The sequence below is a fragment of the Marinomonas sp. THO17 genome, from assembly GCF_040436405.1.
GTDB lineage: Bacteria > Pseudomonadota > Gammaproteobacteria > Pseudomonadales > Marinomonadaceae > Marinomonas.
On record NZ_AP031575.1, the window covers coordinates 1,196,886 to 1,254,058 of the forward strand.

Below are 57,173 nucleotides of genomic sequence, written 5' to 3' on the forward strand. Positions count from 1 at the left end.
CCTGACGTCGATCACGGGAAATAAACACATCATGCAAGAGCAATATAACCCGCAGCACATTGAACAAGCTGCACAATCTTTTTGGGACGAAAATAAAGTCTTCAAAGCCGTCGCCGATTCCAATAAAGAAAAATTCTACTGCCTCTCCATGTTCCCATACCCAAGTGGTCGACTGCATGTGGGTCACGTGCGCAACTACACCATTGGTGATGTCATCGCGCGCTACCAACGTATGCAAGGTAAAAATGTCTTGCAACCTATGGGCTGGGATGCCTTCGGTATGCCGGCTGAAAATGCTGCCATTAAAAACAAAACCGCGCCAGCCAAATGGACCACAGAAAACATCGAATACATGAAAGGTCAGCTAAAGCAACTTGGCTTTGGCTACGACTGGGATCGTGAAATCGCCACCTGTAAACCAGAATACTACAAGTGGGAACAATGGTTCTTCACTCAGTTAGTTGAAAAAGGCTTGGCCTACAAGAAAACCTCGGCGGTGAACTGGGATCCGGTTGACCAAACCGTTCTTGCCAATGAACAAGTTATTGACGGCTGTGGTTGGCGTTCTGGCGCCCCTGTTGTGCGCAAAGAAATCCCGCAATGGTTCATCAAGATTACCGATTATGCTGAAGAGCTTTTGGACGATCTGGATAAATTAGAAGGTTGGCCAGAAAAAGTAAAAGCCATGCAGCGTAACTGGATTGGCCGCTCAGAAGGGTTGGAATTCAGTTTTGCCATCGAGGGTAAAGACGAGGGTGTTTCCGTTTACACCACACGTCCTGACACCATCATGGGCGTAACTTATATGGCGATTGCCACACAACATCCATTGTCTTTGGAAGCGGCACAAAACAACGCGGAATTGGCCGCCTTCGTCGACGAGAGCAAACAAATATCGACCACCGAAGCCGACATGGCAACCGTGGACAAAAAAGGCATAGACACGGGCTTTAGAGCCATTCACCCAATCACAGGTGAAGCCATCCCAGTGTACGCTGCCAACTTTGTTTTGATGGATTACGGCTCGGGTGCTGTGATGTCTGTGCCAGCCCACGATCAACGTGACTTTGAGTTTGCTGAAAAATACGGCCTGCCGATCAAGCAAGTCATTCAAGCCAATGGCGATGAAGAAATTGACCTAAGTAAAGAAGCCTACACGGAAAAAGGCATTCTGTGTAATTCGGGTGAGTTTGATGGTTTGGACTTCCAAGCCGCCTTCAACGCCGTGTGCGAATGGATGACCGCCAAAGGCATTGGTGAAAAGAAGGTCAACTACCGACTACGCGATTGGGGTGTGAGCCGTCAACGTTACTGGGGAACGCCCATTCCTACCATTAACCTTGCCGACGGCACTGTTGTACCAACACCACAAGAACAGCTTCCTGTGGTATTGCCAACGGACGTAGTGATGGACGGTGTGAATTCACCCATTAAAAACAACCCAGACTTTTCTGCCACCACTTATCAAGGTATGGCGGCAGAGCGTGAAACTGACACCTTCGATACCTTCATGGAATCTTCATGGTACTTTGCCCGTTACTGCTGCCCAGATGCCGATGACGTCATGTTGACTGAAGAAGCCAACTACTGGCTGCCAGTTGACCAGTACATTGGTGGTATTGAGCACGCTATCTTGCACTTATTGTACTCTCGCTTCTTCCATAAGTTATTGCGCGATGCGGGTCTAGTGACATCAGATGAGCCGTTCAAACGCCTATTGACGCAAGGCATGGTGAATAAAGACGGCACCAAGATGTCGAAGTCGAAAGGCAACACGGTCGATCCTCAAGAATTGATCGAGAAATACGGTGCCGATACCGTGCGTTTGTTCATCATGTTCACTGCACCACCAGAACAATCTCTGGAATGGAATGATGCGGGTGTGGATGGCGCGTCACGCTTCTTACGCCGCTTGTGGGCATTGTCTTATCGTCATGTGAACGCAGGAACGACAGGCAAACTGGATATATCAGCCCTGAATGGCGCGCAAAAAGCCTTGCGTCGTAAGACCCATGAAACCATCCAGAAAGTGACGGATGACATTGAACGTCGCCAAACCTTTAACACAGCCATCGCTGCGGTGATGGAGTTGTGCAATGAAGTCAGTAAATTTGAAGACACTTCTGAGCTAGGGTTAGCGGTTGAACGTGAGGCCTTAGAAAGTGCCACTCTGTTGTTATCGCCAATCGTGCCACACATTGCTCACCAATTGTGGACTGAGCTGGGGCATGCTGACAATGTGGTTGACGCACCTTGGCCTGTATTAGATGAAGCCGCTTTGGTTAAAGACGAGCTGAACATTGTGGTACAAGTATTAGGTAAAAAGCGCGCTGAATTAACCGTATCGGCCAGTGCCGACAACAAAACCATTGAGGCAGAGGCATTGGCACATCCCAATGTGGCTAAGTTCCTTGAAGGAAAAACGGTTCGTAAAGTCATTGTGGTACCAGGTCGCCTAGTTAATATTGTTGCTAACTAAGCCGCTGTTGTATAAATGATAAATAGGGATGGCGATTGTCATCTCTAATTATCTCGCACTTTATTCACTTTTAAGAGATCACGGATATGACAATTCATTTGCCCAAGACGGCACGTCTGGTGTTATTTGCATTACTGAGTCTTAGTTTGCTTGCCTGTGGTTTTCACTTAAAGGGCACAGTGCAGATTCCTCAGCGCCTCAAGATGATGACCCTGACTTCGCAAAGCGGCTCGGCTGAATTTGATCGTGCCTTACGACTGACCTTAAGTAAAGCCGGTGTGGTCATAGTGGATAAAGCCAATGCATCTGCCGATACCTTAGAACTGAAAGTGAACGGACTCTCTTCATCCGATACGGTATTAGCCCGTAATAACTCAAACGATGTCTCACAAGTTGAACGTCGTCTTAGCGGCGTGTACTTTGTTCGTCAAGCTGATGGCAAATCCTTATACGGGCCACGTAACATCAGCACCAATAAGACGTTAGTGAATCAAGATGCCGAAGAGAGTGCTAAGCTGTCTTACAACCAAACGCAAATGCAATCCATGTATGAAGACTTGGCGAAGCAATTACTTTACGATCTAGGCTACGTGCCTCTCTAGTAACCTAGTTATGAAAGTCCGTGCCGATCAATTAGCCAGTCAGCTCAGCAATAGCCTAGCCCCCATTTATATCGTGTCTGGCGACGAAGTCTTGCTGTGCCAAGAAGCCGCCGACAAGATTCGTCAAGCTGCACAAGAATATCAAATTGAAGAACGCTTGCGCTTTGTCGTCGATGCGCAGTTTGATTGGCAAGACGTCATCAATGAAAATCAAAGCTTATCTTTGTTTTCCTCACGCCGCTTGTTCGATATTCAGATCGATAAGATGGCAGAAAAACACAGCAAAGCGTTAGCACAATTAGGTCAATCATTAAGCGAAGACAACATCATCTTATTGACTTTACCGAAACTGGACGCCAGAACGCAAAAAGCCAAGTGGTTTAGTCAGTTGGAATCCCAAGGGGTGTTTGTGCAAATCTGGCCTATTGATGCCAACCGCTTGCCAGCTTGGGTACAACAAAGAGCGCAATCATTGGATCTGTCTCTCACTCGAGACGCGGCCAGCATTATTTGTGAGCGCGGGGAAGGTAACCTATTGGCCCTTTCACAAGAGCTTGAAAAGTTGGTCTTAATGCATGGCCCTGACAGCAAGATCGACGCAGAAAAAGCACTGGAATCTGTGGTCGACAGCAGTCGTTATTCGATTTACGATTTAAGCGACCGTCTATTAATGGGCAAAACCAAAGAAGCCTTACATTGTCTGCATCAGCTGCTGGGTGAAGGGGTCGAAACCAATATCATTTTGTGGCTGATTAACCGCGAAACACAAACCCTGGTCAACCTTTTGACAGCCATGCAAAACGCCAGTTTACGTCAAGCTTGCCAAGCACAAAAAATCTGGGACAAACGCATTCCTTTTTACGAAAAAGCCCTATCTCGACACAATCAGGTTACCTTGCCTTATATGCAAAACTATTTGGCTTTGATGGACAAAAGTATCAAAGGCATAGACGGACCAGACATAGAAATCGGTCTGAGAAATCTCGTTATGATGTTTTGTGGCTACAAACCCACCATGACGGAATTGGATTTACCTGCCTCTTTCTAATCTAACGAATTTTTTCGTAGCAACATATCAGTCCCTGACTTCCTTTATTCTATTAGCCTGCTATCATGCCCCACTCAATTATTTAATCCTTGCAGGCCACCATGATCGACTCGGAATCCACTCAACCCATTCACATTGAACAACTGGATGTTTGGACAACACCCTTATTTGTGACGCAGCTTGCGGATCATGAGTTTTTAAAAGACGCCTTATTAGAACAAGTCTATGCCCAGAAAAGCCAGCAACAAGAAGCCATAGCAAGTCATGTGGCTCCCACAGCCAAACACGCACTACATGAAAGTACATTGGATTTTCTCGACTGTGACGACGCCACTGTGATGGAAACCAAACGTCAGCTTGAAGAACTCATTCTCGAGGTTGCCAGCAATCTAAATCAGCTTCACTGGCCTGATGATGCTCAAGCACAAGCGCACATCATCGAATCTTGGTATCACGTGACACAACAAGGTGGCTACCATGATGCCCACTCTCATCCAAACTGCTCTTGGTGTGGTATTTATTACCTTGAACCGGGCGATGCCAGTCAAGCCGATGTCGGTGGCATGAATCGCTTTTATGACCCACGTGTGAACGCAGAACAGTATGCTGATCCTGGCACCGCCTATTTGGGTGGACAAGGTGTGTGGGATTTTACCCCAGTAGAAGGCCAAATTATTCTATTTCCTTCCTATCTTAAACACTCTGCTTTGCCCTATTTTGGTCAAAAAGATCGTGTGGTCATTGCCTTTAATAGTATTATTGAGCTCTATTAAAAAAACAGCTAATGTACTGATTATCAATAAAATACCTTTAAGTTTTGCTACGACGATTCACAAGTGACGGCATTTTGTAGTAATTTAACAAAGTGCCATTCACCATTGTGAGGAGAGTTATGCATTATCCGTTTGATCAACTCAGCGGCAGAGAGCGCTATCATCTGATCACACAAACCGTGATCCCCAGGCCCATCGCTTGGATCATGAGTAAAAATGACAATGGGACTTTTAACCTCGCGCCCTTCTCTTATTTCACCTCATTGTCTTCCGATCCAGCGTTATTGATCGTATCGATTGGCAATAAAAATCCTGAGAAAATGAAAGACACCAAGCGTAATTTACTGCGTGAGAAGGAATGTGTTTTGCATATTGCTGATGGTGATCTGGTCAAGGCCGTAAACGACAGTGCCGCTACCTTGGCCTATGGCGAATCGGAAGTGAATCAAAGTGGTTTACAACTGACCGAGTTCGTTGACCAATTACCGCGCATAAAGCAAGCCAAGGTGGCCTATCATTGTCGTTTGTTTGACGTACATCGCTTTGCAGATACTGCTTTTGAAGCTATGTATTTAGAAATACTCAACCTGTACCTTGATGATGATTTAATTCATACACAAGGCGAGCGTACTTACATAGACAGTAAAAAATTGAACCCATTAGCACGATTGGGCGGTAATGATTACGCTCTGCTCGGTGACACCATAACAATTAAACGTCCTGATTAGGGCAATACTGATTCGAGGTAACAATAATGGACGTGACTAAACACCTAAAGGCTTTTCCCTTTATGGCCAATCTGGATGCAACACTCCATGACACATTAGTGGAACTGGCCAGTATAAAAGACTTAAAAACGGGAGAAGTGCTCGCCAAACAATTTGCCATTGGACAGAATATTTATTTCCTACTGTCCGGTGAGGTGGCCATTTCTGTACCCATTCAAGATACTGGCAAATCCTACAATGTCGGCACCATCAGCAATACACTTTCTCCTATTGGCTGGTCCGCATTCCGTCATCCATCTCGTTACGCCACCACCTTTACTGCCACCAAGAAGTCTAAACTGCTGGTGTGGCCTTTGGTGAAATTGCAAACTTTATTGGACAGTAACTTGGCTTTTGCCAATCAGTTTTTACAGTTTGTGTATCAGGAATCCTTACCTGTCTTAACCAATATCCAGAACCAAACTCGCCCTTTCTTCTCAAACGAAACCTTAGCCTTTGAAGAAACGCGCCCCCTGATTCACCCTGAAATCCAAAATCACGCTTTAAAAGATGCCATCAATCTACTCAGTTACGCGCCCTTTTGTGAGACCTTCACACAGACAGAGATTCATGCCTTAGCAAAAAAATCTACCATTATTTTGGCCCATCAAGGGGATATTTTATGCCAACAAGATCAACCCTCTGATGGTCTGTATTTCTTAATAAAGGGCAAGGTAGTGGTCAGCTATCAAACCGAGGCTGGCGACGTCATTACCACACGTTCCATTTCGCGAGCAGGCACAGTGCTCTCTTGGTCAACCCCCAATACCAATCTAAAGAACCGTACTTCCATCATCTCTTCTCGTGACAGTAGCATTTTATATATCAAACAAGACGATCTACTTGCCCTGTTTGCGGACAACCATAAGTTTTCAGTGAAATACATGTATCGCTTAATTTGGTTGATTGGCGCACATTTATTGGCCGCCCGCATGCGTTACTTATCGCAAATTGCCAATGACGAGGTATTGGCCGTCAGTAATGTGATTGAACAAAATGCCGCCTTGTTGCCCGTCAGTTCACCTCTGTACAAGGTCAGTGAGCTGTTAAAAAGTGCCATCACGACAGACGAAGCCTTTGGTATCTTATATAAGTGTTTGCATTTTGGCAGTGTTTTGGAAAGAACCATCTCGGGTATGTGTTTGGACATATTGAAAGATTTGCAGCGAGAAAACGCCTTTTATCGTCAGTTGCAAGCCGCTTACGATGGCATCAACACCCTTCCCAAAGAGACGCCAACGCTGGATGCCCGTCGCTTTGGTACAGAGTACTTCAAGCAAGCCTTCCAGCATGTTCCTTATGTGATCAAGGGGTTAGAGAATCTCCCCAAAAAAGCCGGTTCCATTTTCATTTACAACCATTTATTAGGCTCGCCAACCAACCGTTTGCCGAATGGCTTTCGCTTCTCTATGGATGCGCAGTTCATTGGTTCTATGGTGATAGACAACGAATACGGTATTTCCGGCCAACGGGTGGTACGTCGCAGTAAAGACAGTGAATTTTGGCGCGATGACTTTTACGAAAAATTCGGTAACATTTTCATTAGTAGCTGGAATGGCCTAACCCGTGACACGCCTGAATACGAGGACTTTATTGCCGCCTCCCAAGAGACCTTGAAGAACAACTTCCCTTTGATGATTTCGCCAGAAGGACAAAGCTTTCACACCCAACAATCGCCCGGTATTTTCTTACCTCATGCGTTTGAAATTGCGGGTTCCATGGGGGAAGACGAACCTTGGATAGTGCCCATTGCAGTAGCGAACTTTGATAAGCGCGCCGATCACAATATTTATACTGTGGTCGTGAAACCGGCGTTCAAACTGTCCAGCCGAGTGGATTGCAAAGACAAAGCGGCATTGGATACTTTCTTAGCTGAATACCAAGAAGAGTACAAAGGCTATGTTGCTGAAGCCATTGCACTATCTCAAGAGATTCGCCAGTACCCTATTTTCAGTGCAAAAAGTGGCTATCGTTCCAACGTACTGAGCTTAAATCAGATAGATGTGGAATTTGAATCAGACGTACGTCAATTGGAATTTCACTTGTCTCATCAAGAATACAAAGAACAACCTGTGGCGTTTTACGGCTCCTCTACCATGCGTCTTTGGGACAAATTTGATGAACATTTCCGTGACCGAGACGGCATCAACTTAGGCTTTGGTGGTGCCACACTGGAAGCCTGCGTGTATTACTTTGAACGGATTGTATTACCTCATAAACCTCGTTCATTGGTGATTTATGCAGGCGACAACGACATAGGCAACCACTATGATAGCAATCGCGTGGTGGAACTCTATATTGAGTTGTTGCAAAAAGTGGATCACTACATGGCAGGCACACCAGTCACCCTCATCAGCATCAAATGCAGCCCAACTCGACAGCATTTGCGTGATGTGGTGGAGCAAACCAATGTGCAAATTGAACGCTTGGCGCAAACTCGCCCGAACACGCAATTTGTGGATTTGTTCTCAACCTTGTTGGATAAAAATGGCGACATAAAAGACAATTTATTTGAGGGGGATCGCCTGCATTTAACCTCAAAAGCCTACGCTTTATGGACTAATAAGCTGCTTGAAACAGCAGATTTTATTTTCTGACGAAACTTTCTCGATAGCTATTTTTAACGCAATGAAAGGCTTGCTTGGCAAGCCTTTCATTTATTCATGTTAGCCTAGCCGTTTTGATAAAGTGGATCAAAAAATACCCGTTACCACCTTAGCGCCTAAAAGAATCAACAAACTTCCCATGCCTCGATCAACCCACACAGTATGACGCTTTAACCAAGCCAAAACTGGGCCTCCCGCCAACAATAGGGAAACAATTACATACCAAGCACTGTCAATAAAAACCACCGTTGACCATAACTGCAACTTGATGGAACTGGTCATCTCATGAGGAATCACTTGACTAAACAAGGCCAGAAAAAATAGCGCTGCTTTAGGGTTCATTAAGGCGATCAATAAGCCATCACGAGCCGCCTCAAAATAGGAGCCAGCAGTCACTTTCACTACGTCATGCTGAGATGACCCAGCGTAGCGCCAAGCCTTGATACCTAACCAAGCAAGATACAATCCACCCAACAAGGTGAGTACGGAAAAAGCCTGCTGGTATTGCTGCATTAACACCGCCAAACCTTGTAACGTCAGAAATGCCCAGAAACCAATTCCCAAACCATGAGTAATGGCAGCTAAAGCGCCATGCCAAGCAGATTGAGCAACAGCAATACGTAAGATGACCGCCAAACTTGGCCCCGGCGATAAAGCCCCCATGACACAAATCACCACCAAAGATAACCAGCTCGTTAAATCCATCTATGCACCTTAACCAATTGTTCGCTGTCGTTGTTCTTGTCCGTTGTCGCGCCACATTCTAACCAAATCCCTCACAAAAAACGACGCGCAATAAATTTTTCCCCATGTATTGACCTTTATTGGAAAACACGTCAGGATGAAAACACCTATAACACATTATATTTTTTCAAATTATGAACCAAACTGTCTTGAATAAACGCAGCGGCGATAAACCTAAGGCTAAAAAGCTTTGTGGTGCTGACGTGCGTATTTAAGATTTTTTATTACCCGGCAGCATTCTCGCTGACGGTCCTTTCCCCGCTTTTCGAGCAAGAACTTTCAGCAGAATCTAGCCGACACAAACGAGGCTAAAGTATGTTTCAAGGTGCAATTACCGCTTTAATTACCCCATTTCGTGATGGCCAACTGGACGAAGACGCGTTACGCAAAATAGTGCGTTGGCAAATAGATCAAGGCATAGACGGTTTGGTGCCAGTGGGCACAACGGGTGAATCGCCAACATTAAGCGAAGCGGAGCATAAGCGCGTGATTGAAATCACCGTTGTGGAAACCAACAAAGCGGTCCCCGTTTTAGCAGGCGCTGGATCAAATAATCCGGTAGAAGCGGTTAACTATTCTGAATACGCTAAGCAAGCTGGCGCCGATGCCACCTTACATGTAGCAGGTTATTATAATCGTCCCAATCAAGCGGGACTTTATCAGCATTTTAAATACGTTCACGATAACAGCAGCTTGCCTATCATCTTATACAATATTCCACCACGCTCTATCGTGGGAATTGATGTCGACACCATGGCAAAACTGGCGGAGTTACCACGTATCATAGGCGTAAAAGACGCGACTGGGGATTTAACTCGACCTATTCGTGAGCGTGCTTTGATTCACAAAGATTTTTGTTACCTAAGCGGTGATGATGTCACCAGTGTGGCCTATAACATAGGCGGTGGTAATGGTTGTATCTCGGTCACCGCTAACATAGCCCCCAAACAAGTGGTTGAACTGCACAATCTATGTCGCCAGGGGCATTACGTGGCGGCGGCGGAATTACAAGATAAGCTGTTTTCATTACATGCCGCGCTTTTCCTAGAACCCAACCCAGCTGGCGCGAAATACGCTTTGTCTTTGTTAGGTTTGTGTACTGAAGAATGTCGTCTGCCGATTGTTGCCCTGCAAGACAGCAGTAAAGCGAAAATCCAACAAGCCATGACGAATTTAGGTTTGATATAACGCAAGGGGTTATTTGACCAACAAACAGCGCCTCCAAATGAACAGCGCCTGCTTAAAGCAGGCGCTGTTCGTTCAGGTCTTGCAAGTGCACATAAGAGGTTATTCTTGAACGTCCATGTATTTGTTCGCCCAAATACGGTTTTCTTCTAAGGTTGAGTAACGAGTCGACAGTTCCGACGCGTTCAATTTACCTTCAGCAATACCTCGCTGTTCACGCAAACAATCATAGGTCGCTTTAATCGCAGCAAAGTAAGCCGCGTGACCGTTTACCACAATGCGCACACCGTTTGCCGCCAAACGATCACGATCAGCCAATTCTGGATTACCATAGGCAACCAGCATCACAGGAATGCTAATGTGTTGAGTAATGGCTTCAAGATGGTCGAAATCACGAATGCCCACCATGCAAATGCCATCTACTCCAACCGCTTGGTAAGCTTTGACACGCTCAATGGTTTGTTCTGTGGTCAATTGACCTGCATTAGTACGGGCAATAATACTCATAGCAGGGTCAATACGCGCATCCAAAGCCGCTTTTAATTTGCCTACCGCTTCTTCAAGCGGAATCAAATCCGTTGATTTATGACCGTATTTGGCTGGTAGCAAGGTATCTTCAATAGTCAAAGCTGCCACACCAGCACGCTCCAATTCCACTATGGTGCGGATAACATTTAAGGCATTACCGTAACCATGATCGGCATCGGCAATGATTGGCAAACGAGCTACACGGCCTATACGAGTAGCTTGTTCGGTAAATTCACTTAATGTGATCAAGGCAAAATCAGGCGCCGCCAACACTTGTAAAGAAGCAACAGAGCCACCCAATATGCCCACTTCAAAACCTAAGTCTTCTGCGATACGAGCTGACATGGGATCAAAAGTTGATGCTGTGTAATAACATTGACCACTTTGAAGAAGCTTACGAAAATCGTTTCGCAAATCATGCTGCGAAGGTGTTGCCATGAAGAGTACTCCTGATAAAACTTGATTCACCTAATTAAATTGTGCGAATTATATCCTGCTTATGCATTCGCTTCACCTGAAACCGACCACATGGTTAAGTTTTGAAAGTAAATTACTACCTAATTGCACATATAATTAGATTATGATCAGTTTTTCACCCGCTCTGGAGTGACAGCTTAAGCCGCTAGAGCTAATATAATCCCTCAGCATCCCTCATGCGACCAACTCTATTTTTCTAATTTTGATAATAATAAGGTTCTGAATAATGAACGCTTGGTATCTGATCTGCTTTTTATCGGCATTAGCGATCTTAATCGCTTTCACCAATCAGTATGTGTTAAAAATGCAAACCACCATCGCCATCACCACTGGCTCTGTTGTTATATCACTACTTTTGATCCTCGCCGTGAAGATGTTGGGAGATCATACTGCCCTCTTTATTACTCAGGTCGTTGCTGGTATCGATTTTAATCAGTTGCTACTTAAGGGAATGCTCGGCTTTTTACTCTTTGCCGGGGCCTTGGAAATTGATTTAACAGCACTGCGTAAACAGCGCTGGGAAATCACTATCTTGGTGTTATTCTCCACTATTGTGTCCACCTTAATTGTCGGTTATCTCAGCTTTTACGTCTTTAGTTGGCTTGGTTTCCCTGTGCCTTTAATCTACTGCCTTTTATTCGGAGCCCTCATCAGCCCAACCGATCCCATTGCGGTATTGGCGATCATCAAGCAAATGAGTGCACCACAGGGTATTTCCATTCAAGTGGAAGGGGAATCTTTGTTTAATGATGGCGTCGGCTTAGTGATTTTCACCACCATTTTTGCTGTGGCTTTTTATGGTACAGAACCCAACTTTATGGATGTTGCCGAGTTGTTCCTAGTCGATGCCATTGGTGGCATTGTATTTGGTTTAGTGATCGCCGTAATCGGTCACTTTGTCATCATTAACTGTAAAGACATTAATATTCGCTTATTAGTCACCTTGACCATCCCTTCAGCGGGTTTTGCTGCTGCCAATATTTGGGAAATTTCGGGGGCATTAGCCATGGTGACCAGTGGTATTCTGCTAGGCAACATTACACGGCAAAAAGCCATTAAACGTCGCGGCCCTGATGGTACTCGTTACGTGAAAGATTTTTGGCACGCCACCGACAGTTTCTTAAATGCTTTGCTTTTCTTGATTATTGGTATGTTGATCGTCACCATGCCTTTTTCATGGGAAGTCATTGGTCTAGGCATGGTAATGGTGCCAGTGGTGTTATTGGCACGCTTTATCAGCGTCGGCAGCCCGTATCTGGTGTTCAAACGTTTCCGTCAATATGATGAGCACTCTGTGAAAATTTTAACTTGGGGCGGCTTAAGAGGTGGTCTTGCTCTGGCCATGGCGGCGGCCATCCCGTCAGATCAAATTATGATAGATCACTTTGATCTGCACGATTTAATAGTAATAGTGACCTATGTTGTGGTGATTTTCTCCATCATAGTACAGGGCTTGACCATTTCGCCTTTGATTCGAAAAAGTATCGCAGCCGCCCAGCAAAAAAATGAGGCATAATTTAAGTAAGTTTGTTCGCACCTTACCTAATATAAAAAAGGCTCTTTGAGCCTTTTTTATGGCAAAAAACCATCAAATAGCCAATCTAAGAATGGTTATTAAGCGCAAGATAAAGCATTCAATCCCTATGCACAGCATAGATGACATCGTTTTTGTAGTAGCCCAAAAGCTCTCGAATAGTCATCAAGGTGATCTGAGAATTATAATAATCTGGCTGTGTGGCGCTGTCATTCTTTAGGTCTTTGCGTACGCCTCGTTTGCCATCATAGGCATGAGTACTGCTGCGCACTTCTACCTGATTTTCCACCACGGCTACGACCTTTAAGGTACCGTATTTGTATATTGGGTCTTCATTCTCAAAAATTTTCGACAAATCCACCGCATAGACATCATTAACCTTTGGCGTTTCCAGGTAGGCTAAGGTTTGCGCTTCCAATTCTTGTTGAAAATAATCGTATCCTAGGAAAATACATGGGACAATCACCGCCCATACTTCAACGGGCAAATACAAAAAAGTGTGTGCAGGCGCCGTGACTTTTTTACCCGTTTTGCGGTCTACTTGCCAAAGCTTATCGCGTAAATTCATCCATAAGCCTAAACCAGCAACCACAATTGCCACAGCAACGAGAGAAAAGACCTGCACCCAACGATTGGCGGTGTAAAAGCCCTCTCCCATTGCCCAGTCCACCAATAGTTGGACGTCGACAAAAGCCGCCAAGAAAATGACTGGGGCGAGCCAACCAAATCCTTTCCAAATGGGTAACATGGCAGATTCCTTTAATGACAGGTTGAACTAGGGAAGGTACGAACCACGGCAAACTGCTCCTGCACTACCCTAATGCCCTACATCCATGTAGATCTCCTTCGGATCTTTCAGAGAAACAGCCTCTCTGTGTTAAAAGTGATTGAAAGGTATTAACATTCCTACTCACTCTTGCCTTGATAGGCCATTTCTCTGATAAGACTGATGTTCAGAAGACTTATTCACACCTTTCCTTTATTAAATTTTAATTTCAAAGCAATTACAAGTAAGCAACAGCAGACAAGATGCCATCTTGATTAGTTTTAAAAACTCTCTAAAATCGCCTCTTAATCAAACACAGACTGGAAGATTTATGACTGACATCACTATTTTAGATGGCGGCATGGGCCGTGAACTTGAACGTCTTGGTGCGCCCTTCAAACAACCAGAATGGTCTGCTCTGGCGCTAATGGAAGCCCCTGAAACTGTCAAAGCAGTGCACCAATCTTTTATCAATAGCGGCTCTCAAGTCATTACCACCAACAGTTACTCCTTAGTACCCTTCCACATCGGCGAAAGGGTTTTTAAAAAGCGTATACGTGAACTCACTCGCTTGTCTGGTGAATTGGCTCGTCAAGCTGCTGACGAAGCCAAACATAATGTAGAGGTTGCCGCTTCGGTTGCGCCCTTATTCGGTTCCTACCGAGCCGATTTGTACCAAGCTGAACGTGTTGAGGAAATTGCAACACCTATTATTGAAGAGCTGAATCCATTCGGCGATCTCTGGTTATTGGAAACCCAATCTTTGATCGACGAAGCCAGTCGTGTGATTGAGCTAATCAGAAAAATCGACCAGCAACATAAGCCAATTTGGGTATCCTTTACATTGGAAGATGCAGAACCCACTAGCGAGCCCTTGCTACGCTCAGGGGAAACCGTGGTTGAAGCAGTAAAAGCCATGCAGGCTTTAAAGGTACAGGCTATCTTGTTTAACTGTAGCCAACCTGAAATCATTGGTGAAGCCATTAGCTTGACCAAGCAAACTCTTGCTCAATTAAGTGCTGACAATATACACATTGGCGCCTATGCCAACGCATTTCCACCAACACCAAAAGACGCCACCGCTAACGATGGATTGGATGAGTTAAGAAAGGATCTAACGCCACCTGCTTACCTAGAATGGGTAAAAAAATGGCGTAGCCAAGGAGCAAGTTTGATTGGAGGATGTTGTGGTATTGGTCCAGAGCACATTCAAGCCATTAAAGATGACTTAACATAAGCTGCTCGTTGCCTTTTATAGGGTTATTAGGCAAACAATCTCCTACTAACCCTCTTCCTTGTTCAAGTCGATAGCAATTTGCTCAGCCATGGGATCAATCACTTTATGCAGCCAATTTTTTGCCAAGGTTTGAGTCAAAGGTCCATAACCATCTGCACGCAACGCATCCGATACATCAAAGACCTGTGTACGAATGATCTGGCCTTGTGCTGATATAAACTGCCAACGACCCGTAATCTGCACCTTACCTTGTAAATCTGCATAAAAACGGTCAACTTCAATGTTCAATTGCGCTATAGCATAGCTGGGTAGACGCTGACGAGCGAACCACGACACCTGTGGTAAGGCATCTTCAAGACGTTGCTGAGTCAAACGAGTCAACTGTGGCGCCAAAGGCTCGGCCCACAAATGACTTTGCGATCTGTGAACACTACCAGTGTTCGTCACCAACACAATCTCATTCCCGCCTAAATAGTTTGCCACCTCGACAGGCATCATCTGCACTTGCACTTTTGGCGTCTGTTTCGCTTCGACTGCTTGATCCATTTGATCAATCAAGAGATATTCATAACTGGGTGGTGTTTGACTGGCGCAAGCTGTTAATAGGCTCATCATGACACCATAAAACCATACTCTTATTCGCATACAAGCTCTTACCTTCTGTTATTGCGCTGCCTTAGGCTGCACGTCAATTCTGGGTTTGCCGTCAAATATCAAGCGATTTGGGTTTTCTCTTAACTGACGTAAAAGTGGCTGCAATTCATTCAATGCCCTGTCTAAAGAGACCAAATTTTGGCGTAATGGTTGACCAATTAAACCGTCTGCTTGATAGCTTTCTAACGTTAAACTGAGTTCACGGATGGCTGCCGAAACATCACCGGGAATTTGCTGGGTTTCCGATTTATCTAACAAGTGCTTCACACTTTCGCTCATTGCTTGTATGGCCTTCAATGTGGAGTCCACTTCGCTCATGGTATTGTCTAAACTTTCAAAGGTCTCTCGTAATGGTATTTGCGCAACATTGTCTAGTAGAGCTGCCACCTTGGCTTCCATATTGGCAAAAGAACCTGGTGTGGTAGGAAAAATTTTGTGACCTTCAAACTCTCGCCACACAACTTTGGAGACTTGGTCAGTAAAATCCAAACTAATCACCTTAGACGCATTTAAGTAATTTCCTATTACCAAAGAAGCACGCAATCCCTTGTCGATGCTTTCTTCTATAAGCTGATTCCACTGCTGTAATGACTTTTCATGTGACGCACCGGGGGCATTCAAGCGCTGAGGTTCGATGCGCGCTCGTACAGGAATAACAGGAATGTCCATAGCGGTTAACGTTTCCATAGAAATACCTTGATATGGCACATCCAATACCGTACCTATGCGCACACCACGAAACTCTACTGCTGCTCCTGGATACAATCCGCTCACATTAGCATCAAACAAAAACACATAATCAATAAACTGATCATAGGCATTGTTGGTGGCACTTTCTTGCGAGTCAAAAAGGGTGAACTCAGCCAGATCCGATACCGCCTGTCCGGGATGTTCACCACTTGGCAAAGCAAACGTAATGCCGCCTGATAAGAAGTTTTCAAAAGAATCTAAACTGACCTCAAATCCACTGGCAGAGCTTTTAAAAGCAATACCGGGCGTTACCCAAAATTGCACTGCAGAATTCACCAAAGCATCGTAAGGCGAACGTATTAGCACTTGATATTGAATGGCGTTTCTCTCAGCATTGAAGTCCACTTTTTCCACATAGCCCACTTCGTAACCACGAAAATGCACAGGCACCCCTACATCCAACTTGGCGCCTTTATAACTAAATAAATTCAATCTAATGCCTTCACTTTCTGTAGATAACGGCGGTTGCTCTAGAATCGTAAATTTCGTTTGTAAATCACCACTCTCACCCGGCGCCATATCAATGTATGCTCCTGACAGTAATGTCCCCAGTCCACTTACCCCTTCTTTACCGATACGAGGTTTGACTACCCAAAATTTGGCATCTTGTCTAAGCATTTGATCTGTGCCTTGATTCATCCGCACTTGAATAATAGCGTATTCATAATCTTCACTAAGACGAATATCAATCACTCGACCAACGTCCACATTACGAGATTTGAGCTTGGTCTTACCTACCTCTAATCCCTCTGCATTGGCCGCAATTAGCGTAATAACAGGCCCTTGGCTTGACCAGTTCTGATACAACATCCACGCCGCCACCAACAAGGCAATAAAGGGTACCAACCAAATAGAATTAAAACGCACCTTGCGCATGTTCTCGACCGGACTTAGTTCTTCACTCACCCTAGGCTTCCTCTTGCAAGCTATTATCCTGCCTGTCTCTGTCCCACAATAAACGCGGGTCAAACGACATGGCAGCCAACATGGTTAATACAATCACTGCGGTAAATGACAAGACGGCAGGACCTGGATAAATGGCCATCAAGTTGCCCATTTGCACCATACTGCTCAAAACTGCAACCACAAACACATCTATCATGGACCATCGCCCCATCAATTCCGTTAATCGATACAATTTCATTTTTTGCACGGTTTGATGTCGACTGGGAAAATAGTATTGCCAGACCAACCAACTCAACGCCGCAATTTTCGCTAAAGGAATGACCACACTGGCGAACAAAATGATCAAGGCCACAGGATAGGAACCCAATGACCAAAGCAGAAACACACCTCCCATAATACTGGATGGCTCAGTACTGCCCAAAAATGTGGTTTGCATAATAGGAAACATATTAGCCGGTATATACATCACTAAAGCCGCAATGAGTAGCGCCAGTGTCGTCGATAAGCTTCTAGGATGACGACTGTGAACAGAGTGACGACAACGCCCACAATGATGTGCGTCTTTGCTTAAGACGGCACCACAAAAATGACAACCAATCAGTCCTTCCAAACGGGCAATACCAGTTTGCACAGAATGAGAGTATGCAGGCCCAGCTACTTTGAACCAAAACCAGCGTTTATCGACTAATGTGACAGTTTTTAGCAGCAGCAACACATAGCCACAAAACGCCCAAAATGAGAGTTCTAAGCTGACATCAGCCAGACTATTGACCTTCACCAAAGCCACCAAAATTCCTACCAGATAAACGTCAACCATTAACCAAGGTTGAACAACTTGCAACCAACGCACGCAATATTGTTGAGTACTTTTAAGCACGGTCGGATGCAGAAAACTCAATACCAGAAATAATACCGAACACAAATACACCAGAGGAAAAACAAATAAGGCCAAACTGATAATGGCACCAAGTATTAAATAGCCTTGGCTCAACAATACCGTTAAGGTGTCCATTAAGGTCACACTTCTTTCCACACCATTGGTAGCAAAGCCTAGGAAAGGGAAACTGATGGCTAACGCCAACATCAACAAAGAAGAAAAACCATATGACAGAATGCGTCTTGATGCATGAGCATGCACACTGACCAAAACATGACCGCAATGAGAACAACGTAAGCGTTCGCCTGGCTGCAACTCAGGCACAGAATTCACCTGATCGCATTGCTCACAAACGGTGAGAGGCTCAGTAAACACCTGATGACGCATAACGACAATCTATCCTCATCAAAAAACGAAAAAAGGGTATCAAACACTATCCCCTTCGCTAATTACAAGCTATCTAAGATATAAACAGCATTTTCCTATTATGAGCGGTATCACCCTAGTCCATTGCATCAAGTTGCGCCAAACTCGCTGGTAAGATTTTTTTATGTACCGGTGCTGCCAAAAACATGCACACCTTACCTAAGCGATTCTTAACATGCACAACAGTCGTTACATAAAGCTTGAGCAAATCCCCTTCCGGTTGCAAAAACAAGGACAGTTTAATGTCTAAGTGCTTGTCTTTGTCTTCCAGAATCACTTCCTTTTCATTATTAAAGAATACGTAAAAAATACCGACTCTGTCTCCGGTTAAGTAATCACAGGCTTGTTTCGCTACTATGATATCACTGAATAAACCAACATTTTTTAGCCCGAATAAGGTCGCCAGACGATTGCGAATCATCATAAATCGATCGATCCAACTGGGCGTCCTATTTACCATCTCCAGCCAAACTTGCATCGCAGTCTGACCTTTATTGATGGTGTAATGGGTAACATTATCGGCAAAATATGCGTTTTCTAGCCATTGCTTAATTCTCGCTGAACTTGGTATTTCCATCTTAATTTCATCCCTAAAATTATTGATCAAATTGGCCGATGAAAAGTTTAATCACTTTCTATCTTAGCCAATAACCGTCCTAAGACCTGTAGCAATCTGTAATAAAATGTCCCAATTTATGACCACTATATTGTGGGTAAGTAAGCTTGAATGCGACTTGGTAAACGTGACACGATAAAATGACGAGAGGCTTGCCAGTAAAACGATAACAAAAGCAAAGTCGCTCCCATGACAACCCCTGTAAAGGCGATGTTTGTCTCAATACTACCAAAGCTGCCAAACAAAACCTGCAAAGCGTAAATCACGTACAACAAAGACGACACCATAAAAGCACGCCTATCGACTGTGATGGAAATAAGTGTCATCAGCAAATACAAGATAACAATCAACATCATGTTGCCAACACCGTCTTCGCCACTCAAAACGCCCAATCCATTAAACACTGGGTGAATGATCAGTGGGGCTGACAATAGGTGAAGCCAAAAAGCCACGTCGGACTTTCGACTGATACGTTGCCTATCTTGAGCATCCCAATACATGGCAAACACAAAACACAATACGCCGCTGACAAAACAAATCATCATTAAAACTTGCAGCTTGTCGGGTAAAATCGCCAGCAGCACGGACGCTCCCAGTAATAAGCCCGACGCGGTGGCCACAGCAATGGTCATAGGCACTCTAAAGCGCCGCCAATGAGCGTAGGCAGCCAGCAAAGCGCAGGCCGTCCCCACAATGTCAGCTGTATTTTCTACAAACAAATGCTGACAAAATACAAAAACGCCCCCTACAAAGGCCAATAACAAAAAGATGGCTGGCAGAGCCATATTACGTTGGCGGACAAAGATTTCACTCAGCCCCCACGATAAGCCAATAAACACCCCATAGCTGATAATGGGAGACACGCTGTTTAACACCCATACAGAAGAAAACAGCAAGAGCGCACAAGCAATCACCACAAAGATGTCATTAAAACCACTGATCAAGCGAAAATTTTCCTCATCGACCAAAGATTCGTGTCGCGAAGAAGACATGAGCTGACGAAAGTCGTCAACAGATTGTTGTGAGAAAACCCCTTTTTGTATTGCTGCGTTTAGATCTTCATCCGTATACATAAATCGCCTTACCATTTTATTAGATCAAACGAATACTAACGATAAAGCGCAATCGATAAAAATACTAGGGTAGGGAAAGATCTATCTTATTATTTACGCAGACCCTTTTGAATTGGATCTTGAAGACCCTTTTGAACTAGATCTTGAAGACCCTTTTCCTTGCGAGTCAGACGATCTGCCTTTGGCATTTCCTCCCCTTGTCGATTTAGCACTGTCGCCAAACGGACGTTTCCCTTTATTTTTACCCATAGGGTTGGGCTTTTTGTCTTCTCCTCGCGGGTGTTTGGTATTAGGCTTAGATTTGAAAGCGTTTTTTTTCTGCGCCTGAGACGACGGAGTGTTTTTCTTTGCCGCTGGACGTAAGGACTTACGATTGGATTTCATATTGGGTTTGGCCTCAGAGGAAGAGTCTTGCACAGATTTGAGCAACACAGACAATTCTTTTTGCGTTAGATCACGCCACTCCCCTACCGGTAACCCTTTTAGATTCACATTCATGATGCGAGTTCGTTCCAGTTTAACCACGTCATATCCAAAATACTCGCACATACGACGAATTTGACGATTTAACCCCTGTACCAGAGTAATGTTAAACACATTCTTAGCAACCTTTTCGACCGGGCATTTTTTCGTCATGGTACCCAAAATCGGGACGCCGCCGGCAAGCCCTTGGATAAAGCTCTCGGTGATCGGCTTATTGACCGTCACCAAATACTCTTTTTCATGCTTGTTACCAGCCCGCAGCACCTTATTAACCAAATCCCCATTATTGGTTAAAAAAATCAACCCCTGAGAGTCTTTGTCCAAACGACCAATGGGAAAAATTCGCACCCCATGACTGACAAAATCAACTATGTTGCTGGGTTCACTGCTTTCCGTGGTACTGACAATACCTACAGGTTTGTTCAAAGCGATGAAAACAAAATCCTCAGCATCTTGAGGTTCGATCAATTGCCCATTGACTCGTACGGTATCACCCGCACTCACCTGATCGCCTACACTAGCGCGTTTGCCATTGATAAATACATTGCCTTGTTCAATGAAGCGATCCGCTTCTCGACGTGAACATAAGCCACTGTCACTGATGTATTTATTGAGGCGAGTGGAGGTTTTGAACATATAAGACTGCTTGAGCTGATTCATTAAAGACGAAAAGAGCTCATTATATAAGGAAGGTACGAATAAGTCTTCTGAACATCAGTCTTATCAGAAAAACGGCCTATCAAGGCGAGAGTGAGCAGGAATGTTAATACCTTTCAACAAAAGAGAAGCAAGTTATTAAGCTTGTACCCTCTTTACCTCATCATAAAGCCAAACCATACGATCCACAAACCAGGCTTTGAAAGTCATTACCCAAACATTCCCCAACAGCAGGTAAGGCAAATCTAATGCCCAAATACCATATCCCCAGATCAACATACCCAAAGCAGACAAAGTCAATAATATCTGCCCCATTTTAAGATGATGTGGAGGAATAGGCTCATTATGTCGATTCAAATACAGACGTTCTCCAAAGGTGCCTTTGGACGCCCAGTTATTAAAATCCTTAGGCGCTGGAAACACCCTAGGGTTTAACCAAATCCACAACAAACACAGCAAAACCAAAGGCAAACTATAGAAATCTAGCCATTGCCTAGACCATATAGCCAAACTTAACAGTGGCAGAATGGAAAAACGCGAATACACACTCCATGGATTGGCATGTCGTTGCCATGCCTCATTATCCATCGTCATGATTTTCTCTGCCCATTTGGTAATGTCCATCTACTGACTCCACTTAAACAAAAAAGGCAGTACTAAGACTGCCTAAAATTAACCTCTATTACTGCACTATTTAATACTAATGCACTATTTAATACGCGCTTTATTCTGCTCTTTAATCGACAACAGGCGCATCAAAGTCTTCGCCTTCGTCAGTGTAAATACACACATTCCAATCGGCTGCCAAACCGTCTTCTGCCTGACAGTAAGTGGCAAAAAAGTCAGTGATTTCCTTACGCTGACAATGGGCTTCAAAACTCGCCATGTCTTGCCAAATTTCATTAAACACTATTGGGAAACTCTTGCCTTCAGCAAACGGGCTACTAATGTGTCGAGTGACACGATAAGCAATGCACCCATCTTCACGTAAGGTGTTAGGTTCCAAAGATTGTAAAACCTTGAACAAGGCTTGTTCTTGTCCAGGTTTGGGTAAAAACTGTGCGATACAATACACTTTCTTTGACATACATTTCCTTAGCTTCGATTCAACGCGGATTTCAGTAGCCCCAATCCGGCCAGAGCAAACATACCGGCTGCGGCTCGCTCTACCCACTGACGACATTTCTGGTAAATTCCCATGATTCCTTTTACGGAAAACACCAGTGAATACATGATGTTAACAAGGTAACCCACCAACATACAGGTCAACAAAGCCAATATTAACGACATCACATCATTATGACCTTGCATCCCCATAGACAACGCCGCCATCCAAGCCACCACAGTCTTTGGGTTTGACGAATTTAAAATAAAGCCGCGCATAAACCACTTCCCATAGCTACTGGCTTGAATTTGCAGCATGCTTTGTTGCTCTTCTACATGCAAAGAGGCTTTGAAAGACACATAAGCCAAGCGTAATAAATACAAGCCCCCGAGAACTTTAAGTACCATGAGTAGGTAAACGGAACTTTGCAGCACTGCCCCCATACCACTCACCGCAACCACACCCCATAGAAACATGCCAGAAGACAAACCAAAGCCATACACCAAAGCCACTTTACGCCCTTTGCTCATGGCGACAGTAGCATTAGAAAGGGTTGCTGGGCCCGGTGAAACCGCCACCACAAAAAAAGCAAAACCTATTGTTAATAGGGACAAGGCATCTATCATTGGATTCTCCTTAACTATTGATAAAAGGTATCAATAAACCCTATTAATACATAGTTTTCTTTATTTGCTTAGGATATTCTTTGTCAAACTCTTCCACACTGAATTCTACATTGTGCATATCCGCAAAAACCTTCGCCATTTCACCAACAGTGGGCAGCTCCGAACGCTCAATATGATTTTCCGATTGCCACAGACCTGAGCGCACAATCGCCTTCTGACATTGATAAAAAGCTTTTTCTACCTGTATGGAAATAACCGCACTCGCTGCTTTCCCCTGCATGGCAAAAGACTCACACAAGGCCTGATCCACTAGAATCTCAGCGGTGCCACTGACCCGAATGGTTTCCCCCACATTCGGCACCAGAAAAATCAATCCGACTTTGGGGTTGTTAATGATGTTATGAAGGGAATCAAGGCGGTTGTTACCAAGTCGATCCGGTATTTGAATACAGTCTTGGTTCACGACACGCACAAAACCCGCCGGATCACCGCGCGGTGAGCAATCCAAGCCCTTTTCCCCATAAGTCGCCAAGATCATAAAAGGGGATTTCTCAATAAAAGCACGATAATGCTCATTAATGTAGGTGATTTCTTTGCGTAGAGTCCTTTCTTTAGGTTTACCATAATGCGCTTCCAAAGCGTCAATCGACTCAATTTTCTGCATCAGCTCCCTCCTCACTTACTATCAAAGTTAATTGACTAAGACAGCATCCATCGCACGGCATTTTGCGCATGAATATTCGTCGTATCGTAAAGAGGTACTTTGGTGTCCGTCTGCTTCACCAAAAGAGCAATTTCAGTACAGCCCAAAATCACAGCTTGCGCCCCTTTTTGATGTAAATCTTCAATAATATCAATGTACTGCTGACGAGACTCTGGATTGATTTCACCACGGCACAATTCATCATAGATGACATTATGAACAATGTCTTGCTGAGATTTATTCGGCACCATAACTTGCATGGCAAATCGATCAAGCAAACGCGCTTTGTAAAAGTCTTGTTCCATGGTAAAACGCGTTCCCAATAAACCGACTTTGGTAACGCCATCCGCTTGCAAAACTTGACCAGTCGCATCGGCGATATGTAAGACAGGAATATTAATAGCAGACTGAATTTGCTCCGCTACCTTGTGCATTGTGTTGGTACAAATCAGCAAAGCATCGGCTCCAGACGCCTCTACCGAACGGCCTGCTTGGCTTAAAATATCCGCTGTTGCCTGCCAATTACCCGCATGCTGTAATTGCTCAATCTCTGCAAAATCGACACTGACCATATTGATTTTCGCTGAATGCAAACCACCTAAAGTGTCCTTAACGCCCCGATTTAGAGCAGTGTAATAACTGACGGTAGATTCCCAGCTCATGCCACCCAGTAAACCAATTGTTTTCACCACCACACTCCTATTGTCCGTTATAGCCAGTTAAAAATTCATTTACGCCTATAAAAAAACCACTAACCACAATCCCACTATGGCGATTCTAATCATCAATCAGTAACACTATTCCCATTGATTAAGACTGCCCTAAATAACCAAGTTTGATAATCTATCCAATTGTGTGGTTTTTCTCAATGTACAAGATTATTTGAAAAGGCATACAGGCCGCTGTTTTCGTTTACTCAATGCCCGGCAACAATATACCGAAATAAAAAAATCAATTGGGTATAACATCATTAAATAGGGTCATAAATAGGTGTTACCCTTTTTACAACGCGCGGATTTTGGATCAAAAAAAACCTGCCGCTTCCATCACTCTATTCCTTTTCATCCCGGCTCTCTTATCACACAAATTAAGATGAAAAAATTACCGTCACACACATTGAATAACTTCTTCAAAAAGTGTTGTAACACATTGATAAAAATAACTTAACAGTAGAAATGTAACTGTCATTATACATTATGTAAAAAGCACAAAAGTAAACAAAACCACCACATAAGATTGCTGAAATATGTGTCACTATCTAATCTCAATGAAGGTGCTGGTACTTCGATGAACGGCTCATTACTTTGAAAGGAGCGAAATATGATTTCAATAACATACATCAGTAAAGCTGAGAAAGTGTTTTCGGATTCAGAACTTCAATTAATGTTAGAAGGCTTTATTGAGAAAAACCGATTGAATAATATTTCGGGGGTTCTTTTATATAATGGTGCAGGAACTTTTATTCAAATCATTGAAGGCGAAGAAGATTCGGTTCTAGCCATTTATGAAAAAATTAAAAAGGACAAAAGACATTCCAATATTGTTTGCCTAAGAAAAGTTAATATTGCTCAAAGAAGCTTTAAACAATGGCGAATGGGATTCCGAAACCTGAAAAACAACAGTATTAAAAAAGACATTACCACCTCCTTCTTAGAGGATGAGAATTTAGAGCATTTTGTTTCAAATGATACGGACTTTGCCCTAAAAATGTTGACCAACTTTAGAAATAAAGTACAAGAACTTGTTTTTTAAACAAGCTCCAAGCCACAGGAGAAGTGTATGTTATCTAATTTAAAAATTTCTCATAAGTTTATTCTTATGAGTGCCATTCAGATTTTACTAATCATTGTGCTTGGTTGGTTTTCAATTATTCAAATGAACAAAATTGGTAATGAAATTAAAGAAATCGCTCACGATCATTTACCCCTTAACAATACCTTAACCTTAATCACTGAACATCAATTACAACAAGCCATTGCCTTTGAAAAAGTCGTTTCTCATGCCCTATTAGATAAAGTAGAAGGAAAAGGCCTTTCTGCTGAATCAGAATCCTTAATTAATAACCTAAACAAAAAAATCAAGCTCTTGCATGATGAAATTCTTGATGCTGAAGCCACCATCGTTCGCTTAAAAGATGAAGTACATTCTGCGGAAGCGAAAGAAGAATACGAACATGTCCTAACGGAATACAAACTGGTAGAAGAAGAATTTTTTGCAGTGGAAAATATGATACTGCTTTTCCTCGATCAAACCCTTAACGATGGCATAGAAAAAACCCTAGACACCATTGTCAATATTGAAAAAGCCAATAAAAAATTAGACGATCATCTAGTTGCCGTATTAAATGAAGTACAAGAATTTTCTCTCAACTCTGCAAAAACCGCCTACCAAGATGAGCAAAATGCCATTAAGGTGATTGCGCTTGTACTCTGTATCGCATTAGCCTTAGCCATTATTGTGCCCATCATTATTGGTCGTTCTGTGATTAAACCTCTCAAAAACCTCATCTTAAGCCTTGAAGATCTGGCTTCCGGTGAAGGAGACCTAACCAAGAGACTGTCGATTACCAGTAAAGATGAGTTAGGGCGCGTTTCCAGAAGGTTCGACACCTTTATTTGCAAATTACACAAAATAATCATTAATGTGGCGAAATCCACTTCCTCTTTAAATCAGAGTTCAGAATCCGCCATTGAAGTGGTGCAAAATACCTTGGACAATGTTGAGAATCAAAAACTGGAAACCGAATTAGTCGCCAGTTCTGTTGAACAAATGAGTATGGCCACGGCAGAAGTCGCGCAAAGCACCATGAACGCTTCAGAAATTGCCAACAAGGTGCGAGGTTTAGTATCAAAAGGAAAAACCGCCGCGTTAGAAAATCAACGCATTACCTCAAAACTGTCAGAAGACGTGCAACTTACTTCGGATAGCATTCGCGATCTGGTAAAAGAGACGGACAACATTGGTTCTGTCTTAGATACCATTCAAGGAATCGCGGAACAAACCAACTTATTGGCGTTAAATGCCGCCATAGAGGCAGCAAGAGCGGGCGAATCTGGTCGTGGTTTTGCCGTCGTTGCAGACGAAGTAAGATCCCTAGCACAACGCACTCAGACCTCAACTGTGGATATTCAAAACTTGGTCGAAAGTTTGCAAAATGGCGCCGAAATTGCCATGGAGAAAATGAACAAGGGCGTTAAGGCCACTGAGGAATGTTTACAAATTGGCAAGGAAACCGCTGAACACTTCGACAACGCCGTATTATCCGTGAACGAAATCGCAGATTTAAACACACAAATTGCCGCCGCTGCCGAAGAACAGTCTACCGTGGCAGCCCAAATTCAAAGTAATGTTGAAAACATAAAAAACATCTCTCAAGACACCACTCAAAATGCCAACAAGGTATCTGAAGCCAACGATAACATTGCGAAAAACGTGATTCATTTAAACTCGGATTTAAACCAGTTTAAAATCTAATGAGTCATATCTTCCAACATAAATGAGGTATCGACCTTACCTCAATGAACTGAGTAAAAAGGCCTTAAAAAAGCCTTTTTACTCACCACTTTCATCAAAGAGAATTTCACTTTTCATGCTTTAAATAGCCTCTTTTCTAAACACTTAACCATCAAAGAGAATTTCACTTTTCATGCTTTAAATAGCCTCTTTTCTAAACACTTAACCATCAAAGAAAATTTCACTTTTCATGCTTTACATAGCCTCTTTTCTAGAACACTTAACCATCAAAGATAATTTCACTTTTCATGCTTTACATAGCCTCTTTTCTAGATCACTTAACAGCTGATTCAACTCAGGGATTTCTTCACCTCAACTCACCGCTAAACCGAATCAATATGATGATGAAGCAAGTAGGTCTTAAGGCTAATTTTTCTTTCAGTTCACGTCTAGAAAATCTGAAAAGTGAAAAATCATATCCCAATTTCACCCAATTTTTTTTCTTTAAAGATCATATAAAATAAAAACAATCAATAAAAATCAAAAGCTTGCATAAATTACTTATATTGAATATAAGGCCAACTCAAAAAAGACAAATTAAGAAAAAATTAAGCACAAAATGTGCATTTTTGATGTTGTTTTAAAATTTACCCTTGCTTATGATCAATAGGGAAATTCATGAAATTTCCACATCCCAATAAAAAAAATAATAGGTTTTATCATTATGAAAAAAAGCACTTTGTATACAGCCGTCTTCAGTAGTCTACTTTCTGCTGGCGTGGTGGCTTCTCCTTCATTTGATGCTAACTTTGAGATCAATACGGATATGATTGACAAAGACATAGGTGATACCACCTATTTAGAATCCGGCCGAGTCGAATTCAGTACGCTAGGAAAGCATACTTCCGGTGATAACTTCGTTGAAGGAAAAGGCACCATCGAAATAAAAGTAAACGGAACCTCTACTGTCGCTGATGCCTATTTAAAAGTGGGCAATTCCAAATGGGACATCCAGCTGGGCCGTTTTGAAGCCATCAATCTTTTCCCCAAAGGTAAAGACGTTATCGTCGAAAATGCCGGCGGTGTCACTGTCTATGAAGCGAATAAAGCCCGAGGTCGCACTAGCGATAATGGCGGTCAAATCGCTCTGCATTTCAACCCAAGCGATTCGGTTCACTTCGAATTGGGCACCATCTATGGCGCAGGTGACTCAGATAATGACACTGGCGACAACACCACCAGCATTGCTGGCATACGTCCAATTGTCCAATTCAAAGCAGGCTCCGCGACCATTACAGCCGGTTACGAAAGTTTGGACTACGACCTGACCAGTGGCAGTGCTGTCAGTCAGTCTGGATTCTCTTTGGGGGCTAATTTTGATGTCTCTGGGGCGAATATCAATATCGCCGTTACGCAAATGGAAGACGACGAAACTGATGAAGAAGTCAGCTCGGTTGTTGCCAATATGACGTACAACAATTTTGGCTTAGGCGTAATCTCTTCTTCGGTTGATGATGCCAGTACAGATCCGTCCGTCACCACAATATATACTGCTTACACCCTTCCGGTGTTTGACATAGACAATGCCTCTATGACATTGGCTGCTTCCTATTCAACCGCAGATGATGTTGCGGCTGATGTAAACGATACGGTTATGGCAACCCGAGTTCGTTTCAATTATACCTTCTAGCAATAGAAACCTAAGAACAACGCCCTTTATCATCCCCTTTTAAAGTGCGTTGTTCTTTCCCTCGCGATAGGCTTTTACAACTGAGCAAGTAAAGTCTTTTATTTCTCGCCAATAGGTTACTCGCCAATATGCCAACCGTTGGTAATAGGGTAACGACGATCACGACCAAAACCTCGCGCGGTGACACGCACCCCAGTCGGCGCTTGGCGACGCTTGTATTCATTCACATCCACCAAACGCAACACACGATACACGGTATCACGGTCAAATTTCTGCGTGGCCAAGATGGCTTCCGCACTCATATCTTGTTCAATGTAGCTATGTAGAATCTGATCCAAAATGTCGTAGCTGGGTAGTGAATCTTCGTCTTTCTGATCGGGTGCGAGTTCAGCAGAGGGCGGACGTGTAATCACCCGTTCCGGTATCACATATCCCAAGCTATTACGATAACGACACAGCTTAAACACCAAGGTTTTAAAAACATCTTTTAAGACCGAATAGCCCCCCACCATATCGCCATACAAGGTCGCATAGCCCACCGCCATTTCACTCTTGTTCCCTGTGGTCAGCACCATATAACCTTTCTTATTAGAAATCGCCATCAGGGTGACACCGCGGGTACGCGCTTGCAGGTTTTCTTCTGTGGTATCTTTGCCATAGCCTTCAAATTCTGGCGCCAACACCTGATTAAAAGCGGAAACCATGGATTCGATCGGCAGAACACTGTATTTGACTCCCAACAAGTTGGCTTCTTCTTCGGCGTCTTCAAGACTGATAGACGAAGTGTAGGTGTATGGCATCATGACAGCTTGCACACGATCTGCACCAATGGCGTCCACAGCAACGGCTAGGGATAAAGCAGAATCAATACCACCACTTAATCCCAACACAATGCCTTTAAAACGATTCTTCTCTATATAATCACGCAGCCCAAGTACCATCGCCTGATAAACGCTGGCTTCCACATCCAATAGCGGGGCAATGGCACCAGCAACGGGAGACACCTTATGAGCCTGGCTGTCATCCACAATGAAATCAGCACAATATAAGCCGGCTTCAAACCAAGGTGCCTGAAGCACTTTTTCTCCTTTGGCATTGACCACAAAGGAGCCACCTTCATAAACCAATTCATCCTGAGCGCCCATGTAATTCACATACATAATAGGTAAGCTGGTTTCCGTGGCACGCTTATGCAATAAGGTTTCACGCTCGCCCATTTTTTCGATGTGGTAAGGCGAGGCATTCAAGTTCAAAATCAACTCCGCACCAGCGGCTTTGGCTTGTGCAATGGGTTCTGGATGCCAAATGTCTTCACAGATGCTTAACCCCACCTGAACCCCTTTGATGTTCACAATCCCTGGGTTTTGACCTTCACTGAAGTAACGTTTGTCATCAAATACTAAGAAGTTCGGTAGTTTCTGCTTAGCGTACTCTACCAACAATTTGCCCTGATAAATGACTCCGGCGCAGTTGCATAACTCACCATCAATACGACGTGGGTAACCAATGACCAAATAGATGTCTTTCACTTGCTGAAGAATCGTATCTAACGCCGCTTCAATACGAGTTTCCAAGCTAGGACGAAGCAATAAATCCTCTGGCGGATAGCCAGTCAAGGTCAATTCGGGAAAAACCACCACATCTGCTTTTTCCTCATCACGAGCTTGTATTGCCGTGGCGATAACGGATTGGGTGTTTTTGGTGATATCGCCGACCAACATATCCAGTTGGGCCATTGCAATTCTTAATGTCATACCGTTGCTATCTCATCAACTCTGTTAGAATATGCCGTATATTGTCTGGAATTAGCTAACTTAGGTAAAGTGTATGATCGTACGTTTAATCGTTTTTATCACGATTTTCTTCATTGGTTGGTGGTTATATCGCCAATTTGTTGTTTTTAAAGGTCAGAAGACCACATCCAATACTAAAAAGACCAAACAAAAAGGCACTCAAGCTGAACAAGAAAACATGGTGCGTTGCTTGCAATGCAAAACCTATGTACCACTTTCTCATGCCATTCACGATGAACAAGCACGTCCATTTTGTAGCGCCGAGCATTTAAAAGAGTTCAATCAGACGAACTGACCCAAGCCTGACTGTGTAAACGCCTTTCGTGCCACCACCAACAATAATACTCTTGTCGATTGATGGTTGCGCAAAGCCGATGATAAATGCCTTTATCGGCGCTTTGATAAGAGTGCCATTGGTAAGTGATGACTTGACCACCTTGCTCATACTGAATTGGTGTGCCTTGCCATTGCGTATCAGCTAAGGCACAAAACCCCTGACACAAAGAGGGCTCGGCTTGACTAAATTGAACCTGACTCACTTTGGCCTGCATAAAACGCCGCCAAATGGAGTCGGGACTGGCCTGCGCCTGCAGTTCACCGCGCCATTGATAGTCTGACAACAGTTGCGTTTGTGCCGCTGCTGATAAGCCTGCGATAATCAGTAACAAAGTCAAAATAGGCACACCTAACCATCCGGCTTGCAATCTGGTTGTCATATCAAAACCCTTGCAAATCGATAATCTGATTGGTCACTTGCTGACATGGCGGACGATATTGCCAAGTCTGTCCACGCATGGAGACATATTCTTGCGGTGCGCTGTCTTCTGCTTGCCATTGACAGTCTTCAACACGATATTGGTATTCCACCCACAATGCTCGCACGGATGCCATAGAATACTCGCCATATTCGGTATTCAGACTGTCCACCAAGCTATCTTGTTGCGTGTCGAGCAAGGGAAAAATGGACAAACGCTCAATGCCACTCCACAACTCTAAGGCACTACCGGTTTCCGCTGGCGTGCGCCACAAAGCGGTGTTACCCGCTTTGCCTTCGGCCAAATACCAATAAAACCTATCTTGACTGGCAATCACGCCGGACTCACCGAGTAATTGATTATCGGCAAAGCTCAAGCTTGCTTGATCTCCGGACACAGAGACCACTTGCCCCTTGGTAATGCCTTCACAACTGGCAAACTCTATCGCATCCCCTGCTTTCCAGTGACAATCCACAGCTATCTTGATGGGATTATTGGTCACTTTTGTGGACACTCGACACAAGCCCACATCCGTCGCCAATAAGCCATCACTCCCTGCCGCTAAATTTTTATTGGCCAATCTTTGAGGTGGATGTTGCGCCTGGGTAATGGTTAGCAAAGCCTCTGTGCTGGGAACACAATGGGCCGGTTTTAAACGTGACCATTGTGAACGCAAATGCGCATCGATGGCCGACTTGAGTGCCAAGCTTTGTTGATAGGCTTGACGCTGTATATGACCTAATCGCATGTCTCGAAGACTGTTCAAAATCAACGGCAACATGAGACTTAAGAGCAAGCAAGCCACCAACAATTCAAGCATAATCCCAGCCGCTTGACGCCGTTTTGCTAAGGGCATCACTCTGTCTCCTTTACAGGCGCCACTCCCCTTTGCAAACTGGCTTTAAACCAAGCTCGCATGTTCTGTTCACGGCACTCTAAACATTTGGGGTAATCCTGTTGTTTAGCAGACAATATGCTTTCCATTAAGGAGACATAATCTTCCCCCGTGAGTTGTTGCATAATCTGTGCTTTTTGCACATTTTCCCACTGCGCTCGCTGTGCCTTTGACAAATTCAAGTTTGACCAGCTGTGTTGGGTTTGTTGCATCATTAGCCAACTCACCAAAGCAATCACCAATAAGCACAAGGTCAGTTCCAATAGAATCCAACCCGCTTGCTTGTTGAAGTATTCTCCTTTGCAAGGACTCATAAGCAATCTCCCTCTGAGCGGCGAGATTTCAAATGACTCAGATAAAAACGACCACTCTGATTCAGCACCACATCCATTTGCCACTTGCCCAGACAAAACACAAAGGTGCCATTTTGATAACCTGATAGGCCATTAGCTTGATATTCAATTTGCTTCTTCTGTGCTGGAAAGCCTCGCCAATGTAGACTTAAGGCTTCAATAAACACCTCGTTGAGCACGTCATAATCCGTATTATTATGTGTTTGATACAAACGAAAACCGCGTGACCACTCTCCAGAACAAGCCATACCACCACACACAAAACTGCTGTGGCCGCTGACCACCGCCAGCTCACGAGCTCGAGTCAAAGCCGACGCCAAACGCGCGACTTGTGCTTTTAAATTCTGCTGATCTTGTTGCTGCTGATTAAGGAAGAGAATATTGGACATGCCAAAGTGCGCGAGCAGACTGAAAATGGCCATAACGCACAATAGCTCAAATAAGGTAAAGCCCCATTGCTGATTCATAGAACACCTCCTTGTTCTATCCGATCATTCATGCTTCCACCAAGCTTTATCGTACCAACTTTGCCAGCCCAACTTTTCACAACAAAGCTTTTAGACAGGTCACCCCTTGTCGGCGTGACAAACTTACTTGGTGCTAAGAGCTTCCTGCTCTTAGCAATCTATCCTAACGCAAGCTTATGGTGAGGCAAACCACTTATTGAGATGATTGGCAATTTGCCGTGGTTTTTGAAAAGGCAAAGAGTGATCACAGGCACTCATTACCTTATGTTGCCAAGCTTCATTTCGCTGGCTCAACAATTCATAATGTTCCCGTAACCCCTGATGGCTCAGTTCACCGGAAAACAAAAACACCTCTGGCGCGACATCGATTAAGCCTTGTCGAAGATGAGGTTGCTCGGCTGCCTGTTCCACAAAGTCTGTCACCGCATCGAGGGCATAAGCAAACCCAAAAGGCCGATGAGCCAAACGCGATTGGGTCGTCGCTTCCGCCACGGGATGCTTGCGACGATTCGGCGATACCCCATCCATAAAATGCGCAACGCCTAGCTCAACATCACCGGTTTCGCGAATCAAATGCGACGCATGACGATATTTCTGACGCACCTCTTTTAACTGGGCTAAGTCTTCTCTTTCCAATGACGCTGGTTCTAACAAAGCCATTTTCAACGCCGCATGGCCTGCTTGCTGACGCTGATGATTGAGCTGCAGCGCAACTAAGCCTCCCAAGGAATACGCCACCAAATCAAAAGACTGCCAGTCTAAATGAAGCAATAAGGCCGCCACATCATCACTCAATTGCGTAATCTTCAGCGGCGCTTCTGTGCCGTGATGATGGAACGACTCTCCCATGCCAACAAGGTCTGGCACCAGCATCCAACGCCATTGTGTGAGATAAGGCAACATGGGAGAAAAAGTGATTTCCCCGGCAACGCCTGCGCCGTGCAACAATAAGCAACAAGCATCCCCCTTGGCGTCAGGGTTTTCATAAAGACGGTAAGCTAAACGAGCATGGGGCAAAGTAAGAAAAAAAACGTCAGACACTTGTAATTAACCTGTGAGGACCCTTATTAAAAGAATACAATATCGCCATTCAGTAGGCGGTAACATAGTACTAGGTAATGATACACAATGTCAGAAATCAATCGGGTAAATCTTTCTTATCAATCCAATTTACTGGCTTTTTACTCAGCCATAAGAGAGTTACCCTACAAAGCCTTGCTCGATAGCAACCACGAACACTTCCGTGATACCCAATTCGATATTTTGGTGGCCAATCCATTAGCGCGTATTCACGGGAAGCAGCACCAAGAGAAGGCTACGGCCATTGAATGGTTGACAACCCCCTTGTATGACATCGCAGAAAAAGCTAACCCAATGAAGCTTTTGGACAAGTTAATGACTCACATCTGTCAGGAAGAGTGGGCAAAAAACGCACCAAAAGACTTACCCTTTACCGGTGGATTATTGGGCTACTATGGTTACGAAAGCGGCCATTTTGTTGAGCGACTGCCTGACACTGTTCAACATGACATTGCCTTGGACACCTTGCATATTGGTCTATATGGCTGGGCTGTTATCACCGACCATCAAGCCAAAACCACCCAATTGGTTTACACACCTTGGTGTCAGGAAGAAGAAATCCGCTCACTGATTAATCGCTTTACCAGGGCCAATGATGATGTATTGGTGCATCATGATTTGTTAGAAAAAAAGCCTTTTACCCTGACATCAAGCTTTCAATCCAACATGAGTCAGCAAGAATACGCGGATAAATTTGCACAGGTACAAGCCTATATTCAGGCGGGCGATTGCTACCAGGTCAATCTCGCTCAGCGCTTTAGCGCCTCCTATGAGGGGGATACCTTTACCGCTTATCAAGCCTTGCGCACTGTTTGTCCAACGCCTTTCTCGGCGTATTTGGAATTACATGAACACGCCTCTATTTTGAGCCATTCTCCTGAACGCTTTCTGTTGTGCGACCAAGGCCGAGTGGAGTCCAAACCCATTAAGGGCACCATGGCCCGAGGCAACACAGCCATTGAAGATAAAGCCAACGCAGAAGCTTTATTGGCGTCCGAAAAGGACAGAGCGGAAAATCTCATGATAGTGGATTTGTTGCGTAATGATATGGGTCGTACCTGTTTAACAGGCAGCATCAAGGTGCCTAAGCTGTTTGCCTTGGAGACCTATGCCAATGTGCATCATCTGGTGTCCACAGTGGAAGGTCGCATCGACAAAGCAGAACAAGGTATTCGCGTGTTTCAACAAAGTTTCCCCGGCGGTTCCATTACGGGTGCACCAAAAATTCGCGCCATGGAAATCATCGACGAGTTAGAACCCCATCAGCGTTCTGCCTATTGTGGCTCCATTGTTTACTTTAGCAGCAATGGACAAATGGACTCCAGCATCACCATTCGTACCTTGGTTGCCGATCAGGGCAAACTGCATTGCTGGGCCGGTGGCGGCTTAGTCGCCGATTCAAAATGTGAGGAAGAGTATCAGGAAACCTTTACCAAAGTAGGTAAATTAACTCATACTCTAGAACAAGATTTTATGAAGTAGGTCTTTTCATGTCAGACATAGAGCAGTTTTTGAATGCTCCACCTATTGACCTTGGTTTAGATGATATTCGTGCAGCATTAGACAAAGAACCTTATCGCCAAAGTATTCACAATCCAGATGAGGAAATGTTCCCAGCCGGTTACCAACTGGATTATCGCTCGGCCGCCGTGCTAATTCCTATCTGGCAAGAACCTAGGGATGGCGAACTGTATGTCTTACTCACCCAACGCGCATTGCACATGCGTAACCACCCTGGTCAAATCGCCTTTCCCGGTGGCAAACATGATCCCGATGACGCCAGTATTCAATACACAGCATTGAGGGAAACCTTAGAGGAAGTCGGCTTAGCACCTGATTGCTTTGATCTCTTAGGCGAACTTGGCGAGTACTGCACCTTATCAGGCTTCTGCATCAAACCCATTGTGGCCGAAATGACCCGCAAAAGTGAACTCAGTTTGTGTGAAGAAGAAGTGAAATCCGTTCATTGGGTGCCCTTGCGTCACTTGCTAACGCCACAAAACTATCAGTTCAAACAACGTAAACTCGATTCCGTGTCCCGAGGGTATTTTGAGATTTATTATGGCGACATTCGAATCTGGGGAGTCACCGCTGGCATCTTATATGGGCTTTATCAAACCCTTGCAAGACACGCTTCGACCTAACAGACTTGAGGGCTATGAGCAATGGCTTGCCAAGAGCTCATGAAATCTTGATAACAGCCTTCTAATTCATCAATGTGCTTTAGTAACACCTCACCCGCTGGCGTCAACTCAATACTGCGCCCATGACGAATCAATAAGGATTCTCCCAACTCCTTTTCCAATTTTTGTATGTGCTGACTGATCGCAGGTTGCGTCAGACCCAATTGCTTAGCTGTGCGAGTAAAACTGCCCGTTTCCACTAAGGCTTTGTATGTCATTAAGTGTTGAGTATTTAGCATAACGATTCCTTATAATAAGTGACATTATGCCTAAGGCATTTTCACGGAACATTGACCTAAATCGTGTTTTGATGAAAGATTGGTGTTTATTTACCTTGATTGATGACACTTATGACAGTTGCAAACGATGCTTTTCTGCCTTGGTACGAACGACAATCCGGCCAACACACAGCTCGCGACAATGATTATCGAACCCCTTATCAAAGAGACAGAGCGCGCATCATTCACAGTGCCGCTTTTCGCCGCCTGCAATCCAAAACCCAAATATTAGCAATACGTCAAAACGACTACAGCCGCACCCGCCTTACCCATTCATTGGAAGTGGCACAAATCGGCAGCGGCATAGTGCATCATCTCAAATTCAGTTCCGCCAAAACAGCGGAATTCCAACCTTGGTTGGCCGACGACGCGCTCATTGAAACCGTGTGTCTGAGTCACGATATTGGTCACCCGCCTTTTGGTCATGGGGGCGAAATCGCCCTCAATTATATGATGTTGGATAAGGGGGGGTTTGAGGGCAATGCCCAATCATTGCGTATTCTGGGCAAACGCGGCTCCTATTCAGAAAGTTTTGGCATGGATGTGACGCGCAGAGCGTTACTCGGCATTTTGAAATACCCAGTACAACACAATCAGGTAGTAGGACAATACCCATCAAAACCCAATAACTTTCGCCAGTTCAAAGCGGCCCAATGGGCGCCACCCAAATGCGTTTATGAAGACGAACAAGCGTTACTGAATTGGATCATTGAGCCATTTAAGCAAGCGGATAAAGAAGCCTTACAAAAGGTTCAGCGCAGCACGCCTGAAGCCCATGGCAAAGTCGCCCATGCCAGTTTTGACACCAGCATCATGGATTTAGCAGACGACATTGCCTATGGCGTCCACGACCTAGAAGATGCCATTGTGCTTGGCATGGTCACCAAAGACATGTGGCAAGAACATTTGGAGCCAAAACTTTCTGCGTTAGCCTCGCCTTTCTTAAAAGACAATCTTACAAGCCTGCGCACTCAATTGTTTAGTCGCCAAAGTCATTTACGCAAAGAAGCCATTGGCAATTTGGTTAGCTGGTTTATTACCTCTTGTCAGGTAGTGGAAAACACCCAGTTCGATCATCCTCTGTTACGTTACCAAGTGGGTTTACCAGAAGGGCAGCGACAAGCCTTGGCTTTGCTCAAGCAATTTGAAATGCAACACATCATCCAGCGTCCAGAAGTACAAATGCTGGTCTATAAAGGCCAACAAATGTTATTGGAGATGTTCGAAGCTTATAGTGCGGATCCTGCCAGACTCTTGCCCCAAGAAATTGCTCGCGAATGGCAAAGAAGTTGCGATCAAGGTAACAATGGCCTGCGCATCATCTGTGACTACATGGCGTCTATGACAGACGACTACGCCAGCCGAATGTACAACAAGCTTTTCGTACCCAGTTTAGGCTCAGTTTTTGAACCTATGTAAATGCCTTATCCAAAGTGGGCGCTTTACAGTTGCTCACTTTGAAACATCATGATGCCAACCAAGCTTCAGCGTCCGCCTTTTCGTCTAATGAGAAGGCTTTGATGTCCAAGCCTGGAATCAACAGACCTTCTATTTCACTGACCTTTTGTAGCCACTTTTCATCGGTCAATACCGCCGCTTTGCGGAACTTACCAATCAGGCTAAATAAAGTCGGTAATTTGGATAATTTAACGGCAATAGCACTGAATGAAGGCATATGAAAAGCGGCGATTTCATACAACATAGTGCCCTTTTCAATGCCCTGTGCCAGCAAAATAAACTCATTCAGCGCCACCTCCATTTGCAATGAATCCAACTGACCATCAAACTCAATATACAAATGGTTTTCTCCCTGCTTTTCGACATGGAACATGGCTTTCTCCTTTGGCGGCAATAGGCTTCCAAATAGGCTTTAAAGGTAAAGTTAGACCTTTTCTATCAAGCTGTCAGTTTTTTACAAGACATAGCTGACGTCATTCGCTAAGCTGGACAGAAATAACCATTGGTATGACCATTTCAAGCAACCAGCTTAACGCAATCGTAACCTCATGGATAAAGTACAGCATTTCACTTCTGCTGACCCAAGTGTGAGCTTAATCAGTGGACATTATCAGTCCTTTGAATTTGATCGGCATTATCATCTTGACTACCACTTTGGGCTCATTATGGAAGGTCAACAAGCTTTTGCCTCTCAAGGCGAACGTCAGCGTGTTGGCCCTGGCGACATTGTGATCATGCCGCCAGATGTATTGCATGACGGCCATGCGGTAGCGTCTTCTGGTTATAAGACACAGGTGTTTTCGGTGGAACCAGATTGGTTTAACCTATTGGATATTCACCAATCTCTCGGACAAAACCTGACCTTTAGCCAAAAGGTCATTCAAGATCCAGTGGTGTTTCAATCCCTCTCCCAATCCTATATGGCCTTGTGCGATAAAACCCTGAGCCAACTGGCCCGAGACTGTTTACCTTATGAGGGCTTCTCACCCTTGATTGAGCGATACGGACAACACCGTTGCCTGACGCCAAGCTTCTCTTTAGGAAAAAGCGATTTGCAACGCTTACGTGAGTTTTTACTGGCCCATTTAGCTGAGCCCGTTTCTTTGCAACAGCTGGCGGACTTATGTGACCTCAGTCCCAGTCAGTTTCAACGTCATTTTAAAGCCAAAGTCGGTATGACGCCCTACGCTTGGTTTACTCGCTTACGACTTGAGCAGGCCATGAAGTTACTTAAGGCCAAAATAGCGGGCACAGATGTCGCGCAACAAGTGGGCTTTTACGATCAGGCCCATTTCAGTAAAGCCTTTAAACACAGCTTTGGTGTATCACCATCCGAAATTCGCTAAGCGTCATTATTTTACAAGCCTAGAATAAAGGGATTGGTAATAATCATCACCTTTAGGAACAAAGGGTGATTAACAGAATGAACGAAATATCCGTCTTATTTACCTTGGCATTAGTGCATTTTGTGGCACTGATCAGTCCAGGGCCAGACTTTGCTTTAGTGGTACAAAACGCCTCTCGATATGGCCGCCAAACAGGCTTCTACATTGCCCTTGGCTTATCTCTTGGCATTTTAATCCACGCGGTGCTTAGCATCACAGGCATCAGCTTATTGGTTCACCAACAACCTATTTTATTCCGTCTATTACAATGCTTAGGGGCGGGCTACCTTTTGTATTTAGGGGTTGGCGCGTTAATCAGCTGCTATCGACATTGGCAGCACCAGACCAGCTTAACACACTCACAAGACAAGGCCTTATTAAGTCAAAAGCAACAGGCTTTTTCGAAAGGCTTGCTAACGAATTTATTTAATCCCAAAGCCTTGGTTTTTTTCATCAGCCTCATGTCCAGCCTGATACCCGCCAGCATGTCATGGGCAGGGAAAGGCTCAGCTTTACTCATTATATGGGGATTGTCTCTTGCTTGGTTCAGTGCCTTGGCTTGGTTACTGACCAAAGCCAGCAGCCAAGCTTTGCTAGCGCGCCTCAGTCGTTATATCGACCTAGTGTGTGGCGTGCTGTTTTGCCTACTCGGAGCTGGCATTTTGTGGCGTGTGTTATTTGCCTAACCAAATGCCTTAAGAAAGTGACTTAATAAAGCGGCCTAGCCCTAAGGAAGTGACTTAAGCAAGCGGCCTAAGAAAGTGGCTTAATAAAGCGGCCTAGCAAAATGACTTAAGAAAGTGGCTTAAGCCAGCAGCTTATTGTTCAGCCGCCCAATTCTTTGATTCAGTTATTACTTTTTTAAACTCGGGCCAATTTAACAGGCTTTGTTGATACTCACCGGCACGGCCTTCAAGCACTACTCCATAGTCATTTAAGCGGTACGCCATTAAGGCATAAAAGGCATCGACGGCACCGGGCATGTCAAACATAAAGGGTAAGCTCGCCTGAGAAAAAATTGCCTGCAAACGCGCAATGTCTTTCCTAATGGCCGGATTATCTTGATCTGCATTTACCACCTCATCAAACGCAAAAGGGCAAAGCTCTCGTATCGTCATAAAGCCTGAATGCAGCTCAGCACACAAACTTCTCGCCATGGCTCTCTCGGTCGACTGAGCAGGATATAAAGCGCCATCTGACACTTCATTGAGGAATTCAACAATGGCTAATGAGTCATGAATGGTCACCTGATCCGTTACCAATACGGGCACCAAGTGAGAAGGTGAATACTGCGCAAGCTTAATTTCATAGCCTGGCTCACCTAACGGTACAACCACCAAGTCCAATTCTATTTCAGCAATACGACTGCATAACCAGGCTCGCATAGACCAAGTTGATAAATTCCCAACCACTAACTGCATAGACCTTACTCCCTATTCCTTGCTTTCATCATCCGCCATTTTGCACGATCAATCGAATACAAACAATGACGTTGCAGAGGATGGCCACTTGGCAATTTAGGATGATCAAAATCCTGCTGACAATTCACCATAAACAATTTTTGCATCACACGCTGTGATGGCACATTTTGCAAAGCAGTAAAGGCGTATACTTGCCCTACTGCCAATTGCTCAAATGCATAATCTAATGCTGCAAAAGCCGCTTCAGTCGCGTAACCTTGCCCCCAATAAGCGGATGACAATCGCCAACCGATTTCCACCAATGGCGCGTGCGGAATACCACTGTCCTTATCTTGATAATGCAATCCCACAAACCCCATAAATTGTCCTGTGGCTTTTGATTCAAGGGCCCAAAAGCCCCAGCCCCGCTCAGCAATCAACGCCTTGAGTCGATCCGCGAGGGCATTACTTTCAGCGTTTGTTAATTGCGTGGGGAAATATTCCATCACTTGTGGATCGGCATTCATTTCAGCAAAGACAGGGTAATCACTGACTTGCCATTGTCGTAAAATAAGACGATCTGTTTCCATCCTACTCCATTCCATTAGCAACGAATGATCAAAGGCAAATGAGGACGAAAATCTTGCCATTCATCACCCTCTTCATTCCCTAATGTCAATTCGACAAGATGCTCTTCTGCCTTGACAAAAGCCAATCGATCAACCGATGACAGATCCTTTAAGGTGTCTGAAAACGCCTCGTTGGCCACCGCCATAGTCACCTTTGAAATGGTACCTAATGGGGCTTCGCCTTTATCACGCTTAACCTTTTTATAACGCTTAACCTGCGACATAAAAGGCACATAGACACATAAGGGTTCTGCCAAAATAGCGGAATTGGCGCCCACATGAAAGGCATTCGGGACGGGGAAATAGTCTGGCTGATAAGACCAACCTTGAAAAGGCATGGGGATTGCCATTTCACAAGTTCGCGTCAACACCACGCCAAAAGGCGATGCGTCAGGCCGCGCCAGTCGCTCAACCAAATGCATGCTTTTGGCTGGTCCCTGATTGGCTTCCATCGCATCACGCAGATACAGAAGTTCTAACATGCCATTGGCAAAGACAAAACAACGATTCGACGTGCCCTGCCCCTTGTGGTCGCGACGAAAGCTTTCTTGCAGGCCAAAATCCACCAGCCTATCGCCGGCTTGCTCGGGTTGGTCTGTTAGGATAAAAAAATGATCTAATTCTAACTGCATGTCAAAATGGCTTTCCCTAACAACTGGATTCTTTTATCAACACCTTCATTTCCCTTAATGAAAACTAAATCCTATTCATCACCTCGTATCAGGGACAGCTTGTATTCTAGATTTTGTTTCACACCTGTCCACTCATTAGCAATAATACTGAAGACAACAGAATCTCTAACCTAGGGAAGGTATGAACAAGTCCACTGACTTCAGCGTGTGGATAACTCTCTTTTATTCGAGGCAAGTTTCGCTGTCCAATATTAAACATATTGGCAAGAAGCTTAACAAAGAATAAAGAGAGCTTAGACCACGCCCTTCGGGTCTTTCAGAGAAACGGCCTCTCTGTGTTAAGAGTGATTGAAAGGTATTAACATTCCTGCTCACTCTTGCCTTGATAGGCCGTTTCTCTGATAAGACTGATGTTCAGAAGACTTATTCGTACCTTCCCTGACATTTGGCATCACCATGTGATTACGCAGTATGCCTTCTTGCTTAGCGCCTAAGCGCAATATCGCGTTACGCGATTGAGTGTTTAAATAATCTGTCAGAAACTCAACACGGTTCAACGCCAAGACTTCAAAAGCGTGCGTTAACATAAGCAGTTTTGCTTCAGTATTGATGTAGGTTTTTTGAAAACGCTGACCAAGAAAAGTAAAGCCGATTTCGACCCGCTTATTGGCGAGATTGGCTTTCATAAAGCGAGTTGAGCCAGCAATCTGATTCGTCTTTTCATCAATGGTAACAAAGGTTAATCCATCGCCAGATGCATGAGCCATCAAGGCATCATTGATGAAATTGTCAATGTCATTTACCTGCGGCACTATGGTAACAAACAGATTCCATAATTCCCCATCACAAATCGCTTCACACAATCCCTCTTTATGAGCTTTCGACAAGGGTTCCAGACGAACATGCTGGCCTTGCAATATCACAGGTTCAATAGTCATGATGTGCCTCTGTTAAATGAATACTCATGCGCCTAATAAAGGCAGTTTTTTAAGCTTATGATATTTCAATGCCATTAAGATACAGGCTTTTAATTCGGCACTAGGAATGGCTTGCTCAAGCGGCAAAACCAACTCCCTATTGCCGACAAAATGAAAGTTTGCGCCATATACTTCCTTGTAGGTGGCGATCAACTGGGTGTGACAGTTCACAAACAGAGACACTTGATTGGGGTACTTACTTTTCCAATCCATTCGAATTGGGCTACCAGATTTCGATGCATAACTTGGCTCCCCCCACTTCAGGCTTTCCACAATCTCTCCTAGCCCTTCTTCTTCAGCCACTTGAAATATCATTGCCCTGATTTCATTGAGCTTTTGCCTCGCTTTGGGTGGATAAGAGTCAAACTTTATTTTGATAGCATTTTCCATATCGCTTCCTCTCTCAAATTATGCTCATAACGGCTTTAGGTCGCTTATGGATTCATCATAATGACAAGAAACCGGAAACCAAAACCGCACTACCAATGGCTTGCCGATTCCGTTGCTGTTGTAAAAACTTCAACTGAGTTTTTACAAAAAGAAATCACAAACACATCTATTTTATTTAGTATTAAGCATTCTGTTAAAAAAGGCTTTGGCTATGACACGTCTCTTCGTCCACTCTCTAATGCTAATACCGCTATTCTTTTCCGTACAAAGCACGTATGCCGCCAATGTCACCTTTACCCTTGAAGATGCTAAACAAGTTGAAGAAAAAAAGATATTAGCCAATTTAAAAGATCGCCAATGGTTTGCCCAAATGTCGGCTATCATTGACCAACACTTTCATTTTAATGAAGCCGTCAAGATTGTATTTGGTAGCGATGAAGGACCATTATTTGATCCTCAAGACAATAGTATCTTAATCCCCTACGCTTTCATTGTCGGAGCAGAATATTACTTTAGAAAAAATGCTTACCAAAAAGAATACGGTGTCGACAGCACAGAAGCGGCGATTCATACCCTTATCCATACACTTTTCCATGAGCTGGCTCACGCTTATATTCTGGATCAAGACATCGCCATTCTAGGAAAAGAAGAGGATGCAGCGGATAATCTGGCCACCTTACTCATATTGGAAAACTTTGATCAAGGCGACTCAATTGCCATCAGCGCTGCCGACATGTTTGCCTTTGAATCCGAAGATGGACCTGAGTATTACGACAGTTTGGACTACATTGGCGAGCACAGTTTTGATTTACAACGCTATTTTTCTACCCTCTGTTTGGTCTATGGTGCTAACCCCAAAAAACATCCAGATCTACTTAATGAAGTGGATGTTGAAGCCGTGGCCGAAAGGCAGGAATATTGCCAATACTATTTTGAAACCGTGCAGATAAATTGGCATAGGCATTTAAAATAAAGCTCAACGCCTGCCAAACTTTTGAGCAAGGTAACGTAACAACCATTAAGCTTTCACTTTACCTTGCTGTGTTGCCTCGCTTATCTCAAACTCAGAATCGACCAGCCTTTTTGTGTGGCGATTTTTTCCAAAGTCGGATCTGGATCAACCGCCACAGGATAAGTCACTTTTTCTAATAAGGGTAAATCGTTGTGGGAATCACTGTAAAAATAGGCGTCTTTCATATCATAGCCATGCTGATCTGCCCACGCCAAAGCGCGCGTGACCTTACCTTCTCTAAAGGTCGGCGTGCCCACCACCTCGCCAGTAATCTGCCCTTGTTGGATTTCTATATCCACGCCTAACGCATGGGACACACCTAAATAATTGGCAATAGGCGCAACCAAATGCATCCCCGTTGCCGAGATGATAATCACTTGGTCTTGGTCACTAAGGTGCTTTTGAATCAATGCATTGGCTTTAGGCAAAGCCATTTTTACAATCACCGCGTCAATAAAGCGCTGAATCAATTCCTGCACTTGCGAAGCGCTTAAGGACATTAAAGGGGACAAGGTGTAACGCATATAATCGGCTAAATCCAAGGTACCTGCATCGTACTCTTCCATGTAACTATGATTCTTTTGCAAAAAATCTTCGGGTGTCGGTATGCTTGGATCATTGTCTATGTATTCTGAAAAAGCCTGTGCTGTATCTCCAGCAACCAAGGTATTATCAAGATCAAAAAATGCGAGTGCCATTCTGGCTCCTTTACTGTCTAAAAAGTTATGTATAAAAGGTTATGAATAAAGGTTTTCTTTAGCCTAGCGCCACGGCGACTAAGCCAATAAAGGTAATCAATACACCCATGATTTTGGGGCCTCGAAGGGATTCTCCGAAGCCAATAACCGCAAATAAAACGCCCAATGGAATACTCAGTTGACGGAACGCCACCACATAACTCACGTTATCAACAAACGCCATGCTTAAAATCACCAATGAATAGGTCCCCAACATCAGCCCTCCGGTTAACAGAACCGCTTGCCATTGATGACGAAGCAATTGTTGGCATTCCTGTTGTTGTGATCTTGTTCTCAGCACAAACCAGATCATCCAAATCACAGCAAAAGCACTTTGTAATGTCACATACACCAAAGCGACGTCACTGGCACCAGCCAGCGCTTGTCCGCCATCGTCTTGGAGGTGGCGCATCAAAAAAGTCGCACGATTGTCCACTAAGGAATAACCCGCTGTGGCGAACGCCGCCACCAATGCAAATAAGGTGGTTCGATTAGCATAGTTACGCCACGTAAACGCCATAAAGCTTGGTAAAGGAATCAATAAGCAACCTATCACTATCATGCCCATACCGAGCACAGCTTGCACAGAAATCGCTTGTTGTTGCCCCAATAAGAAACTCGAAATCCCCACCATAATGAGTGGAGACGATCGGGCGATGGGATAAGCAATGGACATGTCCCCCGCTTTGTAAGCTTCCGCCAAGCCCCACAAATAAAGCGACTGAAAAAATCCTGTGAGGAATAACAAGAGAATAATCTCGCTATTAAAGGCACGAACCAGTGACCAGTTAAGCGCTACCAAAGGCGAAAATAATACGGCTCCCGCCACCATAGTAAGAAAAAAGAAAGCCAATGTGGGGCTGGCTTTTTTACCGAAAAAATTCCAGCCCGCATGCATTATGGTGGAAATGAGTACCAATATAATGGCCGTAAAAGTCATCAGAAAATCATCTTACCTGTGACGCCATGTTTGCGTATGTTTCAACAGCACGCTGCCCAAGAACCAATGTAGGATGCGTGCCAACATGCAAGTCAACATGATCATCACCGCCATGGCCGCCGCGGGTGCAATGTCCCCAGCGTCATCCATGTTTAACACGGCTACCGACGCTAGACTGGTATTATAGGAATACAAGAAGACCACAGCGGATACGGTCGTCATAGCATTGACGAAAAGATAACTGGCAATGTCGAGGACCGCAGGCATACAAACTGGCAGAGTGACACGCCAAAAGGTCTTTATTTGTGGCACTTTTAACGACGCAGACACCGACTCAAATTCACTGTCTATCTGCTTTAACGCCGTGGTCGCGGTGAGGTGACAAACGGTATAAAAGTGACTGATGGTACACACCACCAAAATGGTCATGGTGCCATAGATGCTGTTCAAAGGATTGTCTGGCGCATTAAAAAAGAAAATATACGCCAAGCCCAACACCAAGCCAGGTACCGCCAGAGGCAAAATAGCGAACAAGTGAAAAAACCATTTGAGCACATGAAATCCAGGTAGTTTGGCCACCAGATAGGACTGGAAGAAAATAAACCCCGTACCAATCAGTGCAGTAAAGGCGGCCATTTGAATCGAGTTCCAATAGGACTCCCAACCGCCACCGTCCATGAGATCAAAGTTATAGTTATTTAGCGACAAGGCGAGATTATAAGGCCAAAAGGTCACCAAAGACGCGTATATCGCCATACCAATAATGCTGAGTATCACGCCGGATACCAACAACATTAGGATGAGAAAACCCCTGTCTATCCAGACCCGTTGTGGGGCCGTCCAAGGTACCGCTTTAGAGGTCAACAAAGCCGACTGTTTTCTTTGCAACCAGCGATCAGTAATAAAGGTTAATACCGCAGGCAACAAGAGAATCACACTGACCGTCGCCCCCATTTCAAAATTCTGTTGTCCTATTACCTGTTTATAAATGTCCGTTGCCAATACGTTAAATTGCCCACCAATTACTTTGGGTACACCAAAATCGGTAATCACCAAGGTAAAGACAACAAACGCCACACTAATAATGCCGTATTTCGCCGCTGGCAAGGTCACGGTAAAGAAGGTTCGCATAGGTGACGCGCCCAGCACTTCTGCCGATTCGTACAAACGCGCATCGGTATTCGCAAGTGCTGTTAGCATGATCATCAGGGCATGTGGAAAGGTCCAAAAGCAAGAGCCAATCACAATACCAATGGGGCCATAAATGCTTTCGCCCATTAATAATTCTTTCAAAATCCCCTGATTACCAAACAGATACACCAAGCTGATCGCGGGCAATAAGGAAGGCGCCAAAATCGGCAACACCAAAACTGTCTTAAAGACACCTTTCAACGGGATACGTGTACGACTGATGCCGTAGGCGGTTAAGAAAGATAAGCTGGTGACAATAATAGTAGACAAAAAAGCGATCAATAAAGAGTTACTGATCGAACTGTACAGACTCGGGGTTTCAATAAATTTAGCAAAGTTCGCCAGGCCAACAAAATCCCCAGCTTTGCTCTCCACACTTTTCGACAACAAGGTGTATAAAGGCAAGACAACACAGATAAAAAGTGCCAATACACCAATGGCTAAAATGCCACCCAAACTCCATTCGTCGAAGCTACGACGTGACAACCAGCTTGGCTTAGGGGATGCATGCAAAGTCAAACTTTGGCTGGATTGACTCATACCTCACCTCCAAAGATATGCAAACGCTCTTGTGGCAGCTGGCACTGCACCTGTTGCCCTTGAGTCAGCTGCAAACGAGACATTTCATTCATCGAAATGTCTGCCAAAATGGTTTCTTGATGATCTTTCGGCTGCAATAAAGAACGCACTCTAGAGCCAAGGAATTCCAGATGAAGCACTTCTGCATGCAATGCGTTCTGATCCTCGTCCCCTGTACTGAAACGCACATCTTCAGGACGAATCGCCAACTGTACTTGCTCGCCATCGCGCAAATTGCTTGGGGCATCACAATGTAAGGTCAAATTATGAGATTGCATAACCCCTGCACGGGTTACCGTGGCATTGAGGAAATTCATCTCGCCAACAAATTCCGCCACAAAAGGGGTTTTGGGCTGAGCATAGACTTCTTGCGGCGAGCCGATTTGTTCAATCACCCCCTGATTCATCACGACAATCTTATCGGCCATGGTGAGGGCTTCTTCTTGGTCATGGGTCACCATAATAGTGGTCACGCCCAACTTTTCTTGCAGCTGCTTAATTTCTTGACGCAAATGCGCCCTTACCCGTGCATCCAAAGCCGAAAGAGGTTCATCCAACAAAAGCAAACCCGGCGAGGTGGCCAAGGCTCTCGCTAACGCCACCCTTTGTTGTTGCCCGCCAGACAATTGTGCTGGGTATTTCTCTTCACTGCCCGATAAGCCAACAGTGGCTAACAATTCACTGACCTTGCTGCGGCGATCACTGGCACTGACGTTTTTCGACACCAAGCCATAGGCAATATTATTGGCCACGGTTAAATTGGGAAACAAAGCATAGGATTGGAAAACAATACCAAAATCACGGTGTTTTATGGGGGTATAGGTAATGTTTTCGCCAGCCTGAAAAATGTCGCCTGATACAGGAGTGTCCAAGCCCGCGATGATTCTTAACAGGCTAGTTTTACCACATCCTGATGGCCCCAAAAAACACACAAATTCCCCCTCTTGAATGTGAAGAGAAATGTCTTTTAAGGCTTGATGTGAGCCAAATGTCTGATGAATATGTTGCATTTCTAAATAGGCTTGGGTCGACATGAGATCCTCTGCTTTAAATAGTCTGTTTTGTGATGGCCCGTTAATGGCACACTGAACCATGACAAAACCCACTGAAAATGGGTTAATTAGAAAGCGCAGGAAATAGGGCGTATGCCCTATTTCCGCATGGGTTTATTTGGCTTCACTCTTGTTGTCATAACGCTCTTGCCATTGCGCAAGGATCTTAGTGCGGTTATCCGCTGACCATTCAAAATCATTATCGATGATGAGTTCTTCCGCGTTTGCAGGGAAGAATTCAACGGGTTTTGCCACACCTGGCATGGCCACTACGGCATAACCTTCGTTGTACATTTCATTCGCCTGTCTCGAAACTGTCCAATCCACTAAGGTTTTCGCCGCCGCCAACTTATCCGTTCCTTTTACAATCGCTGTGGCTTCCATATCCCAACCCAATCCTTCGGTTGGAAAAACGATATCCAGTGGTGCGCCCTGTTTCTTAGATTTAGCGGCACGGAAGGCAAAGGATATACCAATTGGGATTTCACCCGCTGCCGCCAATTTGCATGGCTTAGAACCAGAATGCGTGTAGCGGTTAATGTTTTTATGCAAACCATCCATGTATGCCCAGCCCTCTTTTTCGCCAAAGATCTGCAGCCAGCTACTCACGTCTAAGAAGCCCGTACCAGAAGAATTCGGGTTAGGCATGATAATGTGATCTTGATAAACGGGTTTGGTTAAGTCAGCCCAAGAGGTTGGTTTAGGTAAGTTAAGCTTTTCGGCTTCCACTGTGTTGAAGCAAATGGCAGCCATCCAGGCATCCATTCCAGTCCAAACAGGGTTAGCATCCATATCTTTGAATTTGTCAGATAACTTGTCATAGCCTTTTGGCTTATAAGATTCCAGCATGTTTTCATTCTTCAGCAACATTAAACTGGTTGCCGCCAATCCCCACACCACATCAGCCTGAGGATTTTCTTTTTCTGCAAGCAATTTTGCTGTAACGATACCGGTTGAATCACGTACCCAGTTAATTTTGATTTCTGGGTGCTCTTCATTAAAACGTTTTGCGTATTTCTTCAGATCTTCCGCTTCAATCGCAGTGTAGACAGTCAATTCCGTCTTCGCCGCATGAGCCGCCATTGAAATGGTAGTGATGCCTGCTAAAACAGCCAGACGTTTAAATAGGGTCTTCTGAGTCATCTCTTTTCTCCATACATCGGGGGTCGTTATCTGGTATATACCAGATTGCTATATGCAAAATAGCAGCCAAATATTTCAAAAGGATGACGGAAATCTGAAATTGATGACTTATTAAAAGAAAATGAACACTCTGCAGTAAGCGTCAATCACTCACTGAGATATGAATATTTACCGCATCATGACGCCAATATTCATAGTCTATTTCTAACACTTTTTTGGCGCTTGTATAATTGATACGTTCTATCTGTAAACCCGGTTGACCCGCGGCAATCCCTAGATCATTGGCGGCATTCGCAGGTAAGGAAGTGGAATTAAAAGACAGATCCATGTCGCGATATTCTTGTTGATACTTGCGTTTTAATATCTGACTTAACGACTCGGTGAGGTCTTCATTTTCAATACCCGGCAGCAATGTATGGTTGATGTACATCTTTTCAATTAACACCGGACGCTGATCGATATAACGACGACGATGTAAAAAAAGCACCGGATCTCCCGGCTGAATGTTCATTAATTGCGCAATTTTTTCAGTGGCTGGTTCAATTTGTTGCACAAGCTTTTCCGTACTTGGCTGACAGCCTTGCTCAGCCACATACAAGTTAAAGCTTAAATGGCGGGCTGGGTTATAAATCACCGCGGGTGGGGAAACAAACCAGCCACGACGATTTTGTCGGTAAATAAGCCCTTCTGCTTCTAGATTTTTAAGCGCCTGACGAATGGTGACCCGAGTAAGATTAAACTCTTCCCTTATTTCTCTTTCCGATGGCAATTTACTGCCGGAGATCAATTGGTTACTGGCAATAAGCTCACTGAAATATTGTTGTAAGTGGTGATAATGCGGCGTGGACATACTCAGCGGCTCCTAAACGATTGACTCTTAATGCTTATATCACCAGCCTTGTGTTTGCAGACTTTGGCTGATGACACAAAATAGAAAGGATCCAAATTAAAACAAATAGCCATTAACGAAACAAATTTTCTATGCATGTCGCTCGTAAACTTGGTTTCGCTATTATGCTATTCATACCCTGTGCCATGCATTGCGAATACTTTTCAATATGCTCATCTAGAACTCGTTGCCCTTCGCTTGGCGTCATCTTTAACAAGGTTTCGACAAAGGAATAAGGGCCAACTTGAAAGTGTTGGTAATCAATGGGGGCATTCCAATCACCTCCCCAAATAAAAAAACCATGCTCAGCAAACCGCTCAACAACCTCTTCCGACATACCAAGACGCGCGGCTTTACCTGGACGATATTGTAAACGGTTTACCGCATAATACGCACTTTCCTGCGGATAGATTTGCGCACTGCCATCTGCCTCAATACGAATAAAAGGGTTTTGCACCGGATTAATGTCTATGGCCGCACCATAGGCATGTAATGACCAGCGTTTACCGCCGAATACTGCCCGCCCATTAAAAGCAGAGGAGTTATTCTCCCTCATCGAGGCATGATCATTCCCCCCATAAAATTCAATAGGCTTGGCTTGATAAATAACAAACTCTTGTTTCAAGAGTTCATTCATGAGTAAAGCCACTTTAGGAGCAAGCAAATCCAACACAACAAACTGACCATCGTCCATTATTTGCCCTTGTGCGTTCACATAACGGAATAGAACTTTTTTCAATCTGGTACAAGGTACAGGATTGGCATTGGTTATTACTCCTGCTGTTTCTAACGACTTACAATATGCAGAAGATAAAGAAAAATAACGGTTTCCCCCCGCAGACGGAGTATTGGCAGCAATAGAAAACAAAGGAATAAAAAAGATGACGTACAATCCAACTTTCAAGACAAGCTTGCTTAACTCAACTGGCGATACAAGATACACAGAGCGACCCATTAAATTATTTATGTAAAACCTTTAATGCATATAAAGCTGGCACACCTAAACCCAGTTATTGATCCTAGCTTAGGAATAATAGCCAAGAAAACTAGAGAAGGTGAGATTGAGTCTGAGAGAATACGCTTTGTGTTCAATTTTCAAAGAAACGGCGAATCTCTTTAACCAAAATGTCAGGCTTCTCTTCAATAATCAAATGCCCAGACTCAGGAACAGTAACCAATTCGGAGCCTTTAATTTTACTATGAAGAAGATGCGCTTGTTCAACAGGAATCCATTGATCTTCTTCTCCCCACAAAATTAATGTCGGCACATTAAAATGAGAAAATTTATCCTGAAACTCATCCGTATACTTTGAATCCGCTTGGGCAATTTGCCGATAAAAAGCACTCTTGCCCTCTTCACCTGACCAAGGGGCAAGAATCCCCTGAATGGTTGCTTGAGTTAATGGCTGATAAGCAGCCGTTTTTATATAGGCTTCCACAATGGCAGCATGGATAAAATCAGGAACTTCTGCAAAAGCGGTTTCGTATTTCTCAATATGTTTAAAAAAAGGTGAGCCCCAAGGCGACAAGGCGACTGGATCAATCACAACCATCTTCTTGTACTGGCGTTGATCCAATAAATAGCTTCTCAATACCGTGGTACCACCAAAGTCATGTCCCACAATCAAAGGCAAATCCAATTGCCAATACTCTATCAAAGCATCCAACAACGAATTTTGTATTTTTAAAGAGACATCCCCATTACTTTTATCAGATTCACCATAACCCAATAAATCGAAATAATAGACCTTATAATGGCTTGAAAAGGCTTTTATCAAATGCCTGAGATTAAATGATGACCAAGGAGTGCCATGCACCAAAATCAGTGCTTCTCCTTCCCCTTCAACCCCATATTTCACTTTCCTACCTTGATAGTCAAAAGTGTAGGGCAAACTCCAATGCGTCATTTGTGCTCCTTTTTAGGTTTTATTAACCCCCTAGAGTTAAATTCAATAAATCCAACGACGTGAGATAGTAATAACCAAAGATAGACACACAAAAGCTAAACCTATGGCTGCTTATCAAACACCTTAACGCCGTCGGGTATTTGATACCAATCTTGCTTTTCACTCACCCATACATGGGCAGTGGGTTGTATAACACGAGTATCGGATAAATTACTCGGCTTGAGCTTTATTTTATCTGGGTCATTGGGATCAAAATGATAAATGCGGTTACCACAGGTCGGACAAAATTTGGCTGCGTTGGTATTGCCACTGTCGGCCACTCGACTCCAGCTTTTCATTTCACCTTGGAAGGTGACACTGTCTGAGGACACCATAGCGGTGATACTAAACGCACTGGTCGACAGCTTTTGGCATTCTTTGCAATGACAAGCCATCACCATAAGCGGTGGTGCCAATAGCTGATATTGTACGTTTCCACACTGACATGAACCGCTTATCGGATAGGTGATACTATTCAATTTACTCTCCTTGCTTATTCCACCATGACATCATTAATGGCAATGCGATTAAAAGCCTATGACTAATCGTCTTGCAAGCGTCTTGCCCAATTGCCATCATGAAAGCACTCGCAATTTTCTTCTGTATCGTAGGCAATATGCTTTTGAATCGTCCTAATGCGAATGCCCAAAGCTTTCAATCCATCATGAATCTGTTGCTGTAACTGCTGATTCGCAGCGGAGGCTTTAAAGGCCTCAAGATGTTCGTTGGTATCAAAGATACAAGTCACCCGCAAACTGTCTGGGAAACGGTCGTATTGAGCACTGTGAGTAAGCCACTCAAAACCTTGAATCTTCTTGAGAGCAGACTCACACACGTCCGTCAGCGCTAAGCGGATTTGATTATCAAGCTTCTTATCGGATTTACGCATGATGATTAGATGTCAAATATAAGTATTGCAAACTTCTACCATTTTACTTTACACATATCCATTGTTAGGACGCACTCTGCTTGGTCAAGTCCTGAATATCCAGTCGGTCTACTTCCCTACCCAATATTCGCTTATAGTCAATCAAGCGATGCACTGGCATCACGGGTAAGATGATGCCTTGATAATCTTTGTAAACGGACTCATAAAAATGAATCTCAAGAGGATGCCATGAAGCATCTTGGTGGGATTGTATCCTTGTGTTCTGCGACAAGCCAATTTCAATTTTTTGTCCCTGATAGACCAATTGGCAATACTCTAGATCCCAACCATATTCCACATAATGCCCTAACGGTTTTGATATGAATGGGGCCAAATAGGGATAAAGCTTACTGATATTGTCATTATGAATATAAAGATCTATGTCAGCGATATCACGACATCCTCCGTGGATCGTCGCTGCTAATCCTCCAACAATTTGAAACTCGACTTGCTCCCTCTCCAATAGACCTTTCAACCAAAGTAAAGCAACTTTAACCTTATTACTCATGTGGCCTCCTTAGTAATCTGCTGATTTTAGTAATCTGCTGATTTTAGTAATCTGCTGATTTTCTTTTTGCAGAACAAGATCAAATCATATTTCTTGGCATGTTCCACCACGTCACCAACAGGGAGGAAAAATAGGCTTGCCAACGCCCGGGAGACCATTACGAAGAGAGATTGCACCGATGCCTCCTGTCTGGAGGATTTTAGAGACATTAGCAAGACATTCTCGCCTTTCAAGATTGGACAAATCGCTATCTTACTTTGTCATCAATTCTAAGAGTCTTAAGCAAACGCCTTAGAACATTTTATTAACATTCAAATAAGTATTCTGTGATTAGGCCAAGTCTACTCCTTTTCAAAGATCCAGATGCCTGCAACAACCCTGCCGTTGCAGGCATCTATCTTCATTTTTCAAGCAATAATAACGCCCATAACCTATTAACCATTACACATCAGATCAAAACGTCACTATTGTCTATTTCCCATCAGACACCTATGCGATCTAATGACTACCATAAGCTTGGATCATTTAATGCTTCAACACATTTGGTCGGGCCAGACATTGTTTGGATTGGACTTGCATCCAATGATTGCGCTAGCCAACCAATTGGCTGACTTAACGGACAAGGCGCTTTCACCTTATTTTCACTGATTGGTTCGAAGCCCGTTTTGGCATAATAACTTGGGTCGCCATAGGTAAAAACCAAATTGACCTCCAAGGACTTGAGATGATCTAAACCATACTGAATAAGCCCCTGACCCACTCCCTTTTTTTGCGCCTCTGTGGCAACAGCAAGGGGGGACAAAATAAAGGCAACTTGTCCACTAGAAACCCAAAGGCGGCTAAAAAAGAGACAGCCAACAAGAATATCATTTTCTTCTGCGATGCAGCCGATCAAATCTTTCGGCTGAGTGGTCGCCAATAGCTGGGTAACAAAATCCGCAATGATCTGACCTTCTGCTTCCCCTTCAGCAGCCGAAAAAACACGCCTAAAAAGCTCAACCACTTCTTGGGATCCTGATTTATTAAAAAGTGAAAACGGCATATTTCTTTATCCTTCAGGACGAGATTTAAGTAAGACACCTAGTAAATAGCTATTCAGTAGAACTAATGATTAATTCAGTGCACATCATTGAAATGGTCCAATCATCTTGATGCAAAATTTTCATCATTTTATAAAACTATATTATGCGTCTATTTTTATTTTGTATTTTTACCTAAATAGCTACTACAGTTTAAAAGCTGGGGAAAATCATATTACGAAACTCCCCTGCTATTTTCCATATTTTCACATCGACAAAACGATCTTAAATATTCGAGCGGAGCGATAGACTTTTTTACAAGGAGAACTTATGAGTTATATAAAGGTAAATCATCCTCAAATTCAGATTGATATTGATGTAGACAGATTGCACCAACAGGGATTTTGGATCCCTAATAGACTTTGGGCTACGACAAACTATGTATTTCCAGAGAGAGTCAAGCGGATTGAGTTGCAGAAAAATGCACAGTTCCCAGTATTGAGCCCTGCTGTACAAGACTTTAAAGATTGGGCCAACCAAACGCTAGTTACTGATACCGATTTAAAAAACTTTCTGACAGCAAACTATCCAACTCCCACTTATCTGGATGCGATTAACGCCATGATACTTGACGCCAACGCCAGTATTAATGCGGTTTATCAGAGCCTGACATTCCACCAAAGGATGCTGCTGATTTTTAATATGACTGAAGTATATGGAGATACCATTACTCAGTTGTTGAATAATAATCAAATAGAATGGCTTGAAGATTCCGATGAGTTTTTCGATCTTATCAATGCCATAATTACAAACTCACCACAGTTTAATTATGTGCCGTTGAGCAGCACCCCAATTGCTCAGGTGGGTACTCCTTTCAATGGATTAATGGCTGTGGGGATGGGAAGCGAAACAGGCTATTTTCTGCTCAAAGATCAGGCCTTCAATCGTCAATTATTCAGTATTTTGGATGCCTGGCACACCTATCTGGGAAGTACTGACTCTCTGACCTATCTTGACACTGAAAATGCGCAACAACCTGGCTCATGGGTATCCTCCCAGGCGTACAATGCCGGTGTCTGGAAAGATTTTGTCATTCCTAATCGGCAAGATCGGTATCTTGGTTTTTCTAGCTGGACCGATTTTTTCACCCGCACTTTCCAAGCGGGAACAAGGCCGTTTCCGCCTAAAAGCGATAGTGTTGTGGCAATTGGTTGCGAGACTACTCCTTGGATATACGATGCCAATATCAGTCCCGAAAAAAATGCGCTGTGGATCAAAGGCAATGTCTATTCTTTGGCAGACATATTTAATGGCATGTCTGATGCTCAAGGCAATTTATGGGCAGACAAGTTTGTTAATGGGCAGAGCTATCAGGGATTTTTATCTGCAACTCACTACCATAGATGGCACGCTCCAATTTACGGACAACTGATTCAATCGCAAGTCTTTAATGGTGCCTATTACAATGGCTCGGACGAGTTTGGAGTGACCTATTTTTCCGAACCAGAAGGCTTTGGTGAAACCACTGACACCTGGCTAGGTACCGCATCACAGCAATATTTGGCGCAAACGGCTGCCCGAGCCATCTACATTTTCCACAATGATTCAGTGGGTTATGTCGCCATGATTTGCATTGGCATGGTGGAAGTATCCAGTGTAAATATTGATCCTGGTTTTCAAATAAGCGCTTCCGATCAGCCAAAAGATGTCGATGCTGGCGACGAGATTGGCATGTTTCAGTTTGGCGGTTCTACCCATATGCTTATTTTTGAAAATGGCAAAGTCAACT

Annotated in this window: 59 protein-coding genes (1 of these 59 only partly in view); 20 read left to right on the plus strand and 39 right to left on the minus strand. The window is 44.1% G+C overall.

The genetic code is table 11. The annotated features are described in order from the left end of the window. Positions 1-31: 31 nt before the first annotated feature. From leuS to ABXS85_RS05665, 6 genes are all read left to right on the plus strand, one after another. On the plus strand, positions 32-2,479 hold the full coding sequence (leuS, locus tag ABXS85_RS05640) for a leucine--tRNA ligase (protein ID WP_353669062.1): 2,448 nt from the start codon (positions 32-34) through the stop codon (positions 2,477-2,479). Between the two features lie 86 nt (positions 2,480-2,565). Next, entirely contained in the window at positions 2,566-3,081 is a 516-nt protein-coding gene (gene lptE / locus ABXS85_RS05645; RefSeq protein ID WP_353669063.1) for an LPS assembly lipoprotein LptE, read from the plus strand. A gap of 10 nt (positions 3,082-3,091) precedes the next feature. Then, on the plus strand, positions 3,092-4,129 hold the full coding sequence (gene holA / locus ABXS85_RS05650) for a DNA polymerase III subunit delta (RefSeq protein WP_353669064.1): 1,038 nt from the start codon (positions 3,092-3,094) through the stop codon (positions 4,127-4,129). Positions 4,130-4,230: 101 nt separating this feature from the next. Continuing rightward, entirely contained in the window at positions 4,231-4,902 is a 672-nt protein-coding gene (locus tag ABXS85_RS05655; protein WP_353669065.1) for a TIGR02466 family protein, read from the plus strand. Between the two features lie 119 nt (positions 4,903-5,021). Next, complete coding sequence (locus tag ABXS85_RS05660) at positions 5,022-5,630, plus strand: flavin reductase family protein (protein WP_353669066.1); 609 nt, start codon at positions 5,022-5,024, stop codon at positions 5,628-5,630. A 26-nt stretch (positions 5,631-5,656) separates the two neighbouring features. Further along, positions 5,657-8,266: a cyclic nucleotide-binding domain-containing protein gene (locus ABXS85_RS05665; RefSeq protein WP_353669067.1), complete on the plus strand. Its 2,610-nt coding sequence runs from the start codon at positions 5,657-5,659 to the stop codon at positions 8,264-8,266. 96 nt (positions 8,267-8,362) lie between these two features. Here ABXS85_RS05665 and ABXS85_RS05670 read toward each other — a convergent pair whose 3' ends face one another. Next, positions 8,363-8,980: a LysE family translocator gene (locus ABXS85_RS05670; RefSeq protein ID WP_353669068.1), complete on the minus strand. Its 618-nt coding sequence runs from the start codon at positions 8,978-8,980 to the stop codon at positions 8,363-8,365. A gap of 354 nt (positions 8,981-9,334) precedes the next feature. Here ABXS85_RS05670 and dapA point away from each other — a divergent pair, with 354 nt between their 5' ends. After that, entirely contained in the window at positions 9,335-10,207 is an 873-nt protein-coding gene (gene dapA, locus ABXS85_RS05675) for a 4-hydroxy-tetrahydrodipicolinate synthase (RefSeq protein ID WP_353669069.1), read from the plus strand. A 99-nt stretch (positions 10,208-10,306) separates the two neighbouring features. On the opposite strand, the gene ABXS85_RS05680 is transcribed toward dapA, so the two are convergent. Beyond that, positions 10,307-11,170: an oxaloacetate decarboxylase gene (locus ABXS85_RS05680; RefSeq protein ID WP_353669070.1), complete on the minus strand. Its 864-nt coding sequence runs from the start codon at positions 11,168-11,170 to the stop codon at positions 10,307-10,309. A gap of 265 nt (positions 11,171-11,435) precedes the next feature. On the opposite strand from ABXS85_RS05680, the gene ABXS85_RS05685 reads away from it, so the two are divergent. Continuing rightward, positions 11,436-12,725 carry a sodium:proton antiporter gene (locus tag ABXS85_RS05685; protein WP_353669071.1) on the plus strand — a complete coding sequence of 430 codons (1,290 nt, stop codon included), beginning with the start codon at positions 11,436-11,438 and terminating at the stop codon, positions 12,723-12,725. A gap of 118 nt (positions 12,726-12,843) precedes the next feature. Here ABXS85_RS05685 and ABXS85_RS05690 read toward each other — a convergent pair whose 3' ends face one another. Then, complete coding sequence (locus tag ABXS85_RS05690) at positions 12,844-13,491, minus strand: hypothetical protein (RefSeq protein ID WP_353669072.1); 648 nt, start codon at positions 13,489-13,491, stop codon at positions 12,844-12,846. 349 nt (positions 13,492-13,840) lie between these two features. On the opposite strand from ABXS85_RS05690, the gene ABXS85_RS05695 reads away from it, so the two are divergent. After that, on the plus strand, positions 13,841-14,746 hold the full coding sequence (locus ABXS85_RS05695; RefSeq protein ID WP_353669073.1) for a homocysteine S-methyltransferase family protein: 906 nt from the start codon (positions 13,841-13,843) through the stop codon (positions 14,744-14,746). A 45-nt stretch (positions 14,747-14,791) separates the two neighbouring features. Here ABXS85_RS05695 and ABXS85_RS05700 read toward each other — a convergent pair whose 3' ends face one another. From ABXS85_RS05700 to ABXS85_RS05750, 11 genes are all read right to left on the minus strand, one after another. After that, complete coding sequence (locus ABXS85_RS05700; protein WP_353669074.1) at positions 14,792-15,391, minus strand: ABC-type transport auxiliary lipoprotein family protein; 600 nt, start codon at positions 15,389-15,391, stop codon at positions 14,792-14,794. 18 nt (positions 15,392-15,409) lie between these two features. Then, the gene (gene pqiB, locus ABXS85_RS05705) at positions 15,410-17,056 is read right to left on the minus strand and encodes an intermembrane transport protein PqiB (RefSeq protein ID WP_353669075.1); all 1,647 of its coding nucleotides are present in this window, start codon (positions 17,054-17,056) and stop codon (positions 15,410-15,412) included. 1 nt (position 17,057) lies between these two features. Then, positions 17,058-18,320: a paraquat-inducible protein A gene (locus ABXS85_RS05710; RefSeq protein ID WP_353669076.1), complete on the minus strand. Its 1,263-nt coding sequence runs from the start codon at positions 18,318-18,320 to the stop codon at positions 17,058-17,060. 115 nt (positions 18,321-18,435) lie between these two features. Further along, on the minus strand, positions 18,436-18,936 hold the full coding sequence (locus ABXS85_RS05715) for a DUF2867 domain-containing protein (RefSeq protein WP_353669077.1): 501 nt from the start codon (positions 18,934-18,936) through the stop codon (positions 18,436-18,438). A gap of 125 nt (positions 18,937-19,061) precedes the next feature. Then, on the minus strand, positions 19,062-20,048 hold the full coding sequence (locus ABXS85_RS05720) for a hypothetical protein (RefSeq protein WP_353669078.1): 987 nt from the start codon (positions 20,046-20,048) through the stop codon (positions 19,062-19,064). A gap of 93 nt (positions 20,049-20,141) precedes the next feature. Next, positions 20,142-21,167 carry a 23S rRNA pseudouridine(2604) synthase RluF gene (gene rluF / locus ABXS85_RS05725; protein WP_353669079.1) on the minus strand — a complete coding sequence of 342 codons (1,026 nt, stop codon included), beginning with the start codon at positions 21,165-21,167 and terminating at the stop codon, positions 20,142-20,144. Between the two features lie 159 nt (positions 21,168-21,326). Beyond that, complete coding sequence (locus ABXS85_RS05730; RefSeq protein ID WP_353669080.1) at positions 21,327-21,812, minus strand: DUF6653 family protein; 486 nt, start codon at positions 21,810-21,812, stop codon at positions 21,327-21,329. Between the two features lie 112 nt (positions 21,813-21,924). After that, positions 21,925-22,275 carry a putative quinol monooxygenase gene (locus tag ABXS85_RS05735; RefSeq protein WP_353669081.1) on the minus strand — a complete coding sequence of 117 codons (351 nt, stop codon included), beginning with the start codon at positions 22,273-22,275 and terminating at the stop codon, positions 21,925-21,927. A gap of 8 nt (positions 22,276-22,283) precedes the next feature. Beyond that, positions 22,284-22,919 (minus strand): LysE family translocator, encoded by a 636-nt coding sequence (locus tag ABXS85_RS05740; protein ID WP_353669082.1) that lies wholly within the window; start codon positions 22,917-22,919, stop codon positions 22,284-22,286. 43 nt (positions 22,920-22,962) lie between these two features. Next, entirely contained in the window at positions 22,963-23,583 is a 621-nt protein-coding gene (locus ABXS85_RS05745; protein ID WP_353669083.1) for a pyridoxamine 5'-phosphate oxidase family protein, read from the minus strand. Between the two features lie 35 nt (positions 23,584-23,618). Next, positions 23,619-24,311 (minus strand): aspartate/glutamate racemase family protein, encoded by a 693-nt coding sequence (locus ABXS85_RS05750; RefSeq protein WP_353669084.1) that lies wholly within the window; start codon positions 24,309-24,311, stop codon positions 23,619-23,621. Positions 24,312-24,942: 631 nt separating this feature from the next. Here ABXS85_RS05750 and ABXS85_RS05755 point away from each other — a divergent pair. The 3 genes from ABXS85_RS05755 (at position 24,943) to ABXS85_RS05765 (ending at position 28,765) form a co-directional block, all read left to right on the plus strand. Beyond that, on the plus strand, positions 24,943-25,374 hold the full coding sequence (locus tag ABXS85_RS05755) for a BLUF domain-containing protein (RefSeq protein ID WP_353669085.1): 432 nt from the start codon (positions 24,943-24,945) through the stop codon (positions 25,372-25,374). A 27-nt stretch (positions 25,375-25,401) separates the two neighbouring features. Beyond that, a complete protein-coding gene (locus ABXS85_RS05760; protein WP_353669086.1) occupies positions 25,402-27,096 on the plus strand; it encodes a methyl-accepting chemotaxis protein in 1,695 nt (564 codons plus the stop codon). A gap of 703 nt (positions 27,097-27,799) precedes the next feature. Further along, entirely contained in the window at positions 27,800-28,765 is a 966-nt protein-coding gene (locus ABXS85_RS05765) for a carbohydrate porin (RefSeq protein WP_353669087.1), read from the plus strand. 116 nt (positions 28,766-28,881) lie between these two features. Here the strand turns inward: ABXS85_RS05765 and ABXS85_RS05770 are convergent, their stop codons facing one another. Next, a complete protein-coding gene (locus tag ABXS85_RS05770) occupies positions 28,882-30,519 on the minus strand; it encodes an NAD+ synthase (RefSeq protein ID WP_353669088.1) in 1,638 nt (545 codons plus the stop codon). 73 nt (positions 30,520-30,592) lie between these two features. On the opposite strand from ABXS85_RS05770, the gene ABXS85_RS05775 reads away from it, so the two are divergent. Beyond that, on the plus strand, positions 30,593-30,853 hold the full coding sequence (locus tag ABXS85_RS05775; protein ID WP_353669089.1) for a PP0621 family protein: 261 nt from the start codon (positions 30,593-30,595) through the stop codon (positions 30,851-30,853). Here the strand turns inward: ABXS85_RS05775 and ABXS85_RS05780 are convergent. The 5 genes from ABXS85_RS05780 to ABXS85_RS05800 all read right to left on the minus strand — a co-directional run bounded on the left by ABXS85_RS05780 (position 30,837) and on the right by ABXS85_RS05800 (position 34,069). Further along, positions 30,837-31,274: a hypothetical protein gene (locus ABXS85_RS05780; protein WP_353669090.1), complete on the minus strand. Its 438-nt coding sequence runs from the start codon at positions 31,272-31,274 to the stop codon at positions 30,837-30,839. The genes ABXS85_RS05775 and ABXS85_RS05780 overlap by 17 nt on opposite strands. Before the next feature lies 1 nt (position 31,275). Beyond that, on the minus strand, positions 31,276-32,169 hold the full coding sequence (locus ABXS85_RS05785) for a hypothetical protein (RefSeq protein ID WP_353669091.1): 894 nt from the start codon (positions 32,167-32,169) through the stop codon (positions 31,276-31,278). After that, positions 32,169-32,522, minus strand: a complete 354-nt coding sequence (locus ABXS85_RS05790) for a hypothetical protein (protein ID WP_353669092.1) — start codon at positions 32,520-32,522, stop codon at positions 32,169-32,171. Before ABXS85_RS05790 ends, ABXS85_RS05785 begins: the two co-directional genes overlap by 1 nt. Then, positions 32,519-33,028: a GspH/FimT family pseudopilin gene (locus ABXS85_RS05795; protein ID WP_353669093.1), complete on the minus strand. Its 510-nt coding sequence runs from the start codon at positions 33,026-33,028 to the stop codon at positions 32,519-32,521. Before ABXS85_RS05795 ends, ABXS85_RS05790 begins: the two co-directional genes overlap by 4 nt. A gap of 174 nt (positions 33,029-33,202) precedes the next feature. Continuing rightward, positions 33,203-34,069 (minus strand): alpha/beta hydrolase, encoded by an 867-nt coding sequence (locus ABXS85_RS05800; RefSeq protein ID WP_353669094.1) that lies wholly within the window; start codon positions 34,067-34,069, stop codon positions 33,203-33,205. Between the two features lie 87 nt (positions 34,070-34,156). On the opposite strand from ABXS85_RS05800, the gene pabB reads away from it, so the two are divergent. Then, positions 34,157-35,590, plus strand: coding sequence for an aminodeoxychorismate synthase component I (gene pabB, locus ABXS85_RS05805; protein ID WP_353669095.1), 1,434 nt, complete (start codon positions 34,157-34,159; stop codon positions 35,588-35,590). 8 nt (positions 35,591-35,598) lie between these two features. Continuing rightward, entirely contained in the window at positions 35,599-36,252 is a 654-nt protein-coding gene (locus ABXS85_RS05810; RefSeq protein WP_353669096.1) for a CoA pyrophosphatase, read from the plus strand. Here ABXS85_RS05810 and ABXS85_RS05815 read toward each other — a convergent pair. Next, a complete protein-coding gene (locus tag ABXS85_RS05815; protein ID WP_353669097.1) occupies positions 36,249-36,530 on the minus strand; it encodes a LysR family transcriptional regulator in 282 nt (93 codons plus the stop codon). The two genes, ABXS85_RS05810 and ABXS85_RS05815, sit on opposite strands and share 4 nt — an antisense overlap. Positions 36,531-36,641: 111 nt before the next feature. On the opposite strand from ABXS85_RS05815, the gene ABXS85_RS05820 reads away from it, so the two are divergent. Continuing rightward, positions 36,642-37,988 (plus strand): anti-phage deoxyguanosine triphosphatase, encoded by a 1,347-nt coding sequence (locus ABXS85_RS05820; RefSeq protein WP_353669098.1) that lies wholly within the window; start codon positions 36,642-36,644, stop codon positions 37,986-37,988. Between the two features lie 46 nt (positions 37,989-38,034). On the opposite strand, the gene ABXS85_RS05825 is transcribed toward ABXS85_RS05820, so the two are convergent. Continuing rightward, on the minus strand, positions 38,035-38,400 hold the full coding sequence (locus ABXS85_RS05825; RefSeq protein WP_353669099.1) for an STAS/SEC14 domain-containing protein: 366 nt from the start codon (positions 38,398-38,400) through the stop codon (positions 38,035-38,037). 175 nt (positions 38,401-38,575) lie between these two features. Between ABXS85_RS05825 and ABXS85_RS05830 the strand changes: the two genes are divergently transcribed. After that, on the plus strand, positions 38,576-39,373 hold the full coding sequence (locus ABXS85_RS05830; RefSeq protein ID WP_353669100.1) for an AraC family transcriptional regulator: 798 nt from the start codon (positions 38,576-38,578) through the stop codon (positions 39,371-39,373). A 77-nt stretch (positions 39,374-39,450) separates the two neighbouring features. After that, positions 39,451-40,098: a LysE family translocator gene (locus tag ABXS85_RS05835; RefSeq protein ID WP_353669101.1), complete on the plus strand. Its 648-nt coding sequence runs from the start codon at positions 39,451-39,453 to the stop codon at positions 40,096-40,098. Positions 40,099-40,230: 132 nt separating this feature from the next. Here the strand turns inward: ABXS85_RS05835 and ABXS85_RS05840 are convergent, their stop codons facing one another. The 5 genes from ABXS85_RS05840 to ABXS85_RS05860 all read right to left on the minus strand — a co-directional run bounded on the left by ABXS85_RS05840 (position 40,231) and on the right by ABXS85_RS05860 (position 43,440). Next, positions 40,231-40,833 (minus strand): glutathione S-transferase N-terminal domain-containing protein, encoded by a 603-nt coding sequence (locus tag ABXS85_RS05840; RefSeq protein ID WP_353669102.1) that lies wholly within the window; start codon positions 40,831-40,833, stop codon positions 40,231-40,233. A gap of 5 nt (positions 40,834-40,838) precedes the next feature. After that, positions 40,839-41,402: a GNAT family N-acetyltransferase gene (locus tag ABXS85_RS05845; protein ID WP_353669103.1), complete on the minus strand. Its 564-nt coding sequence runs from the start codon at positions 41,400-41,402 to the stop codon at positions 40,839-40,841. Positions 41,403-41,416: 14 nt separating this feature from the next. Continuing rightward, positions 41,417-42,073 carry a VOC family protein gene (locus ABXS85_RS05850; RefSeq protein ID WP_353669104.1) on the minus strand — a complete coding sequence of 219 codons (657 nt, stop codon included), beginning with the start codon at positions 42,071-42,073 and terminating at the stop codon, positions 41,417-41,419. Positions 42,074-42,444: 371 nt separating this feature from the next. Continuing rightward, entirely contained in the window at positions 42,445-43,011 is a 567-nt protein-coding gene (locus tag ABXS85_RS05855) for a GNAT family N-acetyltransferase (protein WP_353669105.1), read from the minus strand. Positions 43,012-43,035: 24 nt separating this feature from the next. Then, positions 43,036-43,440 carry a DUF1801 domain-containing protein gene (locus ABXS85_RS05860; RefSeq protein WP_353669106.1) on the minus strand — a complete coding sequence of 135 codons (405 nt, stop codon included), beginning with the start codon at positions 43,438-43,440 and terminating at the stop codon, positions 43,036-43,038. A gap of 211 nt (positions 43,441-43,651) precedes the next feature. On the opposite strand from ABXS85_RS05860, the gene ABXS85_RS05865 reads away from it, so the two are divergent. Beyond that, positions 43,652-44,413 (plus strand): DUF4344 domain-containing metallopeptidase, encoded by a 762-nt coding sequence (locus tag ABXS85_RS05865; protein WP_353669107.1) that lies wholly within the window; start codon positions 43,652-43,654, stop codon positions 44,411-44,413. 80 nt (positions 44,414-44,493) lie between these two features. On the opposite strand, the gene ABXS85_RS05870 is transcribed toward ABXS85_RS05865, so the two are convergent. The 12 genes from ABXS85_RS05870 to ABXS85_RS05925 all read right to left on the minus strand — a co-directional run bounded on the left by ABXS85_RS05870 (position 44,494) and on the right by ABXS85_RS05925 (position 55,407). After that, a complete protein-coding gene (locus tag ABXS85_RS05870) occupies positions 44,494-45,150 on the minus strand; it encodes an HAD family hydrolase (protein WP_353669108.1) in 657 nt (218 codons plus the stop codon). 58 nt (positions 45,151-45,208) lie between these two features. Beyond that, the gene (locus ABXS85_RS05875; protein ID WP_353669109.1) at positions 45,209-46,129 is read right to left on the minus strand and encodes an EamA family transporter; all 921 of its coding nucleotides are present in this window, start codon (positions 46,127-46,129) and stop codon (positions 45,209-45,211) included. Between the two features lie 12 nt (positions 46,130-46,141). After that, on the minus strand, positions 46,142-47,860 hold the full coding sequence (locus ABXS85_RS05880) for a putative 2-aminoethylphosphonate ABC transporter permease subunit (protein WP_353669110.1): 1,719 nt from the start codon (positions 47,858-47,860) through the stop codon (positions 46,142-46,144). Continuing rightward, entirely contained in the window at positions 47,857-48,933 is a 1,077-nt protein-coding gene (locus tag ABXS85_RS05885; protein WP_353669111.1) for a putative 2-aminoethylphosphonate ABC transporter ATP-binding protein, read from the minus strand. Before ABXS85_RS05885 ends, ABXS85_RS05880 begins: the two co-directional genes overlap by 4 nt. 132 nt (positions 48,934-49,065) lie before the next feature. Next, positions 49,066-50,094 carry a putative 2-aminoethylphosphonate ABC transporter substrate-binding protein gene (locus tag ABXS85_RS05890; protein ID WP_353669112.1) on the minus strand — a complete coding sequence of 343 codons (1,029 nt, stop codon included), beginning with the start codon at positions 50,092-50,094 and terminating at the stop codon, positions 49,066-49,068. A 142-nt stretch (positions 50,095-50,236) separates the two neighbouring features. Beyond that, positions 50,237-50,944, minus strand: a complete 708-nt coding sequence (gene phnR / locus ABXS85_RS05895; protein ID WP_353669113.1) for a phosphonate utilization transcriptional regulator PhnR — start codon at positions 50,942-50,944, stop codon at positions 50,237-50,239. A 112-nt stretch (positions 50,945-51,056) separates the two neighbouring features. After that, on the minus strand, positions 51,057-51,926 hold the full coding sequence (locus ABXS85_RS05900) for a M15 family metallopeptidase (protein ID WP_353669114.1): 870 nt from the start codon (positions 51,924-51,926) through the stop codon (positions 51,057-51,059). Between the two features lie 145 nt (positions 51,927-52,071). Then, complete coding sequence (locus ABXS85_RS05905) at positions 52,072-52,890, minus strand: alpha/beta hydrolase (protein ID WP_353669115.1); 819 nt, start codon at positions 52,888-52,890, stop codon at positions 52,072-52,074. Between the two features lie 101 nt (positions 52,891-52,991). Then, positions 52,992-53,399, minus strand: a complete 408-nt coding sequence (locus ABXS85_RS05910) for a GFA family protein (RefSeq protein ID WP_353669756.1) — start codon at positions 53,397-53,399, stop codon at positions 52,992-52,994. 71 nt (positions 53,400-53,470) lie between these two features. Continuing rightward, a complete protein-coding gene (locus ABXS85_RS05915; protein ID WP_353669116.1) occupies positions 53,471-53,818 on the minus strand; it encodes a Fis family transcriptional regulator in 348 nt (115 codons plus the stop codon). 64 nt (positions 53,819-53,882) lie between these two features. Next, positions 53,883-54,365 carry a MazG-related protein gene (locus ABXS85_RS05920; RefSeq protein WP_353669117.1) on the minus strand — a complete coding sequence of 161 codons (483 nt, stop codon included), beginning with the start codon at positions 54,363-54,365 and terminating at the stop codon, positions 53,883-53,885. A 505-nt stretch (positions 54,366-54,870) separates the two neighbouring features. Then, the gene (locus tag ABXS85_RS05925) at positions 54,871-55,407 is read right to left on the minus strand and encodes an N-acetyltransferase (RefSeq protein WP_353669118.1); all 537 of its coding nucleotides are present in this window, start codon (positions 55,405-55,407) and stop codon (positions 54,871-54,873) included. 307 nt (positions 55,408-55,714) lie between these two features. Here ABXS85_RS05925 and ABXS85_RS05930 point away from each other — a divergent pair, with 307 nt between their 5' ends. Continuing rightward, positions 55,715-57,173: the 5' portion of a phophatidylserine decarboxylase associated domain-containing protein gene (locus ABXS85_RS05930; RefSeq protein ID WP_353669119.1), read on the plus strand. Its footprint extends 83 nt past the window's final position; the window shows 1,459 of its 1,542 coding nt (coding positions 1-1,459); it begins with the start codon at positions 55,715-55,717; its stop codon lies off the right edge, out of view.

What these genes read in the sequence shown, in the direction of transcription:
- leuS (WP_353669062.1), top strand. Translation starts at nt 32, where the DNA reads ATGCAAGAGCAATATAACCCGCAGCACATTGAACAAGCTGCACAATCT.
- lptE (WP_353669063.1), top strand. Translation starts at nt 2,566, where the DNA reads ATGACAATTCATTTGCCCAAGACGGCACGTCTGGTGTTATTTGCATTA.
- holA (WP_353669064.1), top strand. Translation starts at nt 3,092, where the DNA reads ATGAAAGTCCGTGCCGATCAATTAGCCAGTCAGCTCAGCAATAGCCTA.
- ABXS85_RS05655 (WP_353669065.1), top strand. Translation starts at nt 4,231, where the DNA reads ATGATCGACTCGGAATCCACTCAACCCATTCACATTGAACAACTGGAT.
- ABXS85_RS05660 (WP_353669066.1), top strand. Translation starts at nt 5,022, where the DNA reads ATGCATTATCCGTTTGATCAACTCAGCGGCAGAGAGCGCTATCATCTG.
- ABXS85_RS05665 (WP_353669067.1), top strand. Translation starts at nt 5,657, where the DNA reads ATGGACGTGACTAAACACCTAAAGGCTTTTCCCTTTATGGCCAATCTG.
- ABXS85_RS05670 (WP_353669068.1), bottom strand. Translation starts at nt 8,980, where the DNA reads ATGGATTTAACGAGCTGGTTATCTTTGGTGGTGATTTGTGTCATGGGG.
- dapA (WP_353669069.1), top strand. Translation starts at nt 9,335, where the DNA reads ATGTTTCAAGGTGCAATTACCGCTTTAATTACCCCATTTCGTGATGGC.
- ABXS85_RS05680 (WP_353669070.1), bottom strand. Translation starts at nt 11,170, where the DNA reads ATGGCAACACCTTCGCAGCATGATTTGCGAAACGATTTTCGTAAGCTT.
- ABXS85_RS05685 (WP_353669071.1), top strand. Translation starts at nt 11,436, where the DNA reads ATGAACGCTTGGTATCTGATCTGCTTTTTATCGGCATTAGCGATCTTA.
- ABXS85_RS05690 (WP_353669072.1), bottom strand. Translation starts at nt 13,491, where the DNA reads ATGTTACCCATTTGGAAAGGATTTGGTTGGCTCGCCCCAGTCATTTTC.
- ABXS85_RS05695 (WP_353669073.1), top strand. Translation starts at nt 13,841, where the DNA reads ATGACTGACATCACTATTTTAGATGGCGGCATGGGCCGTGAACTTGAA.
- ABXS85_RS05700 (WP_353669074.1), bottom strand. Translation starts at nt 15,391, where the DNA reads ATGCGAATAAGAGTATGGTTTTATGGTGTCATGATGAGCCTATTAACA.
- ABXS85_RS05710 (WP_353669076.1), bottom strand. Translation starts at nt 18,320, where the DNA reads ATGCGTCATCAGGTGTTTACTGAGCCTCTCACCGTTTGTGAGCAATGC.
- ABXS85_RS05715 (WP_353669077.1), bottom strand. Translation starts at nt 18,936, where the DNA reads ATGGAAATACCAAGTTCAGCGAGAATTAAGCAATGGCTAGAAAACGCA.
- ABXS85_RS05720 (WP_353669078.1), bottom strand. Translation starts at nt 20,048, where the DNA reads ATGTATACGGATGAAGATCTAAACGCAGCAATACAAAAAGGGGTTTTC.
- rluF (WP_353669079.1), bottom strand. Translation starts at nt 21,167, where the DNA reads ATGTTCAAAACCTCCACTCGCCTCAATAAATACATCAGTGACAGTGGC.
- ABXS85_RS05730 (WP_353669080.1), bottom strand. Translation starts at nt 21,812, where the DNA reads ATGGACATTACCAAATGGGCAGAGAAAATCATGACGATGGATAATGAG.
- ABXS85_RS05735 (WP_353669081.1), bottom strand. Translation starts at nt 22,275, where the DNA reads ATGTCAAAGAAAGTGTATTGTATCGCACAGTTTTTACCCAAACCTGGA.
- ABXS85_RS05740 (WP_353669082.1), bottom strand. Translation starts at nt 22,919, where the DNA reads ATGATAGATGCCTTGTCCCTATTAACAATAGGTTTTGCTTTTTTTGTG.
- ABXS85_RS05745 (WP_353669083.1), bottom strand. Translation starts at nt 23,583, where the DNA reads ATGCAGAAAATTGAGTCGATTGACGCTTTGGAAGCGCATTATGGTAAA.
- ABXS85_RS05755 (WP_353669085.1), top strand. Translation starts at nt 24,943, where the DNA reads ATGATTTCAATAACATACATCAGTAAAGCTGAGAAAGTGTTTTCGGAT.
- ABXS85_RS05760 (WP_353669086.1), top strand. Translation starts at nt 25,402, where the DNA reads ATGTTATCTAATTTAAAAATTTCTCATAAGTTTATTCTTATGAGTGCC.
- ABXS85_RS05765 (WP_353669087.1), top strand. Translation starts at nt 27,800, where the DNA reads ATGAAAAAAAGCACTTTGTATACAGCCGTCTTCAGTAGTCTACTTTCT.
- ABXS85_RS05770 (WP_353669088.1), bottom strand. Translation starts at nt 30,519, where the DNA reads ATGACATTAAGAATTGCAATGGCCCAACTGGATATGTTGGTCGGCGAT.
- ABXS85_RS05775 (WP_353669089.1), top strand. Translation starts at nt 30,593, where the DNA reads ATGATCGTACGTTTAATCGTTTTTATCACGATTTTCTTCATTGGTTGG.
- ABXS85_RS05780 (WP_353669090.1), bottom strand. Translation starts at nt 31,274, where the DNA reads ATGACAACCAGATTGCAAGCCGGATGGTTAGGTGTGCCTATTTTGACT.
- ABXS85_RS05785 (WP_353669091.1), bottom strand. Translation starts at nt 32,169, where the DNA reads ATGCCCTTAGCAAAACGGCGTCAAGCGGCTGGGATTATGCTTGAATTG.
- ABXS85_RS05790 (WP_353669092.1), bottom strand. Translation starts at nt 32,522, where the DNA reads ATGAGTCCTTGCAAAGGAGAATACTTCAACAAGCAAGCGGGTTGGATT.
- ABXS85_RS05795 (WP_353669093.1), bottom strand. Translation starts at nt 33,028, where the DNA reads ATGAATCAGCAATGGGGCTTTACCTTATTTGAGCTATTGTGCGTTATG.
- pabB (WP_353669095.1), top strand. Translation starts at nt 34,157, where the DNA reads ATGTCAGAAATCAATCGGGTAAATCTTTCTTATCAATCCAATTTACTG.
- ABXS85_RS05810 (WP_353669096.1), top strand. Translation starts at nt 35,599, where the DNA reads ATGTCAGACATAGAGCAGTTTTTGAATGCTCCACCTATTGACCTTGGT.
- ABXS85_RS05815 (WP_353669097.1), bottom strand. Translation starts at nt 36,530, where the DNA reads ATGCTAAATACTCAACACTTAATGACATACAAAGCCTTAGTGGAAACG.
- ABXS85_RS05820 (WP_353669098.1), top strand. Translation starts at nt 36,642, where the DNA reads ATGACAGTTGCAAACGATGCTTTTCTGCCTTGGTACGAACGACAATCC.
- ABXS85_RS05825 (WP_353669099.1), bottom strand. Translation starts at nt 38,400, where the DNA reads ATGTTCCATGTCGAAAAGCAGGGAGAAAACCATTTGTATATTGAGTTT.
- ABXS85_RS05830 (WP_353669100.1), top strand. Translation starts at nt 38,576, where the DNA reads ATGGATAAAGTACAGCATTTCACTTCTGCTGACCCAAGTGTGAGCTTA.
- ABXS85_RS05835 (WP_353669101.1), top strand. Translation starts at nt 39,451, where the DNA reads ATGAACGAAATATCCGTCTTATTTACCTTGGCATTAGTGCATTTTGTG.
- ABXS85_RS05840 (WP_353669102.1), bottom strand. Translation starts at nt 40,833, where the DNA reads ATGCAGTTAGTGGTTGGGAATTTATCAACTTGGTCTATGCGAGCCTGG.
- ABXS85_RS05845 (WP_353669103.1), bottom strand. Translation starts at nt 41,402, where the DNA reads ATGGAAACAGATCGTCTTATTTTACGACAATGGCAAGTCAGTGATTAC.
- ABXS85_RS05850 (WP_353669104.1), bottom strand. Translation starts at nt 42,073, where the DNA reads ATGCAGTTAGAATTAGATCATTTTTTTATCCTAACAGACCAACCCGAG.
- ABXS85_RS05855 (WP_353669105.1), bottom strand. Translation starts at nt 43,011, where the DNA reads ATGACTATTGAACCTGTGATATTGCAAGGCCAGCATGTTCGTCTGGAA.
- ABXS85_RS05860 (WP_353669106.1), bottom strand. Translation starts at nt 43,440, where the DNA reads ATGGAAAATGCTATCAAAATAAAGTTTGACTCTTATCCACCCAAAGCG.
- ABXS85_RS05865 (WP_353669107.1), top strand. Translation starts at nt 43,652, where the DNA reads ATGACACGTCTCTTCGTCCACTCTCTAATGCTAATACCGCTATTCTTT.
- ABXS85_RS05870 (WP_353669108.1), bottom strand. Translation starts at nt 45,150, where the DNA reads ATGGCACTCGCATTTTTTGATCTTGATAATACCTTGGTTGCTGGAGAT.
- ABXS85_RS05875 (WP_353669109.1), bottom strand. Translation starts at nt 46,129, where the DNA reads ATGACTTTTACGGCCATTATATTGGTACTCATTTCCACCATAATGCAT.
- ABXS85_RS05880 (WP_353669110.1), bottom strand. Translation starts at nt 47,860, where the DNA reads ATGAGTCAATCCAGCCAAAGTTTGACTTTGCATGCATCCCCTAAGCCA.
- ABXS85_RS05885 (WP_353669111.1), bottom strand. Translation starts at nt 48,933, where the DNA reads ATGTCGACCCAAGCCTATTTAGAAATGCAACATATTCATCAGACATTT.
- ABXS85_RS05890 (WP_353669112.1), bottom strand. Translation starts at nt 50,094, where the DNA reads ATGACTCAGAAGACCCTATTTAAACGTCTGGCTGTTTTAGCAGGCATC.
- phnR (WP_353669113.1), bottom strand. Translation starts at nt 50,944, where the DNA reads ATGTCCACGCCGCATTATCACCACTTACAACAATATTTCAGTGAGCTT.
- ABXS85_RS05905 (WP_353669115.1), bottom strand. Translation starts at nt 52,890, where the DNA reads ATGACGCATTGGAGTTTGCCCTACACTTTTGACTATCAAGGTAGGAAA.
- ABXS85_RS05915 (WP_353669116.1), bottom strand. Translation starts at nt 53,818, where the DNA reads ATGCGTAAATCCGATAAGAAGCTTGATAATCAAATCCGCTTAGCGCTG.
- ABXS85_RS05920 (WP_353669117.1), bottom strand. Translation starts at nt 54,365, where the DNA reads ATGAGTAATAAGGTTAAAGTTGCTTTACTTTGGTTGAAAGGTCTATTG.
- ABXS85_RS05925 (WP_353669118.1), bottom strand. Translation starts at nt 55,407, where the DNA reads ATGCCGTTTTCACTTTTTAATAAATCAGGATCCCAAGAAGTGGTTGAG.